The sequence below is a fragment of the Alicyclobacillus herbarius DSM 13609 genome, assembly GCF_000430585.1.
GTDB lineage: Bacteria > Bacillota > Bacilli > Alicyclobacillales > Alicyclobacillaceae > Alicyclobacillus_G > Alicyclobacillus_G herbarius.
The window spans coordinates 57,672-115,342 of record NZ_AUMH01000009.1; the positions used below are offsets into that span (position 1 = coordinate 57,672).

A 57,671-nucleotide genomic window follows, 5' to 3' on the forward strand; every position below is an offset into this window, starting at 1 on the left:
CCCCGTCCTGTAACGGTTGCCACGGGTCCTGGCGGTCTGTCAATCATCCCGCCGCTGTGTTCCTGCGAGCGAACACGAGTCTCCCCCGCAATCGTTTCAACTCGTGTCCCCGGTGCGGAGGGAGACATTCCGATGCAGGTCTTCACACAAACGCGGGCAAAGACGAAGGCTACCCCACCATCCGGCCTCCTGCCTGAGCTGCCGACTCCTCAGCGTCCTCTTTGCCGTGCCCAGGATCATTGTTAAAATAAAACACATCATGTAATTCTACCGTTTTCGAACAAAGACAACCCCGCATCGGAGTGGAACTTACTATGAACATTTTGGAACTTCATGGAGTCAGTTGGCGCCGACAAGGCAAGGCGATTCTCGAAGAGATTGACTGGAGCGTGCAGCCTGGAGAGCACTGGGCCGTCGTGGGACGCAACGGATCGGGCAAGACCAGCCTGCTCTCCATCTTGAACGCGTATACCTGGCCGTCCCAAGGCCAGGTTGAGGTATTGGGCCAGCGGCTGGGAAAAGTCCCGGTGCAAGACCTGCGGCGGCACATCGGGTGGGTCAGCCAGGCCATGGCCGAACAAATCGCGCGTTCCGACTCCGCTATAGATCCGGCCCTGAAAGTGGTCATCAGTGGTCGATACGCGTCGATTGGGCTGTGGCAAGGATGGAACGAGCAAGACGAGGCGGACGCATTGGCGCTCCTGCGCCAGTTCCGCTGCGAGTCGCTGGCCGAAAAGCCGTTTGGCGTGCTCAGCCAGGGCGAAAAGCAGCGGGTCCTATTGGCGCGGGCCTGGATGGCCAAGCCGAAGCTGTTGATTCTCGATGAACCCTGTACGGGCCTGGACCTTCCAACCCGCGAGCAGGTGTTGGCGGCCATCGCCTGGCTCGGCCAGCAGCCGGACGGCCCGACCCTGCTCTATGTAACGCACCACATCGAAGAGATCCTGCCGTGCTTCTCCCGCTGTCTCTTGATGGATGCGGGACACGTCTTGGCGCAGGGCCCAACCCAAGAGGTGTTGACAGCGGCCCTTTTAAGTCGGGCGTTCGGCGTCGATGTGACCGTCACCTGGGAGAACGGGCGTCCCTGGATTCACGTCACCAGCGGCCCCGCAGTCGCGCCTTTGCTCGAACAGCCCCTGCTGTAAGGTGCGCGTCCAGACAACGGTTCGTCCAAGACAACCTCAAAGCCATGCCGCGAAACTCATTCGTCCAGACGCCGACATGCCAGGCCGGGCGCCAGATTCGGGGAACCTACATTCCGATGTACTGGGCGTACAAGCGACGGGCCGTGGTCACGTCCTCGACGCCGTGAATGAGCGCCCGCCCGTCGGCAAACACGCTGAGCTGCACCTCCCCCAGGTCACAGCGCAGCAACTGGTCATTGTGGTGAACCCGTCCGTGCGCGGCCAACCGCTCGGCAAGCCGATGGAGATTCATACGGACGTTCTCGGCCCCCTCCGGGCGCACCTGAACCGTGCGGCGTCCACATAAGGAGACGGCTAGGGAGTCCGGACGCGGGGTAAGAAACCGGAATTCGCGCCGCCCGCAGCAAGGGCAGTCCGGATTGGGCCGGGGGAAAGCGATGCTGCGAAACTCATTCGTCCACACGTCAACATGCGTCAGGCCAGGTGCCAGAGCGGCGGTGTTCCCGGTCAGGTACTTGAGCGCCTCTGCCACCTGTAGCGACGCGATGATGTTCACCACGGGCGCGATTACGCCCACCGTGTCGCAGGTGTCGTGTCCACCCCCACTGACCGCTCCGAACACGCATTCCAGGCAAGGGGTCTCACCAGGACGGAACATCGCGGTGGTGCCGTAAGAGGACACCGCCCCTCCATACACCCAGGGAATCCGGTGCTTGACCGAGACGTCGTTGATGAGGTAGCGGACCTCGAAATTGTCCGTCCCGTCGAAGATGAGGTCGACATCGGCTAAGAGGCTCTCCGCGTTGCGCCAAGTGAGATCCGTGACAGCCGCCTCCAGAACCACGCTGCTGTTGGCCCTTTGTAGCTTCTCGCGCGCGGCCGCCGCCTTGGCCGCGCCCAGGCGGGCGTCTTCTTCGTCATATAACGACTGACGCTGCAGATTCGACGGTTCCACAACATCCCGGTCAATCAGGCGTACAAACCCGACCCCCGCCCGCACCAGCTGCGTCGCAAGCTGGGTGCCTAAGGCTCCCATTCCGACCACCGCCACCCGTGCCCGACCAAGCCGCTCTTGCCCCGCCGGCCCTATCGGCCGAAACAATATTTGCCTTGAGTAGCGAGAGTCCATAAGACGTCACTCCTACGTCATCCGTTGACGCTATTGTACACAAATTCACCGCCGTGTCGACGCGAACTCAGGATCGAATCGACGCAAAGCGGCGCTCTTGACGCTCTTCCTCAGCCCATGGTAGGCTGGAAGAGCCGATTAAGAAAGTAAGCTGGAGAATCAAAGGTTGCAAGTCATGCCCGGTCGCGTTTGTTGGGTTTAAAGTGGAAACCCGCCGCCCCGTTTTTTGGGTGCGGCTTTTTTCGTTTACACCCTGTTCCTTCGCGACCAAGTCCCGGGATTCCCGTTCCAGAACACCGGGGTCTTTGTCCCAGAACAACGATACATCACTGCAGCATCTGGAATCGCAGAATCCTATGAAAGGCGAGATGACATGAACGCGGTTTTGCACGTCGTCAGCGACCGCCAGCGCACCCGCCTGCCCTTGCACGAAAGCCTCCTGCAGAGTGTCGAAGGCGGCGCGGATGTTATCCAGTGGCGGGAAAAGAAAGCCCCGGCCGCACAGTCATACCAAGAATGCTCCGCCTTCCTCCAGGCCATGGCCGACGCCGGGCAACAAGCGGCACTTTTTGTCAATGACCGCCTCGACGTGGCCATGGCTGTAGGCGCCCTCGGTGTCCACCTGGCAGCCAAGTCGCTGCCCGTAGCAGTCGCGCGTCGCGTGGCGGATCGGGCACAATGGCCGGGGCTGATTGGCTGCTCGGTGCACAGCTTTGAGGCGGCCGTCGCCGCCGCCCAGGCCGGCGCAGATTACATCACGTTTGGCCACATCTTCGCCAGTGAATCCCATCCCGGCCTTCCCCCGCGCGGTGTCGGCGAACTGCGCCGCATTGTCGAGGCGGTTTCGATTCCGGTCATTGCCATCGGCGGCATCGATCACACCAATGTGGACGTGGTTCTCGCCACCGGCTGCAGTGGTGTGGCGGTGATTGGCGCGGTTATCGGCCACCCCAATCCGCGCCAGGCTGCAAGACAATTGAAACAGGCGATGGCCCGCTCTCCGGTCCAACCCAAGCATCCGTTTCCGCTGCTAAATCGAACGCCCGCGACCACCATTCCAGAGGGAGGAGACGAACATGGCCAACGTATATGACACCATCGTCATCGGCGGCGGAGCCATCGGCGCCAGCTGCGCCTGGCAAATCGCAAAGTCCCATCGCTCGGTCCTGCTTTTGGAGCGCGGACGCCTGGGCGGCGAGGCCTCAAGCGCGGCCGCCGGGATGCTCGGCGCTCAGTTAGAAGTGAGCCGTTCCGGTCCATTCTTCCAACTCTGTCTGGAGAGTCGCCGTTTGTATCCCGAGTTTGCCGAACAACTGCTGGTGGAGACGGGTATCGACATCCAACTGGTTCAGAACGGGATTCTTCAGGTCGCAGCCGATGAAGAGACGGCCAATCGCCTGCGCCAGAGGCTAGCCTGGCAGCTGGAGGCCGGCGGCAGCGGCGAGTGGTGGTCGGCTGCCGACGTGGTAAAACGAGAACCACTGGTGGCGCCGGGCGTGGGAGCCGTCTTTCTACCAGACGACGGCAACGTCAACGCGGCGCTGTTGGCGCGCGCCGTCGGCGAGGCAGCGCGTAAACACGCGGAGGTTCGAGAGGGCGCCTACGTCACGGCGATAAAACCAGAGCCTGCCGGAGTGGCGGTCAGTACGCCAGAGGAAACCTTCTTCGCCGAACAGGTCGTCCTCGCAGCCGGCGCCTGGGCGCATGGATTCTTGTCCGCCTTGGGCGTGTCCTTCCCGATTCACCCGGTGAAGGGCCAGCTGTTGGCGATCCGCCCGCGCCAGGCCACCCTGACGCACACCATCCATACCGAATCGGTCTACCTGGTGCCCAAGCGGGACGGCACGATTGTCGTCGGCGCGACCGAGGAGCACGGGGCCGGATTCGACCGGGAAATCACCGCGCGCGGTCTAACCAAGTTACTCCAAGGCCTGGCCCAGGCAGCCCCAGGTCTGGCGGATGCTGTGTTTGAACGGGCCTGGACCGGACTGCGGCCGGGATCGGCCCAGGGTAAACCGCTGATTGGCCGGCTGTCGGAACTCCCACAGGTGATTGTCGCCGTCGGCCATTTCCGCAACGGTGTGCTGTTGTCCCCCGTCACAGCGCGCATCGTGCGGTCCATCCTCGATGAACAACCGCAGCCTGAACTCTGGTCCGCGTTTGCGCCAGACGTCGTCTTGCGCCGTTCCAATCTCATACAACCCGAGGAGGCGAGTCTATGACTTTGACCATCAACGGCCAGATGCGCCAGGTTCCGGATGGATTCACGGTGACCCAGTTGCTGGAACACCTCGACCTCGTTCGGGAACGGGTCGCGATTGAGTGCAATGGCGAGATTGTCAGTGCGGATGCCTTCGCGCGGCATGTGTTGAACGACGGGGATACGCTGGAAATTGTCCGTTTTGTGGGCGGCGGTTGATGCGATGGATACCTCCGAGAGTCCAAGGAGGGTGAGGAGTGCCCCAGGCCATCCCCCCAACAGGCCCCGATTTTCAACGATAAACAAAGGAGTTGACGACATGGACCAGCCGTTGACCATTGCCGGGCGCAGTTTTCGTTCTCGCCTGATGGTAGGCACAGGAAAGTACAGCACGTTTGCCCAAATGAAAGAGGCGCTCGACGCTTCGGGCGCAGAAATCGTCACCGTCGCGGTTCGCCGCGTCAACCTCGACCGGCGCGAAGAGTCCCTGTTGGATTATATCGATCTCGACCGTTATTTCCTCCTCCCCAACACGGCCGGGTGCCACACCGCGGACGAAGCGGTGCGGACGGCTCGGCTGGCTCGGGCCGCTGGACTATCCAACTGGGTGAAACTAGAGGTCATTCCGGACGATGGCACCCTGCTGCCAGATCCGGTGGCGACCGTAGAAGCGGCCAAACAGCTGGTGAAGGAAGGGTTTGTCGTGCTGCCGTATACCACGGACGACCATACCGTGGCCCGGCGACTCGTCGAAGTCGGCTGCGCCACCGTGATGCCGTTCGGATCGGCCATTGGGACCGGGCAAGGGCTGGAAAGTCCAGAGCGCTTACAGCGTGTGATTGAGGCGGTCGACGGACGCGTGCCCGTGGTGGTGGATGCGGGCATCGGTGCACCGTCGGACGCGGCCCTGGCGATGGAATTGGGCGCAGATGCGGTGCTTATCAACACGGCGATTGCCAAAGCTGACGATCCGGTCGTAATGGCAAAAGCCATGGCATACGCCGTCGAGGCTGGCCGGTTGGGGCGTCTAGCCGGACGCATTCGTAAGTCGTCCGTGGCTTCACCCAGCAGCCCGACCCAAGGATTGGTCGGCGAGGCGACCAGCTGACTTGGTGAGATAGAGAACGGGGGCGCCTTGGGCGCGTCCCCGTCGCTTCAAAAGGGCTCGTTTGGTCGTAGGCTTCACCACGTACACTCCACTTCTCGCTGCCACGCATCGAGGCATTCCGGGCAGATAGCCGACTCCTGTTCACTGGCTTCCAACTCGCTGCCACAAATCCCGCACGCCGTGCGTTCACGCTCTTCCATTCGGATTTCTCCCCTCTCCTCTCTTTCGTCTCCAGATAACCCAGACAGAGCTAGTGTTTATCTGGATAAATCCGATTTTAATACATAATTCGGCGTGCGGGCAATCCTTATTTCAGACTATTTCAATGAAAATATGAAAAAAGGCAGGGTAGAAGGTCGCACCCTGCCCACGCATGCCCCCTGCCGCAACAAGGAGGTTGAGCCACGGTTCTGGACGGACTCACGCAAGGGCGGAGACCGCCTCGATAAACGCTTGCGCATCCGTCTTTAGGTGATGCATCGCCGCTTGCCAAAACTCGGGTTGGGTCAAATCCACCCCCAGGTGCTTGGCAGCCAGTTCCTCAGTCGTCATGCGCCCCGTATCCCGCAGGAGATTGACATAGCGCTGGGCAAACTTTGGGCCCTCCTGACGCGCGCGGGCATAAATGCCCGTACTGAATAGATAACCAAACGTATACGGAAAGTTGTAAAAGGGCACGTCCGTGATGTAAAAGTGGAGCTTGGATGCCCAGAAGCGAGGATGGTATTGGCTAAGCGCCCCACAAAACGCTTCTCGCTCTGCCTCTTCCATCAGCTGATTCAGTTCCTCGGCGCTCACCATGCCCTGCCGCCGGCGTGCATAAAACCGCATTTCAAACAAAAACCGGGCGTGGATGTTCATGAACATGGCTACACTTTGCATCACCTTGGTGTCCAACATGGCCAACCGCTCCAAAGGTGATTCTGCCGCTGCCAGCGCTGCGTCCGCGACAATCGCCTCCGCGAACGTCGACGCGGTCTCGGCGACGTTCATAGCGTATTGTCCAGCCAAGTACGGAATCCCCTGCATCACGTGCTGATGATACGCGTGTCCCAACTCATGCGCGAGTGTTGCCACGTTATCTGCCGTGCCGGAGAAGGTCATAAAAATGCGCGTCTGTTCACTCTCCGGGAAGCTGGTGCAGAATCCGCCCGGTCGCTTGCCTGGCCTATCCTCCGCCTCAATCCACCGCCGTTCGAAACAAGACCGGGCGAAATCCGCCATATCCGGACTGAAGCGAGCAAAGTGCTCCAGGATAAAATCGCGGGCCTCATCCGGAGAAAACGTCTTATCCTGCGATCCGACCGGTGCGTCGACGTCATGCCAGGCTAGTTTCTCCAATCCGAGCAGCCGCGCCTTGGCCGCAAGCGCCTGGACAAACGTCTCCTTGTGCTCGACAATTACCCCCCACATTGTCTCCAGCGTCTTACCGCTCATCCGATTGACCTCAAGGGGTTCCGCCAAGACGTCGTTCCACCCGCGCGCCTTGTAGACCGCCAAGCGATATCCGGCCAAGTGATTGAGTGTCTGCGCGTAGAGGTCCTGCTGCTTGGCAAACGCCTCCTCGAAGCGCTCAAACACACGCTCCCGAACGCTGCGCTGGCCGTCCCGCAGCTTGTTGTTCGCCTGTCCCACCGACAGCTGTACAGTCTGGCCGTTTTCTTCGTAGGGAATCAAGGTTTTGCCAATCAACGAATAGTAGAAGTTTCCCCAGGCGTGATACCCGTTCACTGCCAAATCGGAGATCAGCGCCTCCTGTGCGGCTGGCAGCCTGCGCGCCGCCCGCTGCCGCCATTCCGTTAGCGCGAAGGCAATCGGAGCCACCCTGGGTTCTTGGATGAGGGTCTGCCAAAGCGTGTCGGGAATCCGCCCGACTACCTCTTCGGCGACGACGGAGACGGATTCGTACGTCGCGGATAGCTGGTTCACCCGCCCTTCCAACAGCTTGGCCTGTTGGTCATACACATCCTGCGCCGACAGACAGCTGACGAACGCCCCGGCCTCGCTGAGGCGTTTCGATACGCTTTCGAACGGCTGCAAAAACGCCAACCAACCCTCCACATCCATGTCCGGCGCAAGCGTATCCGCCGCCACGCGCAGTGCTTGCAAATCTGCCTCCAGTCTGGAGAGAAACTGTTGAAACCGTTCCGACGTACTCCCGCCTGGGAATATGACATCCAGGTCCCAGGTGGGGTTCCATGAAGCTGCCACACAATCCGCTCCCTTTTCGAGATTGTCCAGACACGCACTTTTCATTGGGTATGCTCACGAATACCGTAACACGGTCCAGAAAAAAGCCGTGTCTCCTACCACTGTATCAATATTTGGCAAGTCTGTCATGCACATGTGTAGGTCTTCATACCTCGTTTCGCAGCACCCGCAGATACGCCTGGCGGGTATGTGTCCATATTTGTCTTGTGGTATACAATACTAGTGCAGCCTGAACGAGGTATGCGTCCGCTCAAGGACGATTCAGATAGAGGTCGTCTGGAAACGCATTTACACGCATTTATCAAGGAGGATTGCCCGTGGACACCAAAGACGTATCACTGTTCCTGGCGATTGCGCGCATCGGCTCCATCTCGCGCACGGCGGAACAGTTGTTCATGTCGCAATCCACCGTCACCACCCGCCTGCAACGGCTGGAACGGGCGCTCGGATACGAGTTGTTTGAGCGTCAGGCCAGCGGCGTGAAACTCACCCCGGCTGGCGAACGTTTCCTGCCATTGGCCGAACGCCTGCAAGCCCTGGAACAACAGATGTTAAACCCGGACAACAGCGAGACGCCTATCTTGCGCATCATGTCCGGACGCGCGTTTGTCTCCACCGATGTCCCAGAGTGCTTGACGCGGATGCTGCGTCAAGCGCGCGTACACCTGAAAGTCCGCATGGGGTTGTACGATGAGATGAAAGACGCTCTGTTGGCTAATCAGGTGGAATTTTGCTTTCTCGGTGAACCCATTTACCACCCGAACGTGGTCCTCAAAGAATTCACGCCAGACCCCATCGACTTGGTGGTTCCAGCCAATCACTATCTAGTGCACGCCTTCCAGGACGTAAAGATGCTGGCCGGAGAGCCCTTCATCGCGTTCGGGCGGTCTACATCCCCGTTTCGACAGCGCGTCATGAGTTTACTCGCCCGTAGGCAGGTGTATCCCAACGTGCGCATGGAACTGGACAGCTTTGACGGCGTAAAAGCCATGGTCGGGCACGGCCTGGGCCTTTCGCTGCTGCCGCGCCGTACCCTGTATGATGCCGCCAGTAAGCGGTGCGCGGTCATTCCGGTCGGTCATCCGGAATTCGTACGCCCCACCTACCTGGCCTACCCGCGCAACCTGGAGGGCAACCCGCTGGTCCGCCGCTTTGTCAGCGTGGTCGCCGCTTATTACAGCGAAGGGCAGACAAACAAGTAAGAAAGGACGCAATGCTATGCGGCAGCCCATGAGCCGAGAAGAGCGCCATCGGCATATCCTGGATACGGCCAAGCGCCTGTTTCAAGAACGCGGTTACGAAAACGTCACCATCGCCGACGTGATTGCGGCCAGCAACATCGCCCGCGGCACCTTTTACCTGCACTTTCATTCCCTTGAACACCTGTTGTCCGACCTGTTTGAGGAGACGGTCAACACCGCCTGGGAGCGCATCGCCCCCATTCTCGCCGACAACGCGCTGTCCTTTGAAGCGCGGACGATGGCGGTCATTGATGCTGTCCTGAGGCTGTTTGGGGACGATCCGTCCCTCGGTGCGGTCTTCTACTGCGGCGGGGGCCGTGCCTTTGTCGAAACCAAGCAGCGTGCCATGTATGACCGGTTCGGCTCCCGTCTCGTCGAGGCGCTGGAGCGACGCCACCCGGGTGTATCCATTCCGCACCTAGACTGGACCGTCAAGATGCTCATCGCCTTGGTCGGCGATATGGCCTTCTACGCGACGACCGAGGTCGCTCCCGAGGAGCGCAATGCATTTGAACAACGCCTATACGAATTCGTCCTCGCCGGCATCCGCAGCCACCTCGCCCCTCACATCCCACTCGACGGCATCTGACAAGAGAGCTGTTTGGGGCAACTGCGAGAAAAGGGCTGACGGGGCGGCGTGTCCGCCCCGTCAGCCCCTCACAAGCATCCCTTGCTCGGTCAGCCCACTGAAAGCAGCTCCTTCGCCAGGCTCACTACGTGATCCAGCGTAAATCCGTACTTTTCGACCACCACATTCCCAGGCGCCGAGGCCCCGAACCGGTCGATGCCAAAGACGACGCCCTCGCTGCCGACATACTTGTGCCACGGCATCGGGTGCGCCATCTCGACGGCCAGGCGCCGCTTGACGCCGCTGGGCAGAACCTGCTCGCGGTAAGCCGCGTCCTGGCGGTCAAACAACTCCATGGAAGTCATGTTCACGACGCGCACCGCCACACCCTCAGCCGCCAATTTCTTGCCGGCTTCCAGCACCAAGTGCACTTCGGAACCGCTGGCCAACAGAATCAACTGCGGGTTGCTGCCATGCTCGTACAGGACATAGCCGCCGCGGGCAAAATCGCCTTTATGTTCCTTGACCTCAGGCAAGACCGGCAGCTTCTGCCGCGTCAGCGCCAAGGCGACCGGACCGTCACGGTGTTCCAGCGCATACCGGAAGGCCAAGGCGGTTTCCGTCGCGTCCGCCGGACGGAACACGGTATAGCCCGGAATCGCCCGTAACGAAGCCAACTGTTCAATCGGTTCGTGCGTCGGGCCATCTTCACCCACGGCGATGCTGTCGTGCGTAAACACGTGCAGGACCGGCTGCTTCATCAGCGCCGCCAAACGAATGGATGGACGCAGATAGTCGCAGAAGACCAAGAACGTGCCCGCGTATGGAATGACGCCTCCGTGCAGCGCGATGCCGTTGAGCGCCGCACCCATGGCGTGTTCGCGTACGCCATAGAAGACGTTCTTGCCGGCATAGTCTTCGCGACCAAAGTGCCCTTCGCCTTCAATCAGGGTCTTGTTGGACCCGGACAAATCGGCCGATCCGCCCAAGATTGTCGGCACATGCGGCGCCACTGCGTTGACCACCTTGCCGAACGCGTCGCGGGTGGCAACACTGCCCTCAAAGTTCGGAAGCACGTTCTCCCAATCCACGTTCACACGGCCATGCAGGGCGTCGACGAACTGCTGCGCCAAATCCGGAAACTCACGCCCGTACGCCTCAAACGCTTCGTTCCACTCAGCCTCCAGTTTAGCGCCTTGCTCAGCCAACTGAGCGAAGTGGGCCCGCACTTCATCCGGCACGAAGAAGTCTTCATACTCCCAACCATAGGTCTCTTTCGCCGCGCGCGCTTCCTCTTTTCCGAGCGGCGAGCCGTGGACCTTGGACGTTCCCTGTTTATTCGGCGCACCGTAGCCAATCACCGTCTTCACTTCAATCAGTGTCGGCTTGTCCGACGACGCCTTCGCCTTTTCAATCGCCCGGGAAATCTCGTCGAGGTCGTTCCCGTCCTCGACCCGCAGGACGTTCCAGCCGCAGGCGACAAACCGCGCCTTCACGTCTTCGGTAAACGACCAACTGGTGGGGCCGTCGAGCGAGATGTCATTCGAGTCGTAGAGGACAATCAACTTGTTCAGGCCGAGGTGACCAGCCAACGAAACGGCCTCGGCCGCCACGCCCTCCATCAAATCGCCGTCGCCGCAGAGGACATATGTATAGTGATCCACCAACTCTCGGCCGGGACGGTTAAACCGCGCTGCCAAAAAGCGTTCCGCCATCGCCATTCCCACGGCCATCGCTATTCCTTGCCCGAGCGGGCCTGTGGTTGCCTCGACCCCAGGGGTGTGCCCGTATTCCGGGTGGCCCGGCGTCTTGGAACCCCACTGCCGAAACTGCTTCAGGTCATCCAAACTGACATCATAGCCGGACAAATGCAACAGGCTGTACAACAGCATGGAGCCATGACCGGCGGACAAAACGAAGCGATCCCGGTTGAACCAGGCCGGGTTTTTCGGGTTATGACGCAAATAGCGACTCCACAATACGTAAGCCATTGGCGCGGCGCCCATCGGCAGCCCCGGATGCCCGGAGTTGGCGGCTTCAATCGCGTCAATGGACAGAGTGCGAATGGTCTTGACCGAAAGCTGGTCTATCTCTGTAAATGCCATTTCCACATCCACTCCTTTGTTGGCATGACTGCGCCCTTCCTATGATACCACGAGGCGGCCGTGGACACATCATTCACAATTCAGCCGCACGCTGGACACGAAAGCGTCACCACTTTGACGCAATGGGTTCTGGCTCTACCGGATTCGTACCGGTAGGCTTATACATGGAAGGGGCAGCAGGACGATGACCACATCGATTACCATCATCCTTCTCATATGGACATGTGTGTTCGTATACGGAATGTTTGCCTGCGTCGACTTGGGTGCCAGCATCTGGTACGCCTGGGCGTACTTTCGGAAACGGCGGGACGCACTGTACCTGATTCATGGACAATTGTCTTCCTTTACCTGGACCATCATCCATGTTTTTCTCATCGTGATCGTCGTGGCCATGGTATGCTTCTTTCCGCCCACCGCCATGTTCGTGGCGACCAATCTGTTGGGGCCGGCGGCGGCCGCCCTGTTCCTGATGGTGCTGCGCGGAGGCTTTCTCGCGTTGCAGGCGGGCCGTTTCCGGCCGTCTACTGTGGCTGCAATTCTCCATGGCGGCAGTGGAATTCTCCTCCCCCTGCTGCTCGTAACGATTCTGCCCCTATCGGAAGGGGGCAGCGTTCACCCCGTAAACGGGTTACTCTATGTTCAACCATGGTCCTTTCTCAAGAGTCCTTTGCTCTGGGCATTTGCCGCCCTGTCCGTCGGCAGCGTCCTTTATCTCTCCGCCATCCAATTGGCGGCCAGGGCGCAAAAAGCCGGCGCCCTGGCCGTCGAGCGGGAATTTACGCGGGCTGCGGCCCGGATCTTCAGCCTCACCTGGGTCGCAGCCCTGGCCACCTTCGCTTGCCTGCACGCCTTTGCTCCGCTGCACTTCTCTCGTTTGCTGCAGACTTGGCCTGCGCTGGTGAGCGCGACGCTGTTGTTCCCCATTGTCATCTGGCTCCTTGTCCGTCAGCACAGCCGGCTGGCCCAGCTCTGCGCCGTCACCCAGTATATCCTGGCCGCATCCGCCTACTCGCTGACCCACCTGCCCTACTTGGTGTATCCCTATCTGACGGTCGACAACGCCTACACCGCTACCCTCGACCTGACCGACTCGGTGTTCGATGTGATTCAAACCGCCATCATTTTCCTTATTCCTGCGGTATGGATCGGTTATCAAACCCACAAACACCTGCGGCGAAAACTCGAACAGCCGCTGGAAGCCGCGCCTGACTCCAATCCAAAATCGAAGATTGGATGAGCCAAGCCAGCTGGCAGCGGCTGGCGGCCGTCTTTGTCCGGGCAACACCCCGGTTTTCCGTACAGTATCCGGATAGTGCCCCATTCCCCATCTAGCAGTCTAGCATCCTGTGTTATCCTTGAAGAACCCAGATCAGAGCCAAGATGGCGGCGTTCAGGCCCATCCCGTAGGCAACGTCCCACCAGCGTAAGGACACTTGACGGTAGTACGTCCGCCCCTGGGCCGTGCGTGCAGCCTCGCCGTGAAACCCGCGGGCTTCCATCGCCAGCGCCGACCGCTCGGCCATTCGTACCGCCTGGCTCAACAGCGGCAGTGCATACACCGCCGGTCGGACCACCGCCAGCTTTGCCTCTCGCCCGCGCAGCTGACGAGCTTGGCGAAGGCGCGTCCATTCCGCCTGAAACAGCGGTAAATAGCGCATGCCCGCCAGCATGCCGTAGGAAAACTTGGGCGGTACGCGGAGATTTTGGCAGAACGCCGAGAAGGTCTCCGTGATGTCGACGCTCGACAACACATACACGCCGAGCCCCACCGCCGACAGCATGCGCAAGGCTAATACCACGCCATCCAAAAACCCCGGCCAGCTCAAGTGGTACCAGAGAATATCAAGCGTCGGCGTGCCAGGTGGCGCCTGCGCGTACGCGGCTTGGGTCCATACATAAAGGATGTAAAAGACCAGAAAAGGCGACATGCGCTTGACGACTTGCGTGGGCCGCAGTCTCGCGAGGCCCATCATCAGGGCCACGACCAAGGCAAACACCCCAATGCCCTGCGGGATCGAACGGATGGCCATAACCAGGCAGACCGCGACCACTGAGCTCAACAGCTGCACCGCCGGGTTGATGCGGGCGGCCAAAGCGGTTCGACGTCGGGCATGCGAGCGTACCGGCGCATCAAGTTCGTTCTCCAAAGGTGGAGACGCCACCGCTGTCAAGAACTCGCCTGCGAGAACCTCGGCCATTGGCTTGGGTCGGACGGAATATTCCGTCGTCGACTGGACTCTGACTGCATCGGTTCTCGTTTCTTCAACCGCGGCGTTGCCCTGCCCCAATTCCTCCGCCTGCAAAGGCAGCAGGTCGTCGACAAGGTGTGCCTTTTTCATCAGGTCGGGCCGAGCAAACAACTCCTCGGGCCGGCCCGAATAGAGCACGCCGCCTTCGGCTAAAACAATCACCTGCGTGGCCCATTGCCGAACCAAATCCAAATCGTGCGTGGTCAGAACAATCGTCGCCCCAGACTGGTGCAATTCCGCAAGCCTCGTCATCAGGGCAGCCTGCGTCAACGCATCCTGGCCAAACGTCGGTTCATCCAACAGGTATAACCGGTGCGGCTGCCGCAACATGGTGGCCACACTCAGCCGCCGTTTCTGCCCCTGGCTGAGTGAGAACGGGCTCTTCCGCTCCGTCCCGGCTAACCCAAACGCTCTCAGCAAGCCGCGCACTTCGTCTGGAATCTCCTCACCCACGACCCGGTTGGCCAGCTCATCGGCTACCCGCTCGAAGATAAACTGGTACTCCGGGTTTTGGAAGCAGAACGCTGCTTCCTCGAGCAGTTTGCGCCGCGGCCAGTCTTGGAGACGGCGCCCAAAAACGGCGACCTCTCCCTGCGTCAGCTTGACCATTCCCAACATGGCCTGCAGGAGTGAAGACTTGCCCGATCCGTTCGGCCCCACAATCGCTGTGAAGCTTCCCTCGGGGATGGACACGTTCAGTCCGTCCCACACCGTGCGTCCGTCATAAGCGAGACGGCCACTGGAAATCGTCACCGCCATATTCCCGTGTGCTTCGTCCGTCCGCTCGTGCATACGTGTTGGTTCCGGCGCGCCCGCCCGCTCCTCCGTCCCAGTCCACTCCTGCGCCCGAGTCCGCCCCTGCGTGTGGGGGCGAATGCCGCTGACAGGGACATCCTTCCATGGCGGCGACTTCCACACAGGGACTATACCAACCTCCTGCATCCACCCCCACTCCGCCGACACCACTTCCAGTGTCGGGCCGCTGCGATGGATGCGTCCTGACGCATCCATCAGGACCACCTTGTCCATAAAGGGCAGGAGCGGATTGAACCGGTGTTCGATGATCAGGAGGGTTTGCCCCTGTTCATGCAGGCGCGCCAGCTCCAGAAACACCTGTCGACTGGCGAGCGGATCGAGATTCGCCGTCGGCTCGTCACAGATGAGCAGCTGGGGCTCCATCACCCAAGCGCAGGCCATCGCTAGCTTCTGCTTCATCCCGCCGGAAAAGTTCAGGTGGGGCGCTGCCAGCGGAACGTCCAGTCCGCGCTCGCGAAGCGCTTTCCGCACCCGCCCCGGCATCTCTGCGGGCGGGATAGACAAGTTCTCCAAGCCAAACGCCACTTCGTCGCCGACCTCAAGCATGCACAGCTGGGTCTCCGGGTCTTGAAACACCATGCCGACGCGGCCGGGCTCCGCCAACTGCGGATGGCGCCAGACATTGCCGCGCACCTCCGCCTCCACAGCGCCGGGCACCAGCCCGGCCACTAGCAGGGCCAGCGTGCTCTTCCCAGACCCGCTCGGGCCGAGAAACAGAACCGATTCCCCCCGATTCAGATGGAAATCGACGTCCGACAGGACAGGTGCGTCTGCTCCCGGATAGGTTAGGCTGACACCCTGGAGCGATACCAGGCAGTCGTCCCCCGCATGACGCGCGGGACGCTCCAAATCAGCCTTGTCTTCGCAAACGGTCGGCCCCTCGCGACTCGATGCTGCGGCAGGCGCCAGCTGCACCGCCACCCGCTCTGTCCCTTCGCCTTTCATGAGGACCGACGCACCTGCCGGGCAATTTCATAGTTTTGCAGCGATCCCGTCCGGTACAGCGCATCGCCTATCCATTTGGGCAGTGCGCCTCCCAGCACCGCGCCGCTGAGCATGGTGACAAGAACAAACCCGGCCAAGACCCCGTGGCTGTAGTGATTGGCTCCATATTGAAAATACGCCTGGACCGAGTAACCCAAGCCTGCGAGCGCTCCGGAAAGCATCATGATGCCCATGTTGTAGCGGCGCCAGCGGCCGAGCGCAAAGCCGATTTCGGCGCCCAACCCCTGGAGCACACCGGACAGTATTGCTCCCAGGCTATACGGGCTGCCAAAGACAAACTCAAAGGCGGCGCTGGCCACTTCTGATAACAGCGCGGCTCCGGGCCTACGGATGATATAAGGGACAAGTCCAGCCGCCAACCACCAGAGCCCGTTAAACGCCGCCTGCAGGACCGGATTCAGTCCTGTGGCCACAACCCCGAACAGCCAGTCCCATCCCATGTAGATGGCCCCGCAGACCGCGGATAGGACCACCGCAACAATGATGTCTCTGAGCTTCCACACGTTCTTATTCCACTCCTTCCTGAATCAACGCAAATGAGAATGACTGGCACCGAACTCGCGGGCTGCGTGAACCGCGCCGAGGAACGAAAAACCACCTCAAGCACACGCACAGCGTGACCTCGAGGTGGTCGTCATCATCGTTTACCGAACGGCACTTCCTCACGCTGGCATTATCCAGATCGAGTCCCCAGGGTTAACGGTCTCCCGTTTCTCAGCCATACTGGCACCCCTAGCGCCATCTATTCAGTTCCCCTTCAATCTAGCACGGGTTGCGTGCGTTGTAAATCTCCGCTTCCGACAAACGCCCGTCGAAGACTTATTCTTACCTCGCCCGCTTGGCTAAGACCTGCAGGACATCGTCCGGATGGATTCCGGCTGCCTTCCAGAGCGCGAACAGGTGGTATAACGCATCAGCACTCTCCGCCGCCAGCTCCGCCTGCCCCGCGGATAGGGGGGTATCGTCAACACTCACATCCACACCATTTGTCCCCGCAGCCGGAGACGTGCCGCGACCTCCGGTATTCCCGACGGCATTCTTGGCCGCCAGAACCACCTCCACCCCTTCCTCGCCGAACTTCTTGGCCACCTTGTCGATGCCTTGATTGAACAAATACGAGGTGTACGATCCGTTCGGACGCTCGCGCCACCGCTCCTCCATCGTTTGCCAAAGCCGCGTCAACACAGACCAGTCCGGCGGCGCGGTACGCGGCTCCGTCACGACGCCGCCTGCGCCCGCCTGCGCCTCGACCTGGGAGGTCGGGCTGGACGCGACTTGCGGTCCGGAAGTGGACGTCGAACCGGACGTGGATGGCGGGTCGAACGTGGATATCAGGTCGGATGCGGAGGTCGCGCCGGGTACCACTGTCCATCCGGAGGCGAGTGTACAACCGGACGCGGCGAGTGGTGCGTCCGACGGTTCCCTGCTATCTTTCGGTAAATGGCGCAGTATGCGCCGGTAGAAACAACTCGGGGCGCCGGTGTGACACGCGGGGCCGGCAGCCTCGACCCGGTAGAGCACCGTGTCGGCGTCGCAGTCCAGCCACACCTCCTGCACCCGCTGCACGTTTCCTGAGGTGGCCCCTTTTTGCCAAAACTCTTGCCGCGAGCGACTCCAAAACCAGGCGTATCCCGTGTCCAAGGTCCGCTTCAACGCTTCCCGGTTTGCATAAGCCACCATCAGCACTTGATCGTCATGGGCGTCCTGCACGACCACCGGAACCAAGCCGGTCTGGCTGTCGTAACGCACGGCCTCGAGCGCCACCGTCTCCCTCACGAGGCGTTCGCCTGCGTCCATCGCACCGGCACCCCTTTCTGCCGCAGGTAAGCCTTCACCTGACCGATGGACGTCTCGGCAAAGTGGAACACGCTGGCGGCCAACGCCGCGTCCGCCTTGCCCTCGGTCAAAACGGTGTAAAAGTGCTCCAGCTTCCCCGCGCCACCGCTGGCGATGACCGGGACAGGCACCGACTCCGAAATCATCCGCGTGAGCTCCAGGTCGTATCCCTCTCGGGTGCCGTCCTGCCGAAAGCTGGTCAAGAGGATTTCGCCAGCCCCCAGACTGGCGGCCCGGCGGGCCCAGTCGACCGCGTCGATGCCGGTGCCTTTGCGGCCACTGGCGACCATGACCTCATATCCGGCCGTGGTTGGATGCAGGTTGGCGTCAATGGCCACGACGATGCACTGCTCCCCAAAACGCCGCGACGCTTCCCGAATCAGGTTCGGATTGCGCACGGCGCCGGTGTTTATCGAGACCTTGTCCGCACCGGCGAGGAGCAGCGAGCGCACGTCGTCCACCGTCGACACTCCACCCCCGACCGTCAGCGGGATATTAACCCGGCGGGCCACCTCGGCCACCACCTGGCGCATCGCCAGCCGCCCCTCCTGCGAGGCGGAGATGTCGAGCAAGACCAGTTCGTCCGCACCCTCGTGGCAATACAGTTCCGCGAGTTCGACCGGATCGCCCGCATCGCGCCGATTCTGCAAAAATCCTACGTGTTTGACCACCCGGCCGTCGAGAACGTCGAAACAGGGAATGATTCGTTTTGTCAGCATCTGCCGTTCCCCCTCTGCGTGCAGGTCCGCAGTTCGGCCAACGCGGTTTGGAGATTGAGCGTTCCATCGTACAGGGACCGTCCCGCAATCGCTCCAGCCAGCCCGGCGTTCTGGGCGGCCAAGACATCGCTCACATCCCGAATCCCCCCGGAAGCAATGCAGGCCAGTCCACTCTCCGCCTGAATCCCCGCCGCCAGCTCGAGATTGGCGCCCTGGAGCGTCCCGTCGCGACGGACGTCCGTCACCAGCGCGTGGCGCACACCCACCGCGGCCAGCCGCCGCGCCACTTCCACCAACGGCACGTCCGTCTGCTCCACCCAGCCCTTGACCGCCAACTGCCCGTCGCGACCGTCCAGACCGACAACCAGCGATTCCCCGCCATAGATGCGGACCATTCGTTCCACCCACGCCGTATCGAGAGCAGCCGTGCCGATGATGCAGCGAGTCGCGCCCGCTTCGAGCCACGCGGCCAAGGCGCGTTCGTCGCGAATCCCACCCCCGACCTGGACCCGCGCCCCGACTTCGCCGGCCGCCTGCAGGACGCCGAGAATCGCTTGACGGTTGACTGCGGCTCCCGACTTCGCCGCATCCAGGTCGACCACATGCAAAAAGTTGGCACCTGCCTGCAGCCAACGTTCCGCCATTTCGCGCGGACTCTTCCCATAGACGGTGGAAGATTCATAGTCTCCCTGCAGCAAGCGGACGCACTGTCCATCGTGGACGTCAATCGCCGGATAGAGGATAAACGCCTGTACCCCATCACCGGGCACCGCGTCCACCCCCTACCGTGGCCAGCTCGCACAAGTGGACAAAATTCATGAGAATCCGCTCCCCAACCGGGCCGCTCTTCTCGGGGTGAAATTGGGCACCAAAGACGTTGCCGCGGGCGATGACCGCCGGCACCAGAGCCTCTCCATACTGACTGACGGCAATGGCGTCCTCCGCGTTTGTCAAGCGGGCGTAATAGGAATGGACGAAGTAGACAAAGTCGCCCACGGACACCCCGGCGAGCAGGGGGTGCTCAGCCACTCGCGTCAGGTCGTTCCAGCCCATGTGCGGAACCTTCAGTCCCGGACCGAAACGCACGACTTCCCCTGGAATCAGGCCAAGCCCCACATGCCGACCGTGCTCCTCGCTGATGGAGAGGAGCATCTGCATCCCCAGACAAATCCCGAACAGCGGGGTCTCGTTACGGACAACTTCCCGGACGACGGTCAGGAGCCCGCGCGCGCGCAGCTGAAACATCGCATCCGAAAACGCGCCCACGCCCGGCAAAATAACGCCGCGAATCGGAAACTTTCGATTGGCCTCGTACCACGCGTCAGCATTGCCCACCAGCACCGTCTCCGCGCCCGCGCGTGCGAATCCACTCTGCACACTCGACAGATTGCCAATCCCTAAATCAAATACGGCAATCATTCGAGCACCCCCTTGCTGCTCGGTATACGCTCGCCGTCTTCCTCCACCGCGAGGCGCAGTGCCGCCGCCGTCGCCTTAAACAAGGCCTCGACCATGTGATGGCTGTTTTCCCCATACAAAACCGCCAGGTGCAACGCCATGCGTGCCTCATTGGCAAACGACTTGAAAAACTCGGCCACCAATTCCGTGGGAAAAGAACCAATCCGCTCAGTCGGAATGTCCGCCTGGAGCACAAACGCAGGGCGCCCTGAGAGGTCAATCACCGCCCTGGCCAACGTCTCGTCCATCGGGGTGTGCCGCTCTCCGTAGCGACGGATGCCCCGCTTGTCGCCGAGCGCCGCATGCACGGCTTTCCCTAAGCAGAGCCCGATATCCTCGACCAGGTGGTGGTCATCGACGTCTACGTCCCCGTCTGCCTGGATACGCAGGTCGAAACGTCCGTGAACCGCGAACAAATGAAGCATGTGCCGCAAAAACGGGACTGGAAAGTCAAGATCGGCTTGTCCGCTCCCGCGCAGGTTGAGGTGAAGGTCAATCTGTGTCTCTCCCGTTTTCCGCTCCACTCGCGCCGTAAACGTCGGCTTCCCCAGGTCTGCCAACTTTTTCGCCTCCAACTTCGGACTTTACCTCTAAATTTCGCGCCAGGACTGCCCGGGCATGTGCCTCCAGTCCCTCGCACCGCGCCAACTGAACAATGTGAGACCGATGCTTGGCCAACGTTTGCTCGCTGTATTCCACGCTCGTCATGCGGCGCAAAAAGTCGTGTACGCCCAATCCGGATTGGAATCGGGCGCTGCCATGGGTCGGCAGCACATGGTTGCTGCCCGCATAATAGTCCCCAACCGGCTCGGGTGACCAAGGCCCAACAAACACCGCGCCCGCTGTACGCACTCGCGGCAACCAGTCCGATGCATTGGCCACCAGCAGTTCCAGGTGCTCGGGAGCCGCCTGGTTGACGATATCCAGTGCTTCCGTAACATCACGTGCCAAGACGATGCTTCCCCATTCAGCGAGCGCCCGTTCCGCCTCCGCGCGCCTTGGCAGCGTCTCGAGCTGCCGGATTAAGGCCCCTTCCACCGCGTCAGCCAGCGAGTCGGCGCCCGCGAGAATACAGACCGCGCCCGCGTCCGGATCGTGCTCGGCCTGAGCCAGCAAATCGGCGGCGATGAATTCGGGGTTGGCCGTCTCGTCCGCAACCACGAACACTTCGCTCGGCCCTGCCACACTATCGATGCCGACATCCCCAACGACGGCCCGCTTCGCCAAAGCCACGTACCGGTTCCCCGGGCCGACAATCTTATCGACCCGTGGGACGCTCTTCGTGCCATAGGCGAACGCGGCGATGGCCTGGGCACCACCCACGCGATAGACCTCATCCACGCCAAGGAGAGCGGCCGCCGCCAGGACCAGCGGATGCGGCCAACCCGTGTCACCAAACGGAGGCGAGGCCAAGGCAATCTCTTCGACACCAGCGACCTGAGCCGGAATGACATCCATCAACACGGTCGACGGATAGGCAGCACGGCCCCCGGGCGCGTATACCCCGACGCGCCGCAAGGGTCGCCAATGCATGCCCAGCCGGTCGCCGTCGCCGCTGGTCCACCATACCTCTGTCGGCCGTTGCGCCGCGTGGAAAGCGCGGATGCGGTCCGCCGCCGCGCTCAGCGCTTCGCGCATGGACGCATCTAGGGTCGCCAACGCGCCACTCAAAACGGTCTGGGGTACGCGAAGCGGCCAGGCATCCGAGACCGCTTCCGAACGGCCATCAAATTGGGCGGTGAAGTGCCGCAACGCGTCATCCCCGTCCCTTTGCACGGCCGCGAGGATTTGCTTCACACCCTGTTCACCGTCAAGCGCCGAAATTTCCCGCCGCCATGACCACTCGCTTGCGCGGCAGCGCCGGATTTTCACGCCTCTCGCCTCCTTCGCACCGCTTCCGCCAACTCCCCGGCCACCTTGCGGATGGCTTCATTCTGCAGGTGATAACTAGATCGGTTCGCAATCAGCCGGGCGGAAACCTCGGATACCGAATCGAATACTTTCAATCCGTTAGCCGCCAGTGTGGCACCGGTCTGCACCAGGTCGAAGATGCGGTCGGTAAGGCCAATCACCGCCGCCAGTTCAATGGAACCGCTTAACGGTACAATCTCCACGGCCGATCCGTGTGCACGAAAGTACTGGTCTGCCAGCCGCGGATACTTCGTTGCCACGCGGCGGGCCGGGCGCTGTTCATCCTCCGGACGCCCCGCTACGCAAAGTCGGCAGCGAGCACACTCCAGGTCCACCAACTCGCTGACGTGGCAGGGTTCTTCCATGAGGATGTCTTTTCCGACAACCCCTAAATCCGCCACCCCGTACTGGACGTACGTCGGCACATCGACCGGCTTGGCCAGCAAGTAACGCAGCCGCGGGACGAAAAAACGGGACGCGTCCACCGGGACGTCAAACACAAGGGCTCGGCTCTCATCCAAATCGGTCGGGAGCGGCAACCCAGCCTCCTTCAAAAGCGGCCACACATCATCCGTCGTCCGGCCCTTTGCCAAAGCAATCGTCAGCACGAAACCAATCCCCTCTCCGAGACAACCGTGTCTCCGTCAAACAGGGTCATCAGTCGTTCCACTTCAAAGGTGAAGCCGACCGCCGGCGCATCCGCGCCGAACTCTTTCAGCAGCCCATCGTAGCGACCCCCTTGAGCTATCGGCGCCCCGGCGCCCGGCGCAAACACCTCAAAGACCATGCCCGTATAATAGGCCGGATCGCGATGGAGGGAGAGGTCAAACACCATCGCAGAGGTTAGATCAGTCGAATGAAGGGCCGAAGCCAGTTGACACAGCTCCTGCCACGCGGCCAAAAGCTCGCGGGACGCGGATGGCAACGGCGGAACGAGCGCCGCCTCGAGACTGTCCGCCTGGAATGGATTGAGGTTCGCGAGTAGGTCGAGGAGGTCAACGCCTCCCACAAACCGATTGCTCTCGCGCCGGAACGCTACATAATCCCCCGCCGTCAACAGCGCCAACAGCTCCGCCGCGCGTTCTTTAGGAACCCCGTGCAAATCGAGCAAGGCAGGGACCAACAAGGCGTGGCTGATGACCACCCGCACTCCTCGCCGCCCCAGACCAGACAAAGCCTCCAGGCATAAACCAAGCAGCTGGCTGTCTATCTCGACGCCGCATTCGCCAATCCACTCCACCCCGACTTGAGTGGACTCGGCCGCCCTGCCGCTCATCCAGGAAAGTGTCGCCGGCGCATCGGAACGGTGATAGACGCGTTCCGCGTAGCACCAACGAATCGGAAGTTGGTCGGCCGCCACGAGTGGAGCCGCCATGCGGGCGACACTAGGCGTCATATCTGGACGCAGCGCCATCGGACGTCCGGATCGGTCAAAGACCTGGATCCAATCCTCGCCCGCTCCGGGCGCGCGCCCGCGCTGCAGAGTCTCCGCGTATTCAAAAGCGCCACTGGAAATCAGGGCAAATCCGTGGTTTTCAAAGAAATTGATGAGCCAATCTTCCAGCTTTCTGCGCAGCCTTGCCTGAGCCGGGAATAAATCCCGCATCCCTTGCGGCCGCTCGGCCCAGCGTGTGGTGTCAAGCGCCACGCATACCCATCCTTTCCCAAGCCGCAAGTCACCCCGATGGGGTCGTATGCGGTCGTTCAATTCGCGCTACTTTAGTTCGCTACCAAAGTAAAGTATGTGTCGTATTGTATACTCTCTCTCTCTTTTCGTCAACGATTCGCAGCGACACATCCCCCGAGCGTTCATATCGACTGCATAGATCTCTGCGAGACCGGCGGCACAGGCCGGCAAAGTCAATTTCCCGAAACACGCTGCGACCCCGTAACATATGTTGCTACAAGCGTGTCAGGGGCTGAGAAGGGGGTGCAATGTGTCTGGAACCGTGGCAGGGAAAAATGGTTTGGATTTGGGAGCTCAACCAGTCCAGTGGAGGCAACGTCGAAGCCATTGTGGCCAAGGCCCGCAGCGCAGGTCTGTCTGGGTTGATCATCAAGGCGCACGATGGGTCGAGTTTCTGGCGCCAGTTTTCGAGGAGTCTTGTCCGCCAATTACATGCGGCCGGACTGTCGGTCGGTGCCTGGGGCTATTGCTATGGGGCACACCCTGAGAACGAAGCCAAGAATGCGCTCAACGCCCTTTGGCTCGGCGCTGACTTTTACGTGGCCGATGTGGAAGCGGAATTTGAACGGCACGGGATGGCGCAAACCGCGAAACGATTCATGCAGACCATCCACAGGCAGGCGAACGGGAAGCCCATTGGCTATTCCACGTTCGGATTGCCGAAGTATCACCCGAACTTTCCTTATTCCGCGTTCAGTCAATTCGCCGACTTCACGATGCCGCAGGTCTACTGGGGCGATTTCGGTCTGCCTCCCAAGACCGCTGTGTCCGAAAGCCTGGCCTATTACCAACGCTTCGGCGTCCCTATTGCACCGGTGGGTCAGGCGTACGGAAAGGTCACGAAAGGCCAGATTGCTGCGTTCATCACCGCCTGTCGCGGCCTACCGGGCTACTCGTTTTGGGATTACCAGTCGGCTACTCCGACGATGTGGTCGGCGATTAAAAGCGGTGCAACGCAGACCAAAGGAGGGAGTCCGATGCTGGAGAGAGGCACGCAAGACCCAGCCGTAAAACTCCTGCAGGAAGAATTGAACTTGGTGCTCGGAACAAAGCTTGCCGTCGACGGCGTGTACGGACCGAAGACCGAAGCGGCGGTCAAGAGTTTTCAACATCAGTACCACCTGACCGTGGACGGCATCGCTGGACCGATGACTCTCACCACGCTCGGTCAGGCGTTGTATCAGCTGCCGGGACCCAACGTTCGACCCAAGCTGAACGAGGTGATGAACCTCTTGCAAAAGGCTGAAAAGACCTTAATAGGGGTGAGCTGAATGAGCGGGGAGCTGGAGCTGAAAATCCTCGAGTCTCTACTGAGTCTGTTCACGGTTTTGATAGGCGCCGGCATCAGCGCGCTGGCGCCGCGTTTGAAGCGGATTGTCTCCGCGCACGCCAGCGGCAAAGAAGCCCAGCTGGCCTCACAGGTGATAGATGGGTTATCCGCCATCGCCGAGGCGGTGGTGCAGGAATTCAACCAGAAGGTTGTCAGCGACGCAAAAAAGGCAGGAGTCTTCACGCCATCCTTAGCGCAAAGCGTCAAGCAGGACGCCGTTTCGGCCGTGCTCAGTCAAGCTGGGCCACTCTTATCGCTGGGTGAGCAGGTGATCGGCGATATCCCTGGATTGGTATCAAGCCTTATCGAACAAGCCGTAGCTAAACACCACCGGGATACCGCCAAGGGGTCTGACGGCAGCACCGCGGTCGACAAGAGCAGCGTGACAACGGACAACGGAACAAGGGAGGACGGAACAAGGGAGGGCGGGCAGACCGGTTCGAATCACGGGCAGACGTGTTCGACGAGTGTAAGGCCAAATCTACCCACAGGAACCAGTACCGTACCAGACCGTGTACGGACAGACACCTCCACACCGGCGTCCGAATCCGCCTCTGAACAAAACCTTATTCCACCGTCTGGGAATTAATCGACCGCCACGCAAGGCACGGAGCAAGGGGCTGCCCCGCATCCCATCGGAACATGAGGGAGGGAACGGCCCCTTTCTCTGGAGCGATTTTCTTCTTGGCAAACCGTTTCAGACTTCAACCTCTTCTTCGTGCAGTTTGCCAGTCTCCTGATAACGTTTCGCCATGATATCGATTTCCCGCTTCAATTCCGCGACCAAGTCGGCCTCAGGCACCTTCCGCACCACTTTGCCCTTGCGGAACAAGAGCCCTTCTCCGCGCCCGCCGGCAATGCCGATGTCGGCCTCACGCGCCTCACCCGGGCCATTCACGGCGCACCCTAATACAGAAACCTTAATCGGCGCCTGAATATGCTGCAGGTACTCCTCCACTTCGTTGGCGACGGAAATCAAATCAATGTCAATGCGTCCACAGGTCGGGCAAGAAACGAGGGTCGGCGCGTTGGAGATGAGGTGGAACGTCTTCAAGAGCTCCCGCGCCACCTTCACCTCCTCGACCGGATCGGCGCTTAACGAGACGCGAATCGTGTTCCCGATTCCCATCGACAACAGCGTGCCCAGCCCAGCCGAGCTCTTTATCGTGCCGCTGTACAACGTTCCCGACTCGGTAATCCCGAGATGCAGCGGATAATCAAACGTCTCTGCAGCCAGCCGGTATGCCTCGATGGCCAATGGGACATCGGAAGCCTTCATGGAGACGATAATGTCGTAAAAATCCAGCTCTTCGAGAATTCGGATGTGGTGCAAGGCGCTCTCGAGCATGCCTTGCGCGGTCGGATAGCCGTATTTCTCCAGGATGTGGTGTTCCAACGATCCAGCGTTGACGCCAATCCGAATCGGAATGCCACGCTCCTTGCACGCCTTGACCACCGCCTCGACGCGCTCCCGGCTGCCGATGTTACCGGGGTTGATGCGTACCTTGTCCACCCCGCCACGGATGGCCTCGAGGGCCAGACGGTAGTCAAAGTGAATATCCGCAACCAACGGGATGTGAATGCGTTTCTTGATCTCCGGAATGGCAGCGGCCGCGTCGCGCGTGTTGACGGTCACCCGCACGACCTGACACCCTGCCTCTTCCAGGCGCAGGATCTCCCGCACCGTCGCTTCCACGTCCGCCGTTTTTGTCGTTGTCATACTCTGGATGACCACTTGATCACCGCCGCCGATGGTCACGTCTCCCACCCGGACCGGCCGTGTTTGCTGACGCAGATACATAGGGTCGCCTCCAGCTCATAGACTCGCTCTCATTATACATCATCGGCTCCCGAGCCGGGCCCGGTGTCCCGCACGATTTGACACCGACGCCAGGAATACGAATTTGCCGGCTATGTAAGCGGACAGCAAACATTCATGCGACTTCCCAACGGACAACTCGTTTTGATACAGTATGTTATGAACGTGGACAGGCTTGCCCTGGCCAAGACCCTGGGACCCGGCTGTTCATCAGCGGGTAGGAATGGAGCGTGTTTCCGTACAATGATGGATCAAATTGTGTCCTACCTGGGCAACGAAGCGGAAGACCTGCTGTCGCACACCTGCCGCACCATCCCGAAAGAAAGCCTCACGCTGCCCGGACCGGACAGCGTCGACGAAGTCTTTGCCGCTTCCAACCGCAACAACCAGGTTCTCCGCAGCTTGCAGCAGCTAATGGGCACTGGCCGCTTGGCCGGCACCGGGTATGTCTCCATCTTGCCGGTGGACCAAGGCATCGAGCATTCGGCCGGCGCCTCTTTCGCCAAGAATCCCGCTTATTTCGATCCGGAGAACATCGTGAAACTGGCGATTGAAGGCGGCTGCAACGGCGTCGCCTCGACACTCGGCGTGCTCGCTCTGACCTCGCGTAAGTACGCTCATAAAATCCCGTACATCGTCAAGATTAACCACAACGAACTGCTGACCTATCCGAACAAATTCGACCAGGTTCTGTTTGCGAACGTGCGCCAAGCCTGGGAACTGGGCGCAGCTGGCATTGGCGCCACCATCTACTTCGGATCGGAGGAATCGACCCGCCAGTTGCAGGAAATCAGCGCCGCGTTCCACGAGGCCCACGAGTTGGGGATGTTTACCATTCTGTGGTGCTACCTGCGCAATCCGCAGTTTAAAAAGGACGGAGTCGACTACCATCTCGCGGCTGACCTGACCGGCCAAGCAAACCACCTTGGCGTAACTATCGAAGCGGACATCATTAAACAGAAGCTCCCAGAAACCAACGGCGGATTTAAGGCGCTGAACATGGAAGGTAGCAGTTACGGGAAGACGGATGAACGGATTTATACAGAGTTGACAACGGATCATCCCATCGACTTGGCCCGCTATCAGGTGGCAAACTGTTACATGGGCAAAATTGGTCTCATCAACTCGGGCGGTGCCTCCGGCGCCAACGACTTCGCGGAAGCTGTGCGGACGGCCGTCATCAACAAGCGAGCGGGCGGCATGGGACTGATTTCCGGCCGCAAGGCATTCCAGCGCCCAATGGATGAAGGCGTGAAGCTGCTCAATCTGATTCAAGACGTGTACTTGTGTGATGACGTGACCATCGCTTGACCGTGTTACAAAGCTTGCCCGGACACACTTATAAATGCAGCCACTCCGGACATACTACAGCCGTCCCGCGCGGGACGGCTGTATTGGCTTTATTTCGGAAAGCCGAAAGCAGGGAGTGGCTGAGTTGGGACAACACAAGCAGTTTGAGCCAGGCTGGGAGGTCCCCAACGACGGCTTTTACATCGAGGTTGGGGAACACCCGGACAGTGCCTCCATCCGTGACCCCCAGAAGGTTTACCTGAAACGGGGCGATACGTTTCCAGAGACGAGCAACGGCAATCGCAAGTGGGTACGCATGAAAAATCACAACGCGAAAGACTGAGCGGGATAAAGTCCCGCTTTTTCTTGCCTGGGCACCCAAGGCACCGGATGACGGCCTTGGTTCACGCGTCCTCGCCGGCCGCAGAACCTTCCGAAGCTACGCGTACGGCATGAGCGCCCGGTGCCGGCGGCACCCGCCGAGTTTTCTTCACATTGGATAGATACGCGGTGTAACGCAACACCAACAGAAAGACCGCGACAAACGCAAACAGTCCTAGGGCAAACGCAATGAGCTGCATGCCATCTTCCCCCTATGCGTGCAAGCCACACCAGGCGGCAAACTGTCCAACGGTCAGCACGCGTTCCATCAACAACACGACGATGCCAAACATGACGGTGTAAACCCACACATTCATGGCAACCGGGAAAAACTCGTTGATTTTGCGCTTGTTCGCAAAGCTCGCGTACCAGCCAGCGATGGCAATTAGAATGACCGAGACGGCGGTCAAACCAAAGACAATCATCGAAGTCGGCCCATCTATCGTTTTAATCTGTTTGCTGTACCCGGCAAACCATAACATCAGGCGAAACTGAATCAGCGCCGTGGCCACCCAGGACAATACGGCCAGGGCCAGCACCGAGTTAAAAACCCGCCACCGGTCTTTGGCAAAGAAAACGCCAGCCACAACGACCAACACCCCTGACACAATCAGGAGCAGGGTATCCCAGTACGGCAGGTCGGTCAGCAATTGGTTCTTCAAAACAAACTTCGCTGGGTTCCATCCCCTGAGATACACATTCGACGCGACGAACACCGCGGACATGAACGTGAGCGCAACCAACCCCAGCCATACCGCCAGGTTGGCGTTGGCTTGCGGATCGATGTGTTCCTCATGGCCCGCATGCCCGCGTTCTACGGGTACCGCCATGTTTCACATCCCCTCCTTGGCAGGTTATAACGGATGCAACGATACATAATCGTGCCAAACCGTCGCGTCTATGGATGCAAGAGGTAAAATAGGTGTCATTCGCAGCATGTTGTGTGCCCATCCAATCACGCTGGCGCCGGATTGGGTTCTGTATCCGGCTTCGGTGGGCCATAGGGCTGATACGGATTGTCGGTGACGGTTGGCATGTCATCAAAATTGTGCTCGGGCGGTGGAGAGGAAATCTGCCACTCCAGCGTGCGGGCCCCCCAGGGATTTGGCCCCACCTTCACGCCATATTTCGCCGACCAGAATAAGTTGGCCACAATCAGCAACGTCCCGAGCCCCAAAATGTACGCTCCAATCGTTGCCACATCGTTCCAGAACATATACTGAGGTGGGTAAGTGGCATACCGTCGCGGCATACCGGCCAAGCCCAGGAAATGCATCGGGAAAAACGTGAGCTGGGTGCCTACGAAATAAAACCAAAAGGAAACGTAGCCCAGGGTATTGTTGAACATGCGGCCGGTCACCTTCGGGAACCAGAAGTGCAACCCGGCCATGATGGTCATGACACTCCCACCGAACAGTACGTAGTGGATGTGCGCGACCACAAAGTACGTATCGTGCAGGTGCATATCCAGCGGTACAGCGGCCACCAACACGCCGCTAAAACCGCCGATGATGAAAGAACCGATGAATCCCAGGGATGCGTACATCATCGGCACCGAGTACTCCACCGAACCTCTCCACATGGTCGCAAGCCAGTTGAAGATTTTTACGGATGTCGGCACGGCGATGATGAGCGACGAAATCATAAACGGAATTCCTTCCGACATCTGCATTCCGGCGACAAACATGTGGTGAGCCCAGACAAAAAAGCCGAGGAAACCGATGGCCACGCTCGAATAGGCAATGGCACGATAACCAAAAATCGGCTTACGCGAGAAGACCGGCAACACCTCAGAGATAATCCCAAACGCAGGGAGAATCATGATGTATACCGCCGGGTGCGAGTAGAACCAGAACAGGTGCTGGTACAACATCGGGTCGCCGCCGGCGTTCGGGTCGTAAAAAACCGTTCCCCAATGGCGGTCTGACAACAATGTCGTGATGGCGCCTGCCAAGGCGGGCGTACCGAACAACTGCATCCAAGCTGTCACCCAAATGCTCCATGTGAATAAACTTATGCGATTAAACGTCATCCCCGGCGCCCGCATCTTGAAGATGGTCACGATAAAGTTGATGGAGCCAAGAATGGAGGATAACCCCGCAATATGGAGCGAGAAAATCCAGAAGTCGATGCCGGCCCCTTTCGCGGATACGCTGTAGGGCGGATAGGACGTCCAACCCGCGTCGGGCATCCCGCCGACCATGCTGAGCAGCATGATGATGCCCGAGACCAGATAGAGCCAGTAGCTCAGTGCGTTCATCCGCGGGAACGCCATATCCCGAGCTCCGATGTGCAACGGCACTAGGTAGTTGCCAAAGGCCCCAGTCAGTAAGGGAATAATGACCAGAAAGATCATGATGGTGGCATGCATCGTGAAATACTCGTTATACGACTGGGGATCGAAAACGCCTTGCGGGACGAGCAGGTCGGTGCGAACTAACAGCGCGAACAAACCACCAAGGAGAAAGAAGAAAATGGCCGTGACCCCATACATAATGCCGATTTTCTTGTGGTCAACGGTCAGTATCCACTCCCGCAAGAAAGATTGTCGACGCGGGCGCGGGCGGCTGAGTACAGCCTCCATGAATCCTCACCTCGCTGGTTGAAGTGGATAAGAGGTCGTTCAGACAATAAGCGCCATGGCCTTTCGCCTGTCATCCGTCACGATTTACGTCGCACTCATTTCTTGAGAGACGCGACCCACTGCTGAAACTCATCCAGAGTTACGACCTTGCCGGTGGCGTACATCTGCGAATGGCCTGCTCCACAGAACTGGTCGCAGAGAACATCGAAGACGTGTCCGACCATGTTGGGTTTGATGGTAATCCAGAATTGGGTGATTCGGCCTGGCGAAGCGTCCTGCTGCAACCGCACATCGGGTATGTAGAAGCCATGGATGACGTCGGCCGAGGTGATGTCAAAAAGGACCGGCGTCCCGGCTGGCACCTCCAGTTTCCTTGAATGGGCGCCGTTCGGATATTCGAAATCCCAATACCACTCGTGGCCAGTGACGCGAATGGTGATATCCTGTGCTGGCGGTTTTTGAAGCGCATACACGTACGGTACGCAAAAGGCGCCCAGAAAGACCAAGATGACGGTAGGTACCAGCGTCCAGATGATTTCCATCTTGGTGTTTCCGTGCACAGCGGCCCCGACCTGATTTCTCCGAGTTCGGCGATAGCGAATCAAGAATGTGACAAGAAGCGCCTCCACCAAAACGAAAAAGAAGGTCACGACGCCCAGCATGACGTAAAAAAACGAGTCCGTATTGTGCGCCATCTGGGTCAGCTCCACCGGCACCCACGATGAGAACACGCTGCCCCCTCCTTTGCAGGTTTGCCGTCAAAGCCCCGTACCGACCATGCCCTACGCATACTCTCAAACTCAAAACAAGATTCCGATAGGAAATGCACAAAAAAGTGGAACAAAATCGAAGAATACGTATACAGTTTACCATAGAAACGCCGCCGCGAGTCAAGCAACCGCGGCGGCGGATGTAAGAAGTGAGACGGATGTGAGGAAGAATATCGGTGGGTTAGGCAGTTTCCGTAGCCGCGCCCGTCCGCTCAGGCTCGGACCGGCGAAAGGCCAGAACCAAACCAAGACCGATGACACATACCACCGCAGCCACCACAAAGGGCAGCCCTTTATCCCACTGATACAAGAGGGTGGCCAGTAAGGGACCGATGATGCGGGCGAGTGAATCCATCGACGACAAGAGCCCAGATGCCAGCCCCTGACCGACCGTCGTACGCTTACTGACCAAAGACGTCACGGTGGGTTTCAAGACGGTGTTGCCTGCGCCAAAAATCGTCATAAACAAGGCTGCGGTCCAGAAGCTGTGCGAAAATAGAACCAGAATCAGACCGAGTGCCGACACGGCCAACCCCAGGTAAAGCGTCGGCACTTCACGGCCGTGCTTCACGTAGCGTTGCACAATACCGCCTTGTATCAGCGCCCCCACAATCCCGGAAATGAAGAACATGTAGCCAATCTGCATCGGCGTTGCGCCAATCTTCCACATCTCGTAGTACTGAAAACAGCCTTCCAGGGCCGCTATCGTGAACTGAGCGATAAAATCCACCAGGTACATGTATTTCAACGGACCTGCAAAGGCTGCCCAGCGCGATTGACCAGTCACGGACACCGCAACCCGCGTTTCCCGCGGCGGCTCCTTGAGGGATAAGAGCGCCCAGATGGCATTGACTAGGGCCAACGCGGCCGCGATAAAAAACGGCACAGCGACGCCGAACTTGGACAGGAATCCGCCCACCCCGGGACCAATGATAAAACCGAGCCCGATGCTCATGCCCGCAAAGGCCATCCCGCGTGTCCGATCCTCTACCCCCGTGACATCGGCAATGTACGCCATCGCCGTGGCGGTCACGGCGCCCGAAAAGCCGCCGCCGATAATCCGCGCCAAATACATCAGCCAGAGCATATCCTTGGCCAGGCCAAATAGGAAGAAGCTCAGTGCAAAACCGATGAGGCCGACAACCAAGACCGGCTTTCTGCCGACACGGTCGGATAACCGCCCCCACCACGGCGAAATGAAAAAGGCGACGGCCGAATAAACGGCCAGCATCAAGCCGAGGTGATACGGCTTAGCCCCGACGTCGGCCACCATCATCGGCAACACCGGGATCACAAGTCCAAAGCCGATAAAGACGGTCACTATCATGGACAAGATGACTGCCAGTCGCTTTATCACTGGTTGCATGCCCCCTCTGATCGCCATTTTCAAGATAGCACCAACCGGTAGTCAGATACACCTTTCCATAACTAAAGAATGTGTCAGGGCGTTGACATTCCAGAAGGTCATACGGTGAAGTGCATATACGCTGTATAATTAATAATTGTAGCAATCCTTCGTTTACATCGTTTTTTTAGGGGGGAACGTGGATGCATTCCCAGCAAATCGACCGTGTCCAGAGCGGCCGACAGCAATGGCGCACCCGAGCTTGGATTGTCTTGATGGCGGTCATCATCACGGCCCTAGTGCTGACCCTAATCCCGGTCATGCATCGCATTGCCACCGCCCGACAAGCCACCCACAAGCACACGTTTATGGAGTACGTCACCACCCATCACCTAGGCACCTTGACGGTGATTGATTCGGGTACCGGACTGGACCCAGTGTCGTATATGCTCACGGTCCCCCGTCCCATCTCGGCAAGCGAGCGCCAGGCGTTCATCACGCGCCTCATGCAAAAATACTACCTGTATGATAAGGGGGAACTCCTTTCCATCGTCTATCGGTCTAAAAACGGGGATACCCATCCGCTCGCGTCCGCCCACTACGACGATACCACCGATACCCTGCAACTGACCATCAACCTGCCATCGGGCAATACTCAAGTCGTGCGTCAGCATGTCCGTTGGTAAGACGCTTCATACGCTTGCACCACAACCGCCGCGATCCGTCCGTTCATTGCAAGAAAAAGTCTCTCCTCCACTTGCAAACGGTCACAAAAAGGGAGTAGAGTGTCAAAGGTACGAACTTTGTGTGTCAACTCTGTGTCTGAGGCGGATCCTCAAGGCGGATTCTTCTATTGGGATTTGAAATTGCCTCATCGGCTTTTCGTATCTGCCTTCGACAACGGAACGCCACATCTGCGAAAATGGATGTCGACAAGACGCTGACAGAGTGGGGGGAACGTAATGGCGAACCAATTGCAAGACCCGTTCGGCATCAAGAAGAAGCTGACGGTCGACAACAACCAGTTCACCTATTACCACCTTGGGGAACTGGAACGGAAAGGGATTGCAAACGTTGCAAAACTCCCGTTCTCCATCAAGATTTTGCTGGAGGCGGTGGTGCGCCAATATGACGGTCGGGTAATTGACGAGGAGCACGTCAAGACGCTCGCCAATTGGAATGCGGCTTCACCGCAGCGGGCCGACGTGCCGTTCAAGCCGGCGCGCATTTTGCTGCAGGACTTCACCGGCGTGCCGGCCGTGGTTGACCTGGCCGCCATGCGGGCCGCCATGCAGCGGATTGGCGGCGACCCGAAGCGCATTAACCCGCTCATTCCGGTCGATTTGGTCGTGGACCACTCCGTGCAGGTCGACGCGTTCGGATCGAAAGAGGCGCTCGAATTCAACATTCAACGCGAGTTCGAACGCAACGAAGAACGCTACAAGTTCCTGCACTGGGCGCAGAAGACGTTCGATAACTTCCGCGTTGTTCCACCCGGCACGGGTATCGTTCACCAGGTAAACCTGGAATACCTGGCGTCCGTCGTCGGACGGCGCGAGGTGGACGGCGAGACGGTCGTGTTCCCGGACTCCCTGGTCGGGACCGACTCGCACACGACAATGATCAACGGCATTGGCGTTCTCGGCTGGGGCGTCGGCGGCATCGAAGCCGAGGCGTGCATGCTAGGCCAGCCGCTGTATCAACTGATGCCGCAGGTTGTCGGCTTTAAGCTGACCGGTCAACTGCCCGAAGGCGCGACGGCCACCGACCTGGCGCTCACGGTCACGCAGATGCTACGGAAAAAAGGCGTTGTCGGCAAGTTTGTCGAGTTCTACGGACCGGGCCTGAGCAACATCAGCGTGGCGGATCGCGCGACGGTTGCCAACATGGCGCCTGAATACGGAGCGACAATGGGCTTCTTCCCGGTCGACCAGGAAACCTTGAACTACCTGCGCAGCACCGGCCGCGACGAGAGCCAGATTCGCCTAGTAGAGGCATACTGCAAGGAACAAGGCTTGTTCCGCACGGATGCTACGCCCGATCCGGTCTTTACCGATACCTTGGAATTGAACCTGGGCGATGTCCAGGCGACGTTGGCTGGACCGCGGCGACCGCAGGATAAGATTGAGCTTACGAAAATGAAGTCCACGTTCGAAGAGACGCTGCAAAAACCGCTCGACCAGGGTGGATTTGGGCTCAGCGACGCGGACGTGAAAAAGGAAGTCAAGGTCACCTATCCACAAGGTGTCGAATCGACCATGAAGCCGGGCGCGGTGGTCATTGCCGCCATCACCAGCTGCACGAATACCTCCAACCCGACGGTCATGGTGGGCGCCGGTCTGTTGGCGAAAAAGGCGGTCGAAAAAGGTCTGAAGACGCCTGGCTACGTGAAGACGAGCCTGGCTCCCGGGTCACGCGTGGTTACGGACTACCTGGAAAAGTCCGGGCTTTTGCCCTACCTGGAGCAGTTAGGCTTTGACGTGGTCGGGTACGGCTGCACCACCTGCATCGGGAACAGCGGCCCGCTGCCGGATGCTATCTCCGACGCGGTGAAAGAGAATGACCTGCTCGTCTCTGCGGTGCTGTCCGGTAACCGCAACTTTGAAGGCCGCATCCACTCGTTGGTGCGTGCCAACTACCTGGCCTCACCGCCGCTCGTAGTTGCCTACGCATTGGCCGGAACGGTCGACATCGACCTGACGAGCGACCCCATCGGTCAGGACAAAGACGGCAATCCGGTGTATCTGAAGGACATCTGGCCGTCTTCGAACGAAGTGGCAGAGGTCATTCGTTCGGTCATCACACCGGACTTGTTCCAGAAGAAGTACGCCAACGTGTTCAACAGCAACGAGCGTTGGAACGCCCTGTCCAGTCCGGAAGGCGAACTGTACCAGTGGGACGAAGCTTCCACCTATATCCAGGAGCCGCCGTTCTTTGTTGGGCTGACTGCGGACGTGCCAAAGGCGCAGAGCATCGAAGGCGCGGCTGTGCTGGCGCTCCTGGGCGACTCGGTAACGACCGACCATATCTCGCCTGCGGGTAACATCGCCTACGACAGCCCGGCCGGCAAGTACCTGCGTGAACATGGCGTGAAGCCAGCCGACTTTAACTCGTACGGATCGCGCCGCGGGAACCATGAGGTCATGATGCGCGGAACGTTTGCGAACATCCGCATCCGCAACCAGATGGCTCCGGGAACCGAGGGTGGCTACACCACCTATCTGCCGACGGGCGAGGTCATGCCAATTTATGACGCGGCCATGAAGTACAAGGAAGCCGGTCAGCCGCTGGTTGTCATCGCCGGCAAGGAATACGGTACGGGCAGCTCGCGCGACTGGGCTGCGAAAGGCACCATCCTGCTCGGGGTGCGCGCGGTCATCGCGGAAAGCTTTGAACGCATCCACCGCAGCAATCTGGTGGGTCTGGGCGTACTGCCGCTGCAGTTCAAACAGGGAGACAGCTGGAAGTCGCTCGGCATCACCGGCCGCGAGCGGTTCGACATCCTCGGCTTGGACGGCGACTTGCAGCCCGGCCAGGACATCACCGTCAAGGCCACGCGTGAGGACGGATCGAGCTTTACATTCACCACCACCGCGCGTCTGGATAACCAGGTGGACATCGAATACTTCCGCAACGGCGGCATCCTGCAGACCGTCCTGCGCAACTTCGTGCGCGGCACGGCGCAATAATGAACACGAACTTCAAACTTGTGGCTGGAATCGAGTAGGAGGGGGATTCATGCCCCCTCCTTTTTCAATACAAACGAACGCCACGAATCGGCGATATGCCGAACTCATGGCGTTCGAAGCGATTAGGTTATTGTAATCAACAGGGGACCACCCTGGGTCTCTTAGAGGCTGTTTTGAAGGATGGTCAAGACGTCTTGCTCATGCAACTGCTTAAAGTGACCGATGGGCCCAAAGCGTACGGCCTGTTTGGCCATCCGTGGCAGCTGCTCCGCGCCAATCTCGTAATCGGCTAGGCGCATCGGCGCGCCAATCTGACGATAGAACGCGCGAACCTCCTCCACCGCCAGCCGCGCCAGCTCCTCGACACTCTTGCCGGTGGCGTCGACGCCGAACACGCGAACCGCCAGCTGGGCAAACCGCTGCGGCCCGGCGGACAACACGTGTTCCATCCACTGTGGGAAGACAATCGCCAATCCACCACCGTGCGGGATGTCATAAATCGCGCTGATTTCGTGCTCGATGGCGTGGCACGCCCAGTCTCCCTCAATGCCCATGCTGATCATGCCGTTCAGCGCCATCGTGCTGCAGTACATGATGGTCTCGCGAGCCTGAAAATCGGTCGGATTCTCCAACACCTTCGGAGCTGTCTCGATGATGGTGGACATAACCGACTCAATCAGCCGCTGCTGCAGCGGCGTGTTCGGGGTCGGATGAAAATAATGCTCGAAACAGTGCGCCAGCATGTCGCAGATGCCGTATACCGTCTGCTCACGGGGCACCGTGAACGTGTTTTCCGCATCACAGAACGAAAAGCGCGGGAACGTGTAGGGTGAACCCCCGCCGAGCTTTTCCTTCGTATCCCAATTGGTGATCACGCCACCCGAATTCATTTCCGATCCGGTCGCGGCATGGGTCAAAATAGTTCCCAGCGGCAGCGCATCGGTGGCCTGCGCTTTGCGTTGATAGATGTCCCACACGTCTCCTTCAAACTTCACCCCCATCGCGATGGCCTTGGCGCAGTCTAAAACCGATCCGCCCCCCACCGCCAAAATCAGGTCTATCGATTCATTGCGACACAGGTCAATCCCACGATAAACCGTGCTCAAGCGAGGATTGGGCTCAACTCCAGAAAGCTCAAACACAGTCACGCCCGCGTCACGCAATATCGTCATGACTTTGTCATAAAGACCGTTTCGCTTGATGCTGCCGCTACCGTATACCAGGAGGACCCTTTTCCCGTACTGTAGCACTTCCTCGGCCAAGTGATGCTCAATCTGGCCCTTTCCGTAATACAACGTTGTCGGATTGTGAAAGCGAAATGGATTCATGCTGCACCCACCTTCTTGTGGTCTGACACCGTCCCCCATTGTAGATCAGTCCAACGCGAAAACGAAACGACTGGGAGATTTGCCTGTATACCTCGGGTTCCGTTAAACTGATGAAGCGATTTTAGCGGTTGTACGGACACGCACTTTTAGGAGGCGGTCGGATGGTAGAGCCACGCAGGGGATGGGATGTAGTGGTCATCGGGGCCGGCCCCGCCGGACTCATGGCCGCCATCGCGGCGCGTGAGGCGGGAGCCCGTACACTCATCCTGGAGAAAGGACATAAGCCCGGACGAAAGCTGGGCATCTCCGGCGGAGGCCGCTGCAACGTGACCAACGCCAAACCTCTGCCCGAGCTGCTGGAAAACATCCCTGGCAACGGCCGTTTCTTGTATTCAGCCCTGACGCGCTTTGGCAACCGGGACGTCATGGCGTTTTTCGAAAGGCTGGGAATCCGACTCAAAGAAGAAGACCGAGGACGTGTCTTTCCAATCAGCGACAAGGCGCAGACGGTCGTGCAGGCGCTGGTTTCCCATGTCTTGGACATTGGCGTCGCGATGTGGCTCGATTGCCCCGTCCAGGCTCTATGTACACGCTCGGACATCGACGGGCCGGTGCTGACCGGAGTATCGCTCAAAGATGGCCGCATCATTGAGACTCTATCTGTCGTTGTGGCAACCGGCGGGTGTAGCGTTCCAAAGACCGGCAGTACGGGAGACGCCTACCCTTGGGCGCGTGCCGTTGGTCATACGATTGTTCAACCCTATCCGACCGAGGTGCCGCTAACCAGTCCGGATCCATTGATTCGGAGTCGATCCTTGCAGGGGCTGTCAATACGCGGAACAAGTGTGACCATCCGGCGCCAAGATGGGCGTCGGCTGACTACTGAGACGGGCGACCTCTTGTTCACCCATTTTGGCCTCAGCGGCCCGGCCGCCCTCCGCTGCAGCCACTACGTATCCACAGCGATGTTGAAGGATGCGAACGTTCGTTTGAGCGCAGAAATTGACGGGATTCCAGACGTGAGTTCGGGTGAATTAGACAACCACCTGCGCAAGGCCCGTAAAGTAACGCCACGCAAACATGTCAAGACCTGCTTAGCCGAACATATGCCCGAGCGCCTCGCAAACGCCATCCTCGTGCGAACCCAAATCGATGGCGGTCTCACGATGGCCAACTTGCCAAACGACGGACTCGCGCAGCTGGTACAGGTCAGCAAGCGCTTTTCACTTCCGATTGACGGAACGTTGCCCCTCGCCCAGGCGACGGTTACGGGCGGGGGTGTGTCCATCAAGGAAATCGATCCGCGCACCATGGCGTCCAAGAAATGCAAAGGTCTGTACTTCGCGGGCGAGGTGATGGACGTACATGCCCATACGGGCGGCTATAACATCACCGTCGCCTTTTCCACCGGTCACCTCGCAGGTGCGAGCGCCGCTCAGCACGCGGCCACGCTGGCGCCGGCGTTAGGGTAGTTGATAATCAAACACCGTACGGTAAGGAGCCAACGTTTGGGTATTCGGCCGTAAGCCCGCCTGCCAATCGCCATTTGGCGCCCAGATTGCCCGCGCCTGCCAAGAGGAACTGGACCCGATATAAAATTCGACGGCCACGGCGGAAGCGTTTGGATGCGCGGCACGGACGCTTTGAATGATGTCGGCCGCATACGATTCCAAATGTTTCTGCTCGCGGGTCACCGTGTTGACGTGAACCACGTAGGCGTGTGAATGCGCAGCGGCGGTCTTCACAGACGCAAGCGAATAATGGGGACGCCCCAGGTAAAGCGCTACCAGAGACACACACGCCAGGACCAAAAAACCAATAAAATGCCAACGACTTACATATCGGCGGACCAATCGCGTCAATCCCCACAACAGTAGGATGACTGCAATGACACCGGCCACAAAACCCACAACCAGCATGACAACTCCCCTTTGTATCCCAATGTCTGCGACTCGCACAGACCGGGACGGTATCCATCCGACAATCTTCTCTGTCTAGTATACAGGAGTCGGATTTTGTCTGGCTATGGTAGAAACCGCCGGACCTAAAAAGCGGTTTATGGACAGTCGCGAAAGGAAAGACCCGGCACATCGCCGGGTCTCCTGTCGGACTTGGGATTTGTGTGCAACCCCGACCGGCAATAGGTAGCCGTCGGTTAAGCGCGCATTACCTCTGCCCGCTTCTGCTGACGCCGCATCAGCTCTTCCTCCGGTTCTCCTCGTGCCATGCTCTGGCTGGCCAGGGCGCTGGCAACCGCTCCAGAGGCCTCATCGCCACGTCCAATCGACTTGCGTCTCGATGTCATCACACAGCCCCCCTGGTCGTGTCCGACAGTCCTTACACTGCCCACGCAAGCAGTGAAATATGAAATCAGTGATCATCCCTGTTTTGGTTCAAATCGGGAAGCAGCCAATAGATGATTAAGCCCGCCAGTGTCGCAAATGCCACCCCGTTGTTCGGATAGCCCACCCCGACAATAAAAATAATCCCTGCCACAATCAGGTTTTTCATGTTCGTCAAGTCCACCCGTTCCTCAATGACATGCCGGATGCCCATCGCAGCAATCATGCCGAACAGCAGAATGCTGATTCCCCCCATGACGGGTACCGGAATGGTGTGAATGAGTGCTCCGACTTTGCCAAACAAACCGAGAATGATGGCGACGACGGCTGCTCCCTGTATAATACGGCTGGAATACTGACGCGTAATCGCCAACACGCCAAGGTTTTCCGCATAGGTTGTCTGCGCCGGTCCTCCCAACAAGGACGAAAGAACTGTGGCAGCGCCATTCCCCCAAAGCACCGCAGCAAACCCGGGATCTTTTGTCACGTCCCGGCCAATAATTTCATTGAGGACGAACATGTGTCCGAGGTCTTCGACCATCGTGACCAGAGCAATGGGCGCCATGGCCAAGATGACGTTCCAGGTAAAATGCGGCATCGTAAAGTGGGGCAACGATAGGACGGGCGCCCCTGCCACTGGCTGGAGATTGACCATCCCCCGCAGATATGCGTAAATGTAGCCGACGATGATCCCAATCAGCAGCGGGACAATACGTATTTGCCGTGGGCCGACCAAAGAGGCTACGATAGCGGCGGCCAGGCTGATGATGGCGGCATCCCAGTGCACGGCGGCCATATTCGTGACCGCCGTGGTCGCCAGCGATAAACCAATGACGGAGACGACGGGGCCCACGACTACCGGGGGAATCACGCGGCGGACGCGATCAAACCCCAACTGGGTCACCAGCAACGCCACAACGGCGTAGACCACCGCTACGCTGACCAGCCCCGCAGCGGCTTGTCCGGGGGAGTGGTACTTCCCCACATACAGCGTCAGGGGTGCGATAAAGGCAAACGAAGAACCCAGGTAGGTCGGCACCTTGCCGCGAGTGATGAGATGGAACAGCAGCGTTCCTACGCCGCTGGCGATGAGGGCACTTCCCGGGTCGAGACCGGTCATGTAGGGAACCAAGACGGTCGATCCGAACATCGCAAAGACGTGTTGGATGGAGAGCGGAAGTGATTTCCAGAATGATTTCAACGCATTTACACCTCGCATGGAGATCCTATATAAGGCTTGACTGCCGGCGGCCCGTATAACAATAGCATAAAAGTCCCCCAACCAAGGCACGCTATGCTCGGTTTTTCGCCCATTTTGTCGGAGAGGAGTGTCGATATATGGCAAAGCCGGATGACCGCAGTGACAATGTGGAGAAACTCCAGCGCGCGATTCAGAATACCATGGCCAACCTCCGGGAAGCGAATGACTTTCTGAAGGCGCATGAGGAGGAAATGAAAGCTTCGGACAGGGCTGCGATTGAGGCCAAAAATGAACGGCGAGAACGGGCCATTGAGGGATTCCGCGAAGAGATTAAAGACGAGATTGAGGATGCGCATCAACTATAAGAGGAAACGACTTCTCTCAACGTCGAAACGGGGGGCTGTACAAGTTTTTCGTCAGCCTCCCGTTTTGATCTGTTGATAAGCTGATGATGTATGAGGCGCCCAGACGCCCAGATCGCAACCTTCCAGGAAAGGAGTCAAACCGTGATGCATGCCCAGACCAACGCCCGACCGCGGCTTATCCTGGCCTCCTCGTCGCCGCGTAGACGCGACCTGTTGGCCATGTTCAAGCAACCGTTTGAGGTGATTCCGAACCACGCAAACGAAACGGTTCCCGGCAACCCTTCTCCGGATCAACTCGTGCAAATTTTGGCCGAACGCAAAGCAGAGGCAACGTTGAAACAACAAGTTGATACTGGACTGCCTGATCGTCCGCTATATATCATCGGAGCCGACACGGTTGTCTCCATCAATGGGGAAATCCTCGGCAAGCCGCGTAAACAGGCGGATGCCTTTGACATGCTGACACGTCTGCAAGGCCGCTCTCATGACGTCTTTAGTGGGCTCTGTGTTCTACGCAGGACGGTGGACGGCGCCGTTGAAAAGCGATTGGGCTACAGTCAGACTCGAGTGGATATGGCGGCCCTGACGCCGAGTCAGATTCAAGCCTACATCGCTACAGGTGAGCCCCTCGACAAAGCCGGGAGCTATGGCATTCAAGGTTTTGGCTCTTTGTTCATCCCGAAGCTAGAAGGCGACTATTTCACCGTAGTCGGTCTGCCCGTTTTCCTGTTGGGACAATTTTTACTAGACCTGGGCTATCCCTTGCTTCCAGACCTGGATGGACTTCCTCTTGATAACCCCCTAGACAGAGAGTGACATTAACTCGCAACTATACTAAAATGACTTCCGTAGATCCTTATGTAGATCCTTATAGAGATTGTCCAGACACACATTTGTAGATAGAGGCGATGAACGATGCCATATGGCAAGGAATTCTTGCGGGATCACCGAGTCTTGTTTCTCTCCTTGGTTTTTATAGTCGACGTGGTCGTCGCGGTGATTCAGCCTTACCGACCAAAGCTTTGGCTGGCCTTTGCGGGCGGCATCGTCCTTTTCTATTTCATTGAATACATCACTCACCGCTTCGTCCTACACGGTATTCTGAAGCTCATCCTGCCCAAGGCGTACGAGGGGCATGTGGTCCATCACCAGCAGCCGACGGAGCTCAAGTACATGTTGACGCCCAATGTCTATAATCTCCCTGGCTACATCGTTTACTGGGGGATTGCCTATCTCATCACCCGCAGCGTGCTGGTGACGGCCGGACTGATAACAGGGACCTCGTTGGCTCAACTGTACTACGAGTGGACGCATTTCGTATCCCATCGCCCGATTGTGCCCAAAACGGCCTGGGGACGCTGGATGAAGAAGTTTCACCTGCTCCACCATTATAAGAACGAAAATTATTGGTTTGGGGTCACCAACCCGTCCCTGGACATCGTGATGGGTACCAACCCCAAGCAGGAACAGGTAGAGACGGTAAGCTCGGCTATCAAGGGGGAGACCTGGCAGCGCTAATCGACTTGCCTGCCAGTCGTCCCTCCTACGAGCGCCGATAGATCTCGCATCCTTGCACCCAAGTTGCCAGAACCGACATAGACTCATCCATGAGCACGAAATCCGCGTCCATCCCGGCCGCAATATCCCCTTTACAATCGACCAATCCGAGCTGGCGAGCGGGCGTCGTACTGGCCATGCGGACCACGTCCGGCAGGCTGACCCCCACCTTGGCGGCCATATTGCGGACCGCTTGGTCCATCGTCAGGGTGCTCCCGGCCAGCTGCTCGGTTCCGGCCAAACAGGCGCGTCCGGCCTTCACTTCCACTGGGAGTCCACCGAGATCGTACACCCCATCCGGCTGGCCCGCGGCCGCCATAGCGTCCGTGATGAGGGTGATTCCATCCGGCCCCTTGACTTTTACGACGAGCTTCAACACGTCCCAGGCGACGTGCTGACCGTCAGCAATCACTTCACAGACCACGCGTTCGTCCAACAGCGCCGCCGTAACCGGACCGCCCTCCCGGTGGTGAAGTCCGCGCATGCCGTTGAACAGATGCGTGGCCCGTCGGACGCCAGCCTCAATCGCCGCCTCGGCCAAGTCGGAAGAGGCATCGGTGTGGCCCATCGAAATGAGCACCTGACGCTGTCCGAGCCAACGGACGAGATCGAGGCCACCTGGCCGTTCCGGCGCCAACGTCATGCAGCGAACCAGACCGGACGCACGGTGCATGAGAGACTCCGTCACGGCCACCGAGGGAGCTTGAATAAATTCCGGGTTTTGCGCACCCCGACGGTTAGGAGCGATGAACGGGCCCTCCAGATGCACCCCCAGAATCGTTGGGATGAGTCGCGCCTCGTCACTCGCCTGTCGAACCGCATCCAGGGCCTTCATCAGCCGGTCCTCAGCGGCCGTCAGGGTGGTCGGAAGCCAAGCCGTTGTCCCGTGCGCGGCGTGAAAACGCCCGATGCGCTCCACGCTTTTCACCGAGCCGTCCATGACATCCGCGCCATTGCCGCCATGCACATGCATATCAATAAACCCCGGTAGCAACCAGGATCCTTGCCCGTCGATGACGGGACATGCCCAATCATAAGGGGACGCCCCGGTCCCCACTTCCCGGATGATCCCGCCCGTCACGCGAATGAACGCATCCTCTTGGATGCCGCGCGCGCTGACCACTCGAACGTGCTGTATGACCCAATCCTCCGCAGTCATGCACATCACCTCGCTGATATGCCAATCTCCTCCGCCACGGTCGCCTGCACCAACCTCGCTTGCGCTTGCACCTTTGCCGCTTGACTGTCGATCCGGGCCAAGCGCTCTTTGACAAACGGGATGGACCCGGCACTCATCGACAGTTCCGTCAGTCCCAACCCGACCAGCACCTCGGTAGCCTCCACATCGCCCGCCAGTTCCCCACACATACCGACTGGAATTCCCGCTTGACGCGCCGCCTCGCAGGTCATCTCGACCAGGCGCAAGACCCCCGGGTGCAGGGGTTGGTAGAGTTCCGCAACCCGCTCGTTACCGCGGTCTACGGCCAAGGTATACTGCGTCAAATCGTTCGTCCCGATGCTCATAAAGTCGACTTCACGCGCAAACACATCCGCGAATATGGCGGCCGCAGGGATTTCGACCATCATCCCAACCTTGATGTACGCCGCCACTTCGACGCCTTCGGCCGCGAGTTCCTGGCGACAATCGGCTAGAATGTCTTTGGCCTGGCGCAGTTCGGATAAAGACTGAATCATCGGGAACATAACCCAGAGCTGCCCGTACCGACTGGCGCGCAGCAAAGCCCGCAGCTGCACGCGGAATACCTCCGGGTGCGCCAAACAAAACCGGATGGCTCGATGCCCGAGGAACGGGTTCTCCTCACGCGGCAAGTCGGCATACGGCAGAGGCTTGTCCCCGCCGATGTCCAGCGTCCGGATGATGACCGGTCTGGGCGCAAAGGCCTCCAGCACTGTGCGGTAAGCGATGAACTGCTCGTCCTCCGTCGGCCAATGACCGCTGTCCTGATATAAAAACTCGGTCCGGAATAAGCCCACCCCTTCTGCGCCGCTGGCCAGCGCCAGGTCGATGTCCTTGAGGCTGCCGATGTTGGCAAACACCTCAATGCGCTGCCCATCCTGCGTACGGGCTGGTGTCTGAGCCGCTTGGCGAGCCGCCTCGCGGCGCGACTGTTCGCGTGCAGCTTGTTCCCGCGCAGCCTTCTCGAACATCTCGTCCGGCCGCACGGTGACCGTTCCAGACCCGCCATCGACCACCAGTGTGTCGCCATCCTGGAGGTCAGCCAACGCCACATCGCCGAGGCCCACCACACTGGGAATGCCCATTGTCCGCGCCAAAATCGCCGTATGCGCCGTCTTGCTGCCGTGGGCAAGGACAAACCCGGCCACATGAGCGGGCAGCTGTGCCGTATCGGACGGGGTGAGTTCCTCAGCCACGATGATGGCCCCTTCAGGCACGTCTTTGCTACCGCTTTCGCGGCCCGTCAAAATTCGCAGTAGACGGCTTCCTACGTCCCGGATGTCACCTGCTCGCGCGCGCAGGTAATCGTCTGGGATGGCCGCCAACATTTCCGCCGTCGCCTCGGTCACCTGTTGACAGATGAACTCGGCGCCCATGAACTTGTCGCCAATCTGTTTCTGAATCTCGCCGGTGTAGGCCGGATCGTCCAGAAACGCCAGGTGGGCATCGAAGACCTTCGCTTCCGTTTCCCCCACTTGTCTTGCCGTCTGCTGCCGGATTTGTGCGATTTCCTGTTTGGCCTGCGCCACAGCGGCGGCAAAGCGTTGCTGTTCTTTGGGAGCCTGTTCCGGTGTTAACTGCCACTCCACAATCACGACATCGTCCTTTTTCCAGATAAAAGCCGGACCCACAGCCATGCCTGGCGAAGCCGCGATGCCCTGGAAAACCTGTTGCGCCGATTGCATACATTCCATCCTTTCCACCGTGACACACATCGGCTCCTCGGTCCCTGTTTCGGGAACCGAGGAGCCCATCAAGACATGTTATCCGGTTATTCTCCTAGACCGCTTTCAATCAAAGCAACGACCGCCTTGAGCGCTTCTTCCTCGCCTTCACCCTGCGCCCGAATGGTCACCGTCTGACCCGACTGGACCGCTAGCGACATCACGCCAAGGATACTCTTCGCGTCTACTTCTTTGTCCTCCTTACGAATCCAAATCTGACAGCTATGCCTCCCACACTCCTGAACCAAGAGGGCAGCGGGCCGGGCATGAAGTCCACTCGGGTTCTTAATCGTGACCGTCTGTTCCGTCATGAAAGAACTCTCCTTCCCTTCTCAAATCGCAGAGGTATCATCGCTTGCCCTTCTATTCTACCGGTTTTGACAGCAAAACGATGAAACCGATTGACCCCTAAGCAACAAAAAAGGCAGGCGTGAGCGAATCTCAGCTCATGCCTGCCCGTTGCATCGGCAGTAACACGCTTCGACTTGATTATAGTACATTCCCGATTGCTCGACAATCCTGGGGCTGACCGGGTGACGCGTCCTCCGCCAGCCACCTTACCGCTCACCGACAAACCGCGCCAAAACCATGGCCAAAGAGGCGATTTCGTCGCTCGGAAACGGCTTTCCAATCTTACGTTCTAACAATTGCGCCAATTCCTGCGCCTTGGCGTAACTCTTCGGCAATCGCTCCATGATGGCGTCCAGGAGTGGGTTTGCAACCAACTCCCCGCGCAGGACCCGCTGTACGGCAAAGCGCAGATGGGAAACCAGACGCGCGTATTCCAATCCGGTGCGGTCAAACGGCCCTACCCAGGCTTCCAACTGTTCTACCGCACTGCGCACCACTATAGCCGTTCGCGCCACATCAGACGATCCGCCCGGCTGCGCGGCGGCTTGCAGGTGTAAAGCGAGAAACCCGATTTCTGCCTGCGGCACCTGAACGCCCAATCGACAGGTCATCATCGCAGCTGCGCTCTCCGCCACCCGCCAGGCGTCTGGATAGAGCGTCTGGATTTCCTCCACGAACGGATTCTCAACCTCCAGGCCGGCCCGAAGCCGCTCAATAGCCAAACCAATATGATCCGCCAGGGCAATGTGAATCCGTTCATTCAACGGCCCCGGCAGGCGGTCTTCGGCCAATGTGATGATGGCTTCGGCGACCTCGGCCACCTCCGGCTTAAGACGGGACATGACCCGTTCGAACTGCAAGCGGTTGTCCGGCCCCAACAGAACAAACCGTTTTTCCACCCGCGCATCGTCCGCATCCATACGTGTGCCGCGCTTGACCCCAAAGCCGATGCCACGCCCAATGAGAATCTGTTCACCGGCCGTCCCTTCAACAATCACGACGTTATTGTTCAGCACCCGCTGCACGATACACTCGGACACCGAATCGCCCTCCGTTCCCAATCCCTGCGTATCATTGTACATCATCCTCAGGCAGATGGAGGCGACTTCAATCATCTATGCAAGACTTGGTATAATAAAGTTTCATTCCCCAGTGAATTCGTCGCTTGTACCAATCACTGCGTCTTGCAGGAAACCATACACACCTTGCGTTCGAGAAAGGGGCTTTTACACAATGGCCACGTCTACACAGCAGCCCCCGGTTGCACGCCTTCCCTTCGGCCCGGCCAGGTCAGGGAAAACCAAATGGTTGTTTGTATTGCTTGGCGTCGGCGTGATCGCGGTTTCGTTTTCGGCCATTTTCATCAAATGGACCCCCGCCCCGGCGTCCGTGATTGGGATGTACCGACTGCTCTTTACCCTGCCGCTCGTACTGCCGATGGTCGTTCGCCGTCGCCGCGAAATCCGGCAAGTTCGGCGACAAGACGCGGCGCTCCTAGCGCTCTCCGGGGTATTCCTGGGCCTGCATTTTTTATGCTGGATAGGTTCTTTCGCATACACCAGCGTGGCGAGCTCCATGATTCTCTTGTCCCTGCAACCCGTGTTCGTCATGATTGGCGCCTATTTCCTCTTTGGCGAAAGGACGCGCCTTGGCGGCATCCTGGCCATGCTGCTGGCGCTTATCGGCAGCGCGGTCATCGCGCTGGCGGACGCCCAGGGACCGCATCGGGCGCTCTATGGGGACATGTTATCTCTCCTTGGTACCTTGGCGGTCTCCGGGTACATGTTGACCGGCCAACGCCTGCGCACGCGCATGGACTCGGGGATCTACAGTTTTTTCGTGTTTCTTGGCGCGGCCGCCCTGCTGGCGGTTTACAATCTATGGCTGGGAATCCCGTTTGCTCCCTATCCGAAACAGGCATGGTGGATGTTTGTCCTCATGGCCGTCATCCCAACCCTGTTTGGTCATTCCTTGTTCAACTGGCTGCTCCAGCACATCCGTGCCACCCACATTTCTATGGCGATTCTCGGCGAACCTGTGGGAGCGATTCTATTAGCCTGTCTGCTACTCGGCGCACCCCTGAGGCCGCTGCAGGCCATCGGTGGGCTGTTAACCCTTGGCGGGGTATGCTTGTTCCTGAAACTTGGCACCCCCGAATCCGAAAACGAATTTCAAAAGGATGCAGGGTACGACGTGGATTAGCTGGCTACAATGAGTCTTATAAAAGAGTTATAATCAGCCTGTTATTGCCTGTATTTAGGGGGCTATGTGCGTGCGCTTCAGTATCATCGTGCCGACTTACAATGAACGGGATAACGTCCGCATCCTCGCCCGCCGTATCGCGGAGGTCCTGGCGGAGAAGACCGATGCGTATGAGTTATGGTTCGTCGATGACAGCGACGATGATACCCCCGAGATTCTCGACGGGTTGATGCGAGAAGACCCGCACGTGCATGTCCACCACCGGAACCACAGCCGCGGTTTGGCCTCAGCGGTGGTGGAAGGGTTTCAAGTGGCGGCCGGTGATTACCTCATCGTCATGGACGCCGACCTCCAGCATCCGCCTGAAGTCCTGCCGAAGGTGATGGAGCGACTCCTCGAGGGGATTGACGTAGTGATACCGAGCCGCTTTGTCCCGGGCGGATCGGACGGAGGATTGATTGGATTTCGCAAGCTCATCTCCTGGACAGCGCGGAAAATGGGGCAGCTCGCCCTGCACCGCCTGCGCCACGTCTCCGATTGCACCGGCGGCTTCTTCGGCATCCGTCGCTCCGTGATTGACGGTGTCGAATTGAATCCGGTCGGCTGGAAGATTCTCATTGAAATTTTAGCCAAAGGAAACTATCGCACGGTGCACGAAATCCCCTACCAGTTTATCGCCCGTCGTGCCGGCGAATCGAAAATGAGCCTGCGTGAGCAGTGGAACTACGTTCGTCATCTGGTTCGCCTCATCGCCTCACTGCCCGAAGAACGCCGGTTCTATCTGTTTTGTCTGGTCGGATTGCTCGGGGTGGTGGTCAATCTCTGCATCATGAGCCTCCTTCTGAAGCTTACACGAATCCCCGTGCTCGGCGCCTCCGTCGTGGCCTCGGTTGCCGCCATGCTGCACAACTACGTTTGGAATGATCGCGTCACTTGGCGGGAGCGATCCGCCCGCAAACGCTGGCACAAGTGGTTGCAGCTGCCGATGTTCATGGCCATCTCCGCCGTCGGCATCGCGATTACGGCGGCCGTGGCGCAAGCCTTCTCGTGGCTGCACCTGCCGGAGCTGATAGGGCAGATGGCAGGGATTGTGCTGGCCACGTTGTGGAATTTCACGGCGAACAACCGTTGGACATGGGCCGCCAAAGAAGGCCCCAACGGCGGCGAGGACGTCCCCACGGTGGTATCGGTGACCCGGGAAAAAACGCTGTAATCCTTATCTCGCCAAGCCAAATGCATAGGCCTGTGCCGCCTGACGCAATCGTACCGTCGGCATACCTCGTTGGTTCTTTGCTCCGACACGCGGGGGTGTACCCTTGCGTAAAAGGGGCTAGCGAAACCAGGACGCAACCCCGAGCATGACCGCAGCCAGCGCAGTCGCCATGAGCGGCCCCACCGGCATGCCACCAAACCAGACGATGCCGATGACAGAACCAATCACGACACAGAACAACAGGGCCGGTGAGGCCTGCAGTAGCTCCATCCCACGGGCGTTGAGCACGGTCGCCATCACACCACCGAGGATAGTCGCCAGTCCCGTCAGGCTGAGAGTGGATTCGAGCATCTGCTTGGGGTGTACGCGGCCGCTGGCTATGGGCGCGAGGATGGAAATCATGAGAAATAACAACCCCAATTCCAGACTCCGTCGCTCAATTAGAGGTAAATAGCGATTTAAGTGCAAGAGCCGCAGCAGCAACAAGAGGCTCGCCGCGGCGGAGATGGTGGGCACCCGGCCGACCACACCAATGACCACAAACAGGATCAGCAGAAACTCTGGGGTGGGCAATGGCCCCGCCTCCTCAGTACACGTCCACTCTTACCTTATTCGGACGACTGGGGAGACATGCTGTTTCGTGGGGCTGACCGTCCCCTTTCCAGACACGTACTGTAAACGGCGTCAAACCTTGCTCATCCTGTGAACGCGAGCGCTTCGTTTCCGGTCCATCCCCCGTTTTTCGCCGAGGGCGCCACTTTGTGGCGGCGAGCGGTGCCCAACACGGATGAAAAAGCCGTCCAGTATCGCCAAAGCGACTGCTAACCCGCTTACCACCAGAAACATCGTGCGCGCTGAATACGAGAGCAGCCAGGTATAGACCGGCGGCCCGAAAGCCACTCCAAGAAATCGCACACAGTTATAAAAACTAGTCACGATGCCCCGTTGCTCTTGGCCGACGACAGACGTAATCAGGGTGTTCAAGCTGGGCAGGATGCTTCCCGTCCCGATGGCCCCTGCGGTTAAAAGCGCGAGCAGCCACCATGGCCTATCCACCAGCCAACTGGCGCAGCCGAGCGCCGCCGCCAAGAGTACAAACCCCATTACCAAAAGCCACTTCATGAGCTGCTTGCGGCTGTTCATCAACCAGCCAGCAGCCAGAGCCGCAAGCGTCTGCGCGACGAGCGGGATCGCCAGATACAGGCCCTGGCGAATGCCCGCCACTTTGTACACCGTCTCGAGCAAGTCCGAGAGGTAGAACAGCACGCCAAACAGATTGAAAAGGGCAGCCGCACCCGACAGATACGCGACCCACAACCAGTGCCCTTCGCGACGAAACAGTTGCCCCAGCGAACGCAGGTAGTCGCGCAGGTTTTGACGATTCTCGGGACGCTTGGAATCAGAAACGGTGCGCCACACCACCCAGGCTAAGGGCAGACATAACAGTGGGAAGACAAAGAATACGGCGAACCAGGCAATCAGTCCGACAGCTGACCCGAGAATCGGGCTTGTGACCTTGCCAAAGGCGTTGCCCGCCTCGCTAGCGCCCAAGGCCTTGCTGCGTTCTGCGCCTTGAAACTGGTCGGCCATCCAGGCCATGGCAATCGGGGCGGTGCCTGCAGCCCCTATTCCCTGCAGTATGCGCCCAATGAGCACCCACACGTATGGATGCGGCAAAACGGCTGCGCATACGCCGGCGAGGACACCGCCTGCCCCAAACAAGAACAACGACGGGATGACGACCCACTTGCGCGAGAGGGCGTCCGAAAACGCGCCGGCGAGCGGAATGACGACCCCCGCCGGCACCGAAAACAGGGTGATGAGCAGGCTGATGGCCATTTTGCTGACGTGCATCTGACGGGCCATTTCCGGCAGTACCGGAATCAGGACCGAGTTCCCTAAGACCATCACAAACGGCACGGCGGCCAGTGCACCAATCACGAGTGCTTTCGACGTAGACGCGGCCATCGGAATCCTCCTCGACATGGTCTGTCTAGGAGTTTGTGTAAAATCCCGCGGCCCTAACCCTTTCCGGGCGACCTCTTCCCCGTCAGTCGTCGAATCGGTACGTGTAATACGCCTCTCTGCTTCGCTCCGCCTTGGCCTGGCGCAAAATCTCCGGGCGATGTTGGGCTTCCTCCTCCAGCCGTTTTAACATCGCCTCCGACTGCGACCGGTGGGCCCGAATCGCCGCCATCTTGATGTCGATGACAGAACTCACGTCATTGATGACATCGGGATCGCCCAGTTTTTCCCGCGTGTCTCTGGAAAACGCACTGCAGTGCACGACAGGTCGCCGCTCCTTCGGCAACATTTCGACCGCTCGAATCGTGGCTGCCCCGAGCGCGTTATGATCTGGATGCACGGCAAACCCTGGGTAATGCGTGATGATTAAGGAAGGATTGAGTTCCTCAATGATATCCTTAATCCGACCGGCCAGTACCTCGCGGTCCTCAAATTCCACGGTTTTATCCCGCAGACCGAGCAGCCTGAGGTCGCGAATGCCTAAGACTCGACAGGCCTCGCGCAGTTCCTTTTCCCGGACGTCCGGCAGCGACTCGCGCGTTGCAAAGAACGGTTTGCCCATGTTTCGGCCCATTTCGCCCAATGTGCCGCATACGTATGTGACCGGGGTGCCCGCAGTCGTATGTAACGCGATGGTCCCACCGCTGCTAAACGTCTCATCGTCTGGATGCGGAAAGACAACGAGTACATGTCGTTCCAAAGTCGTTCATCTCCCTTTTCGCCGGGTCCGACCCGTAGTCGCCAAGGTTTGGAAGTACCGTCCGGAGGTTCAAATACGAAACGGTGTCCGGCTCAGCTCCAGGGCTATCGCCAAACGCCCATCCGCGTCGTGGCCTGCCATCAGTAGGCGTCCTTCACCATCCACCTCATAGTCAGTAAGCCCCTCTGCGTACACCCAGCCTTCATTCATTTTCAGGCCGACCCGAAACGGCCCATCCCCGCTGACAACCCCGCGGTGAAAGCGGATGCGACCATTCCGAATGTAGGCGCAGACGGTCAGCGCAGACTCTTGCCGATGGGCAGCATATGCCCCGTTGGTGGTCTCTAAGTGCACATAGACGTCCTGGTTTTCAAAGGCGTTCAAGGCGTTCTGCACTGCCTGTTTATCGATAGGTCCCATCATACACCCTCCGTCTCAAACCTGGTGCTCAACGCCAGAGCACACTATCTATAGGTTAGCAGAGTGTCGTCCAAACTGCGAATCCCAAATACCGAATTTACCGACCGTCATACCTGCCCCGTAGACAAGAACGATGGGCAATCCAAACTGGATCGCCCATCGGTTTTCGCCATCCCTGGGTTAACCGGACAGTTCCTTTTCCATGCGGACGTGCCAGATGCCGGCATCCAGGAACTTCTCCGGGCTGACCACGCGATACCCGAGCCTTTCATAGAACCCTTGCGCCTGACACTGAGCGTCGAGCACCACCCGGGCGCAGCCGAGCTGTCGTGCCACAGCTTCCGCCGCCTCCATGACGATCCGGCCGTAGCCGCCACCACGCGCTGCCTTGCGTACGGCCACCCGCTGAACCTTCCCGGTCTCGTCGTCAAGCCGCTTCACGCGCGCAGTGGCCTGCGCACATCCTCGGGCATCGCGGACGAGTAGGTGGGTACAGGCGGTCACCCTATCCAGCTCGTCCATTTCCAACTCCTCGGGGACCCCTTGCTCCTCAATGAACACCTCGCGACGAATTTGTAGACACTCCTGGAGCTGCTCCTCTGTCCTGACAACCAGTGCGTGCATCGGCGCCCCCCTTTGCGCGCACGTCGAAGTCTTAACGCCCAGTCCGCGTCTCGTACTCTTTTTTTAGCTGCGCGGCGATAATGTTCTTTTGAATTTCCGACGTGCCTTCATAGATTCGTGTGATGCGGGCATCACGGTAAAACCGTTCAATGGGATAATCCGCAATATAGCCGATTCCCCCATGAATTTGCACCGCTTTGTCCGCCACTCGGTTATACACCTCGGAACCATACAATTTCAACATCGCCGCTTCCTTAATGATTTTCTGTCCTTGGTCCGCCTGCCAGGCCACTTTATACATGTAGGCGCGCAGGGTATCGATTTCCAGCGCCATTTCGGCCAAGTAATGCTGGATGACCTGCTGTTCAAAAATCGGCTTGCCAAACTGCTCTCGGGTCATTGCGTACTCAAGCGATTTCTCCAACAAGTATACGCATGAGCCCAGACAACGCGCGGCTAGTCCAGCCCGGCCGTTGGCCAGAATGCTCAGAGCGTTCACATAGCCGCGGCCGACCTCCCCGAGCACATTCTCCTCCGGGACCTCCAGGTCTTCGAAGTACAATTGCGCTGTCTGTGAACCATGCAGCCCCATCTTCTTTTCGATTTGTCCGACATGAAAGCCCGGAAAATCCCGTTCGACGATGAATGAGGTGATGCCTTTCGCCCCCGCGCTCGCGTCGGTCACCGCCATAACCGTGAATACGTGCGCAATGGGAGCGTTAGTAATGTAGATCTTCTGCCCGTTCAGGATATACCGGTCTCCCTTCTTGACGGCGGTCGTACGCAGGTTGGCTGCGTTCGATCCCGCCTGTGGTTCGGTCAACGCGAAAGCGCCAATCCACTCTCCGGTCGCCATCTTGGGCAGATAGCGGCGCTTTTGTTCCTCACTTCCCAGGGCCACGATGCCTACGCTGCCAATGCCGTTGTGGGCGCCGATGATGGTCGTGTATCCGTTGATAGTGCGGCCCAGTTCCTCGAACACCGCACACTTGCCGAGCATCGACAGCCCGAGTCCGCCGTATTCTTCTGGGATGCTGAGCCCAAACAAACCGAGTTCTTTCGACTTCTCGAGCAACGCGTCCGGAACCCGGTCCTGCTCCTCAATCTGCATCGCCAACGGCTCCACTTCGTGATCGACAAAATCACGGACGGTTTGTTTCATCTCCATCACGTCTGGTGGCAACCGAAACTCCAAGGTTTTCTCCCCCTCTTCATAAACATGGTCTGTTAGGCGTATTCATCGGCTACAGCCATACCACCGTGTTGACGCGAAAGCCGTCGCGTGTGCTCCAGCAGAACGCGGACGGTCTTGGCGACAGTCTCCTCATCCAGCTGCGAAGTCATCGCCAGCGACGACATGACCAACTCGACACGCCCTGACTTCCCGAAAATCGGGGCGGCAATCGACGTGATACCTTGCATCAACGTGCCGTGAGATACGGTGTAGCCTCGACGGCGCGCCTCGCGCAAGGAGGCCAGGAATTCTTCCGGCTCGACCTCCGTATGCGAGGTGTACCGAATCATCCCTCGCTCGACAAACCGCTGCCACTCGGATTCGTCGTCGAAGGCGAGAAAACAGCGACCAAACGCAGCCCCCCCGAGCGGGAACTGCTGACCAATCGAAACCGAGATGGTGGGATGGTCATGGGCCGGCTGTTCGGAAGCAATGTAGATGAGCCTATCGTCCTGCAGGCGTTCGACCAGGACTGTGGTGAACCCGGTCGCTTCCGCCACCACGGCCAGTTCCGCCATGGCTGCCGAGACAAAGTCGTTCAACGCACTCGCCCGCTTGCCGAGCGGGATGAGATAGGGACCGAGACTGTATTTTTTCGTCTCCGAGTCATACTTGAGAAAATCTTCCCTTTCCAGCGTCCGTAGTACGCGCAGGCAGGTGGTCTTGTTGGTGTTCAGCCGTTCCGCAATTTCCTTCAGAGAGCAGTGCTTGTGCTTATAGCGGCTGAGGAGTTTCAGGATGCGAGCCGCCAAGGCGACAGACGGAACCTCATATTCCATACACTCACCCCCTCCAGCCGACCAAATAAGCGCTTACATTACATATTTGAAACTCTATTTCGACAATGGACCGCAGTCTCATGGTACGCCTTCACCGAGGCGGCGTCAATACGAATCAATGCCGAAAGGGGCTGTCCCTTTGCAAAAACCTCATCGGTTTGTGCAAAGGGACGCCCCATCAAGCTGCGGTGAATCATTCGGGCCGATGACTATCGATAAAATTGAATATGGCGTAAAGCCGGGCCAGCCGCAGTTTCGGCTTGCCTCCGCGGGATAAGCCGTGGCTGGCATTGGGAATCCGCAACAACTCAACTTCCGCACCGCGCCGTTTGAGCGTCGTGTACAGCTGTTCTGCCTGTTCCATCGGACAGCGCAGGTCGTTCTCCGAATGGATGATTAAGAGCGGGGTCGTGATGCGGTCTGCATACGCCAGCGGCGACATCTGCCACAATCGATCCCGTTCGGCAATCACATCGCTCACGCCCAGTTGACTCTCGACGAACAAAGGGCCGATATCGCTGCAGCCGTAAAACGAAATCCAGTTTGAAATCGAGCGTTGCGTGACCGCGGCAAAAAACCTATCCGTATGCCCAACCAGCCAATTGGTCATAAACCCGCCGTAGCTGCCCCCGGTGACCGCAACCCGCTGCCCGTCCAAAAAGTCGAACTGACCCAGGGCAGCGTCCAACCCGTTCAGAACATCCGCCGCGTCCGCTTCGCCATAGTGATGCCGGACCGCATTGACAAACTCCTGGCCATAGCTCGTACCGCCGCGGGGATTGGTGTAAACCACCGCATATCCCTGCGCTGCAAACCATTGCATCTCTTGAAACATAGCATAGCCGTAGTGCGTCTGCGGACCGCCGTGGATCTCGAGCAGGACCGGATACTTCCGACCAGGTTCACAGTTCACCGGCTTCATCACCCAACCTTGAACTTGCCACCCGTCGACGGACGAATACGAAAACGGTTCGGGATCTACAAGGGAGACTTCCTCCAGCCACTCGTTCGAGCGGTCCAAGCGCGTCTCCTGCGTCGGGAAAAACGGCACCTTCCCGTCCAACGCGTCCATCACCGTACGTGGAGTCCGCGGTCGTACCCCCTCCCCGATGCGTACCGCTGCCACCCTGCCTGGGTGCGTGGGGGTAGCGTAGGTGATGACAAATTGAGCCTCCCCATCACTGGTGAAGCCGTACACGTCTCGATCGCCGCCGATAACGACTTCGCCCAGTGGCGTGCTCCCGTCCGTCGCAAACCGGACGACTTCACAGCGGCCTTGACGCGCCGACAACACGTAGACATAACGGCCATCCTTCGACCAGACGGGCGCTTGCGTTTTCACCTGACCATGCATGTCCGAGCCGGTCGCATCCCCGAGTTCGTCGGGAAACGCCTGTGTGAGCTTGGTCAGCGTCCCATCCTGGCGCGACAGCACAAACAGGTGTGTATGGGCGGCGGACCAATACTCATACAGTTCCTCTCCATGCCCGAGAATCGCCAGGGAGCGACCGTCGGGTGCGTACGCCAATTCATGCGCGACCACGTTTTCCGTGAGCAGTTCGGCCTCGCCGCCGCTTGCCGACAAGCGGTAGACGTCTTCATACCACCAATGGATGTCCGGGTTCTCACGTCGGTTCGTCGTAAAGACCAGTTCCGTTCCGTCTGGAGCGACCGCAAACGAAGAAACGCCCTCGGGTTCCCGCGTAAGCTGCCGGCAATCGCCCGTATCGACGTCAATTTGCACCAATTGCCGTATACGTTCCCGGGACAACCCGACGCCATCCGCTTTGTAATACAAGCGACCATACCGTT

57 protein-coding genes and 1 riboswitch (2 of these 58 cut by a window edge) are annotated in these 57,671 nt (G+C 59.0%); of the genes, 21 read left to right on the plus strand and 36 right to left on the minus strand.

Features of this window, described 5'->3' with window-relative positions:
* Positions 1-13 carry the final stretch of a tRNA 2-thiouridine(34) synthase MnmA gene (gene mnmA, locus H522_RS18205; protein WP_051344026.1) on the plus strand. Its footprint begins 1,127 nt before the window's first position, so 13 of the gene's 1,140 nt are visible here — the last part of the coding sequence; its start codon lies off the left edge, out of view; its stop codon occupies positions 11-13.
* Positions 14-314: 301 nt separating this feature from the next.
* The gene (locus tag H522_RS18210) at positions 315-1,145 is read left to right on the plus strand and encodes an ABC transporter ATP-binding protein (protein ID WP_035453026.1); all 831 of its coding nucleotides are present in this window, start codon (positions 315-317) and stop codon (positions 1,143-1,145) included.
* 106 nt (positions 1,146-1,251) lie between these two features.
* Here the strand turns inward: H522_RS18210 and H522_RS0107550 are convergent, their stop codons facing one another.
* A complete protein-coding gene (locus tag H522_RS0107550) occupies positions 1,252-2,274 on the minus strand; it encodes a ThiF family adenylyltransferase (protein WP_026961859.1) in 1,023 nt (340 codons plus the stop codon).
* Between the two features lie 373 nt (positions 2,275-2,647).
* Between H522_RS0107550 and H522_RS18215 the strand changes: the two genes are divergently transcribed.
* The 4 genes from H522_RS18215 (at position 2,648) to H522_RS0107570 (ending at position 5,582) form a co-directional block, all read left to right on the plus strand.
* Positions 2,648-3,367, plus strand: a complete 720-nt coding sequence (locus H522_RS18215; protein WP_051344048.1) for a thiamine phosphate synthase — start codon at positions 2,648-2,650, stop codon at positions 3,365-3,367.
* Positions 3,351-4,496: a glycine oxidase ThiO gene (thiO, locus tag H522_RS18220; RefSeq protein ID WP_051344027.1), complete on the plus strand. Its 1,146-nt coding sequence runs from the start codon at positions 3,351-3,353 to the stop codon at positions 4,494-4,496. The genes H522_RS18215 and thiO overlap by 17 nt, the downstream gene beginning before the upstream one ends.
* Entirely contained in the window at positions 4,493-4,693 is a 201-nt protein-coding gene (gene thiS / locus H522_RS0107565; protein WP_026961860.1) for a sulfur carrier protein ThiS, read from the plus strand. Before thiO ends, thiS begins: the two co-directional genes overlap by 4 nt.
* Positions 4,694-4,793: 100 nt before the next feature.
* Positions 4,794-5,582: a thiazole synthase gene (locus tag H522_RS0107570; RefSeq protein WP_026961861.1), complete on the plus strand. Its 789-nt coding sequence runs from the start codon at positions 4,794-4,796 to the stop codon at positions 5,580-5,582.
* Between the two features lie 74 nt (positions 5,583-5,656).
* On the opposite strand, the gene H522_RS22325 is transcribed toward H522_RS0107570, so the two are convergent.
* Positions 5,657-5,782, minus strand: a complete 126-nt coding sequence (locus H522_RS22325; protein ID WP_281173083.1) for a hypothetical protein — start codon at positions 5,780-5,782, stop codon at positions 5,657-5,659.
* Between the two features lie 220 nt (positions 5,783-6,002).
* On the minus strand, positions 6,003-7,793 hold the full coding sequence (locus H522_RS0107580) for a M3 family oligoendopeptidase (protein WP_026961862.1): 1,791 nt from the start codon (positions 7,791-7,793) through the stop codon (positions 6,003-6,005).
* A 317-nt stretch (positions 7,794-8,110) separates the two neighbouring features.
* On the opposite strand from H522_RS0107580, the gene H522_RS0107585 reads away from it, so the two are divergent.
* Both H522_RS0107585 and H522_RS20450 read left to right on the plus strand, forming a co-directional pair.
* Positions 8,111-8,995, plus strand: coding sequence for a LysR family transcriptional regulator (locus tag H522_RS0107585; protein ID WP_026961863.1), 885 nt, complete (start codon positions 8,111-8,113; stop codon positions 8,993-8,995).
* A 16-nt stretch (positions 8,996-9,011) separates the two neighbouring features.
* Positions 9,012-9,623 (plus strand): TetR/AcrR family transcriptional regulator, encoded by a 612-nt coding sequence (locus H522_RS20450; RefSeq protein ID WP_051344029.1) that lies wholly within the window; start codon positions 9,012-9,014, stop codon positions 9,621-9,623.
* An 89-nt stretch (positions 9,624-9,712) separates the two neighbouring features.
* Here the strand turns inward: H522_RS20450 and tkt are convergent, their stop codons facing one another.
* Positions 9,713-11,707 (minus strand): transketolase, encoded by a 1,995-nt coding sequence (gene tkt, locus H522_RS0107595; protein ID WP_026961864.1) that lies wholly within the window; start codon positions 11,705-11,707, stop codon positions 9,713-9,715.
* A gap of 184 nt (positions 11,708-11,891) precedes the next feature.
* On the opposite strand from tkt, the gene H522_RS0107600 reads away from it, so the two are divergent.
* On the plus strand, positions 11,892-12,944 hold the full coding sequence (locus H522_RS0107600; protein ID WP_026961865.1) for a cytochrome d ubiquinol oxidase subunit II: 1,053 nt from the start codon (positions 11,892-11,894) through the stop codon (positions 12,942-12,944).
* Positions 12,945-13,056: 112 nt separating this feature from the next.
* On the opposite strand, the gene H522_RS18230 is transcribed toward H522_RS0107600, so the two are convergent.
* From H522_RS18230 to H522_RS18240, 10 genes are all read right to left on the minus strand, one after another.
* Positions 13,057-15,717: an ATP-binding cassette domain-containing protein gene (locus tag H522_RS18230; protein ID WP_051344030.1), complete on the minus strand. Its 2,661-nt coding sequence runs from the start codon at positions 15,715-15,717 to the stop codon at positions 13,057-13,059.
* A complete protein-coding gene (locus H522_RS0107610; protein WP_026961866.1) occupies positions 15,714-16,280 on the minus strand; it encodes an ECF transporter S component in 567 nt (188 codons plus the stop codon). Before H522_RS0107610 ends, H522_RS18230 begins: the two co-directional genes overlap by 4 nt.
* A 139-nt stretch (positions 16,281-16,419) precedes the next feature.
* Positions 16,420-16,521: riboswitch (TPP riboswitch) on the minus strand.
* 81 nt (positions 16,522-16,602) lie between these two features.
* Complete coding sequence (hisI, locus tag H522_RS0107615) at positions 16,603-17,574, minus strand: phosphoribosyl-AMP cyclohydrolase (protein WP_035453028.1); 972 nt, start codon at positions 17,572-17,574, stop codon at positions 16,603-16,605.
* Positions 17,550-18,332, minus strand: coding sequence for an imidazole glycerol phosphate synthase subunit HisF (hisF, locus tag H522_RS0107620; protein ID WP_026961868.1), 783 nt, complete (start codon positions 18,330-18,332; stop codon positions 17,550-17,552). The genes hisI and hisF overlap by 25 nt, the downstream gene beginning before the upstream one ends.
* Entirely contained in the window at positions 18,326-19,102 is a 777-nt protein-coding gene (gene hisA / locus H522_RS0107625) for a 1-(5-phosphoribosyl)-5-[(5-phosphoribosylamino)methylideneamino]imidazole-4-carboxamide isomerase (protein ID WP_026961869.1), read from the minus strand. Before hisA ends, hisF begins: the two co-directional genes overlap by 7 nt.
* Complete coding sequence (gene hisH / locus H522_RS0107630; protein ID WP_026961870.1) at positions 19,092-19,751, minus strand: imidazole glycerol phosphate synthase subunit HisH; 660 nt, start codon at positions 19,749-19,751, stop codon at positions 19,092-19,094. The genes hisA and hisH overlap by 11 nt, the downstream gene beginning before the upstream one ends.
* Entirely contained in the window at positions 19,748-20,350 is a 603-nt protein-coding gene (hisB, locus tag H522_RS0107635) for an imidazoleglycerol-phosphate dehydratase HisB (protein ID WP_051344031.1), read from the minus strand. Before hisB ends, hisH begins: the two co-directional genes overlap by 4 nt.
* Positions 20,283-21,656, minus strand: a complete 1,374-nt coding sequence (gene hisD, locus H522_RS18235) for a histidinol dehydrogenase (RefSeq protein ID WP_051344049.1) — start codon at positions 21,654-21,656, stop codon at positions 20,283-20,285. The genes hisB and hisD overlap by 68 nt, the downstream gene beginning before the upstream one ends.
* A 2-nt stretch (positions 21,657-21,658) precedes the next feature.
* Positions 21,659-22,309: an ATP phosphoribosyltransferase gene (hisG, locus tag H522_RS0107645; RefSeq protein WP_026961872.1), complete on the minus strand. Its 651-nt coding sequence runs from the start codon at positions 22,307-22,309 to the stop codon at positions 21,659-21,661.
* Positions 22,303-23,349: an ATP phosphoribosyltransferase regulatory subunit gene (locus H522_RS18240; RefSeq protein ID WP_245578051.1), complete on the minus strand. Its 1,047-nt coding sequence runs from the start codon at positions 23,347-23,349 to the stop codon at positions 22,303-22,305. Before H522_RS18240 ends, hisG begins: the two co-directional genes overlap by 7 nt.
* Positions 23,350-23,636: 287 nt before the next feature.
* Between H522_RS18240 and H522_RS22330 the strand changes: the two genes are divergently transcribed.
* Both H522_RS22330 and H522_RS0107660 read left to right on the plus strand, forming a co-directional pair.
* Entirely contained in the window at positions 23,637-24,659 is a 1,023-nt protein-coding gene (locus H522_RS22330; protein WP_026961873.1) for a peptidoglycan-binding protein, read from the plus strand.
* Complete coding sequence (locus H522_RS0107660) at positions 24,660-25,307, plus strand: hypothetical protein (protein ID WP_026961874.1); 648 nt, start codon at positions 24,660-24,662, stop codon at positions 25,305-25,307.
* 108 nt (positions 25,308-25,415) lie between these two features.
* On the opposite strand, the gene ispG is transcribed toward H522_RS0107660, so the two are convergent.
* Positions 25,416-26,519, minus strand: a complete 1,104-nt coding sequence (gene ispG / locus H522_RS0107665; RefSeq protein WP_026961875.1) for a flavodoxin-dependent (E)-4-hydroxy-3-methylbut-2-enyl-diphosphate synthase — start codon at positions 26,517-26,519, stop codon at positions 25,416-25,418.
* A 261-nt stretch (positions 26,520-26,780) separates the two neighbouring features.
* Here ispG and H522_RS0107670 point away from each other — a divergent pair, with 261 nt between their 5' ends.
* A complete protein-coding gene (locus tag H522_RS0107670) occupies positions 26,781-27,848 on the plus strand; it encodes a class I fructose-bisphosphate aldolase (protein WP_026961876.1) in 1,068 nt (355 codons plus the stop codon).
* A gap of 115 nt (positions 27,849-27,963) precedes the next feature.
* Positions 27,964-28,170: a YjzC family protein gene (locus H522_RS0107675; protein ID WP_420535288.1), complete on the plus strand. Its 207-nt coding sequence runs from the start codon at positions 27,964-27,966 to the stop codon at positions 28,168-28,170.
* Positions 28,171-28,231: 61 nt separating this feature from the next.
* On the opposite strand, the gene H522_RS21470 is transcribed toward H522_RS0107675, so the two are convergent.
* The 5 genes from H522_RS21470 to H522_RS0107700 form a co-directional block, all read right to left on the minus strand.
* The gene (locus tag H522_RS21470) at positions 28,232-28,408 is read right to left on the minus strand and encodes a hypothetical protein (protein ID WP_155836267.1); all 177 of its coding nucleotides are present in this window, start codon (positions 28,406-28,408) and stop codon (positions 28,232-28,234) included.
* A gap of 12 nt (positions 28,409-28,420) precedes the next feature.
* Positions 28,421-29,038: a hypothetical protein gene (locus H522_RS0107685; RefSeq protein WP_026961878.1), complete on the minus strand. Its 618-nt coding sequence runs from the start codon at positions 29,036-29,038 to the stop codon at positions 28,421-28,423.
* Between the two features lie 125 nt (positions 29,039-29,163).
* Positions 29,164-30,792 carry a cytochrome c oxidase subunit I gene (gene ctaD, locus H522_RS18245; protein ID WP_051344033.1) on the minus strand — a complete coding sequence of 543 codons (1,629 nt, stop codon included), beginning with the start codon at positions 30,790-30,792 and terminating at the stop codon, positions 29,164-29,166.
* A gap of 95 nt (positions 30,793-30,887) precedes the next feature.
* Positions 30,888-31,523, minus strand: coding sequence for a cytochrome c oxidase subunit II (gene coxB, locus H522_RS18250; RefSeq protein WP_051344034.1), 636 nt, complete (start codon positions 31,521-31,523; stop codon positions 30,888-30,890).
* A gap of 220 nt (positions 31,524-31,743) precedes the next feature.
* The gene (locus H522_RS0107700) at positions 31,744-32,919 is read right to left on the minus strand and encodes a tetracycline resistance MFS efflux pump (protein ID WP_026961879.1); all 1,176 of its coding nucleotides are present in this window, start codon (positions 32,917-32,919) and stop codon (positions 31,744-31,746) included.
* 191 nt (positions 32,920-33,110) lie between these two features.
* On the opposite strand from H522_RS0107700, the gene H522_RS0107705 reads away from it, so the two are divergent.
* Positions 33,111-33,593: a hypothetical protein gene (locus H522_RS0107705; RefSeq protein ID WP_026961880.1), complete on the plus strand. Its 483-nt coding sequence runs from the start codon at positions 33,111-33,113 to the stop codon at positions 33,591-33,593.
* A 276-nt stretch (positions 33,594-33,869) separates the two neighbouring features.
* Entirely contained in the window at positions 33,870-36,596 is a 2,727-nt protein-coding gene (acnA, locus tag H522_RS0107710) for an aconitate hydratase AcnA (RefSeq protein ID WP_026961881.1), read from the plus strand.
* A 161-nt stretch (positions 36,597-36,757) separates the two neighbouring features.
* Here the strand turns inward: acnA and H522_RS0107715 are convergent, their stop codons facing one another.
* Positions 36,758-37,924, minus strand: coding sequence for an iron-containing alcohol dehydrogenase (locus H522_RS0107715; protein ID WP_026961882.1), 1,167 nt, complete (start codon positions 37,922-37,924; stop codon positions 36,758-36,760).
* Positions 37,925-38,085: 161 nt separating this feature from the next.
* Here H522_RS0107715 and H522_RS0107720 point away from each other — a divergent pair, with 161 nt between their 5' ends.
* Positions 38,086-39,396, plus strand: a complete 1,311-nt coding sequence (locus H522_RS0107720; RefSeq protein WP_026961883.1) for a BaiN/RdsA family NAD(P)/FAD-dependent oxidoreductase — start codon at positions 38,086-38,088, stop codon at positions 39,394-39,396.
* Here the strand turns inward: H522_RS0107720 and H522_RS0107725 are convergent.
* From H522_RS0107725 to H522_RS18255, 3 genes are all read right to left on the minus strand, one after another.
* On the minus strand, positions 39,388-39,843 hold the full coding sequence (locus H522_RS0107725) for a hypothetical protein (RefSeq protein ID WP_026961884.1): 456 nt from the start codon (positions 39,841-39,843) through the stop codon (positions 39,388-39,390). The genes H522_RS0107720 and H522_RS0107725 overlap by 9 nt on opposite strands.
* A gap of 236 nt (positions 39,844-40,079) precedes the next feature.
* Positions 40,080-40,229: a hypothetical protein gene (locus H522_RS21850; RefSeq protein WP_169726626.1), complete on the minus strand. Its 150-nt coding sequence runs from the start codon at positions 40,227-40,229 to the stop codon at positions 40,080-40,082.
* Positions 40,230-40,294: 65 nt separating this feature from the next.
* Positions 40,295-41,416, minus strand: coding sequence for a solute carrier family 23 protein (locus H522_RS18255; RefSeq protein WP_245578054.1), 1,122 nt, complete (start codon positions 41,414-41,416; stop codon positions 40,295-40,297).
* A 188-nt stretch (positions 41,417-41,604) separates the two neighbouring features.
* Here H522_RS18255 and tlp point away from each other — a divergent pair, with 188 nt between their 5' ends.
* The 3 genes from tlp (at position 41,605) to H522_RS0107750 (ending at position 43,350) form a co-directional block, all read left to right on the plus strand.
* Complete coding sequence (tlp, locus tag H522_RS0107740) at positions 41,605-41,832, plus strand: small acid-soluble spore protein Tlp (RefSeq protein ID WP_026961885.1); 228 nt, start codon at positions 41,605-41,607, stop codon at positions 41,830-41,832.
* Between the two features lie 144 nt (positions 41,833-41,976).
* Positions 41,977-42,648: a Maf family protein gene (locus tag H522_RS18260; RefSeq protein ID WP_051344036.1), complete on the plus strand. Its 672-nt coding sequence runs from the start codon at positions 41,977-41,979 to the stop codon at positions 42,646-42,648.
* 99 nt (positions 42,649-42,747) lie between these two features.
* Entirely contained in the window at positions 42,748-43,350 is a 603-nt protein-coding gene (locus tag H522_RS0107750) for a sterol desaturase family protein (protein ID WP_051344037.1), read from the plus strand.
* Positions 43,351-43,375: 25 nt separating this feature from the next.
* Here the strand turns inward: H522_RS0107750 and nagA are convergent, their stop codons facing one another.
* From nagA to H522_RS0107770, 4 genes are all read right to left on the minus strand, one after another.
* On the minus strand, positions 43,376-44,548 hold the full coding sequence (gene nagA, locus H522_RS0107755; RefSeq protein WP_026961887.1) for an N-acetylglucosamine-6-phosphate deacetylase: 1,173 nt from the start codon (positions 44,546-44,548) through the stop codon (positions 43,376-43,378).
* Between the two features lie 5 nt (positions 44,549-44,553).
* The gene (gene ptsP, locus H522_RS0107760; protein ID WP_026961888.1) at positions 44,554-46,272 is read right to left on the minus strand and encodes a phosphoenolpyruvate--protein phosphotransferase; all 1,719 of its coding nucleotides are present in this window, start codon (positions 46,270-46,272) and stop codon (positions 44,554-44,556) included.
* A gap of 86 nt (positions 46,273-46,358) precedes the next feature.
* The gene (locus H522_RS0107765; RefSeq protein WP_026961889.1) at positions 46,359-46,622 is read right to left on the minus strand and encodes an HPr family phosphocarrier protein; all 264 of its coding nucleotides are present in this window, start codon (positions 46,620-46,622) and stop codon (positions 46,359-46,361) included.
* Positions 46,623-46,868: 246 nt separating this feature from the next.
* Positions 46,869-47,702 (minus strand): PRD domain-containing protein, encoded by an 834-nt coding sequence (locus H522_RS0107770; protein WP_026961890.1) that lies wholly within the window; start codon positions 47,700-47,702, stop codon positions 46,869-46,871.
* A 193-nt stretch (positions 47,703-47,895) separates the two neighbouring features.
* On the opposite strand from H522_RS0107770, the gene H522_RS18265 reads away from it, so the two are divergent.
* Together H522_RS18265 and H522_RS0107780 are read left to right on the plus strand one after the other, a co-directional pair.
* Positions 47,896-48,864, plus strand: a complete 969-nt coding sequence (locus H522_RS18265) for a DMT family transporter (RefSeq protein WP_081411971.1) — start codon at positions 47,896-47,898, stop codon at positions 48,862-48,864.
* A gap of 70 nt (positions 48,865-48,934) precedes the next feature.
* Complete coding sequence (locus H522_RS0107780) at positions 48,935-50,077, plus strand: glycosyltransferase (protein WP_026961891.1); 1,143 nt, start codon at positions 48,935-48,937, stop codon at positions 50,075-50,077.
* Between the two features lie 117 nt (positions 50,078-50,194).
* Here H522_RS0107780 and H522_RS0107785 read toward each other — a convergent pair whose 3' ends face one another.
* From H522_RS0107785 to H522_RS0107820, 8 genes are all read right to left on the minus strand, one after another.
* Entirely contained in the window at positions 50,195-50,650 is a 456-nt protein-coding gene (locus tag H522_RS0107785; protein WP_026961892.1) for a DUF441 domain-containing protein, read from the minus strand.
* Positions 50,651-50,761: 111 nt separating this feature from the next.
* Positions 50,762-52,045 (minus strand): MFS transporter, encoded by a 1,284-nt coding sequence (locus H522_RS18270; protein ID WP_051344039.1) that lies wholly within the window; start codon positions 52,043-52,045, stop codon positions 50,762-50,764.
* 82 nt (positions 52,046-52,127) lie between these two features.
* Positions 52,128-52,802, minus strand: a complete 675-nt coding sequence (bshB2, locus tag H522_RS0107795; RefSeq protein ID WP_026961893.1) for a bacillithiol biosynthesis deacetylase BshB2 — start codon at positions 52,800-52,802, stop codon at positions 52,128-52,130.
* Positions 52,803-52,871: 69 nt separating this feature from the next.
* Positions 52,872-53,222, minus strand: a complete 351-nt coding sequence (locus H522_RS0107800; protein ID WP_026961894.1) for a YojF family protein — start codon at positions 53,220-53,222, stop codon at positions 52,872-52,874.
* 180 nt (positions 53,223-53,402) lie between these two features.
* Entirely contained in the window at positions 53,403-53,846 is a 444-nt protein-coding gene (locus H522_RS0107805; protein WP_026961895.1) for a GNAT family N-acetyltransferase, read from the minus strand.
* A gap of 31 nt (positions 53,847-53,877) precedes the next feature.
* On the minus strand, positions 53,878-55,014 hold the full coding sequence (locus H522_RS0107810) for an acyl-CoA dehydrogenase family protein (RefSeq protein ID WP_425387011.1): 1,137 nt from the start codon (positions 55,012-55,014) through the stop codon (positions 53,878-53,880).
* 59 nt (positions 55,015-55,073) lie between these two features.
* The gene (locus H522_RS0107815; protein ID WP_026961897.1) at positions 55,074-55,859 is read right to left on the minus strand and encodes an IclR family transcriptional regulator; all 786 of its coding nucleotides are present in this window, start codon (positions 55,857-55,859) and stop codon (positions 55,074-55,076) included.
* Positions 55,860-56,052: 193 nt separating this feature from the next.
* Positions 56,053-57,671: the 3' portion of a S9 family peptidase gene (locus H522_RS0107820; protein ID WP_026961898.1), read on the minus strand. Its footprint extends 496 nt past the window's final position; 1,619 of the gene's 2,115 nt are visible here — the last part of the coding sequence; its start codon lies off the right edge, out of view; its stop codon occupies positions 56,053-56,055.

What these genes read in the sequence shown, in the direction of transcription:
- H522_RS18210 (WP_035453026.1), top strand. Translation starts at nt 315, where the DNA reads ATGAACATTTTGGAACTTCATGGAGTCAGTTGGCGCCGACAAGGCAAG.
- H522_RS0107550 (WP_026961859.1), bottom strand. Translation starts at nt 2,274, where the DNA reads ATGGACTCTCGCTACTCAAGGCAAATATTGTTTCGGCCGATAGGGCCG.
- H522_RS18215 (WP_051344048.1), top strand. Translation starts at nt 2,648, where the DNA reads ATGAACGCGGTTTTGCACGTCGTCAGCGACCGCCAGCGCACCCGCCTG.
- thiO (WP_051344027.1), top strand. Translation starts at nt 3,351, where the DNA reads ATGGCCAACGTATATGACACCATCGTCATCGGCGGCGGAGCCATCGGC.
- thiS (WP_026961860.1), top strand. Translation starts at nt 4,493, where the DNA reads ATGACTTTGACCATCAACGGCCAGATGCGCCAGGTTCCGGATGGATTC.
- H522_RS0107570 (WP_026961861.1), top strand. Translation starts at nt 4,794, where the DNA reads ATGGACCAGCCGTTGACCATTGCCGGGCGCAGTTTTCGTTCTCGCCTG.
- H522_RS22325 (WP_281173083.1), bottom strand. Translation starts at nt 5,782, where the DNA reads ATGGAAGAGCGTGAACGCACGGCGTGCGGGATTTGTGGCAGCGAGTTG.
- H522_RS20450 (WP_051344029.1), top strand. Translation starts at nt 9,012, where the DNA reads ATGCGGCAGCCCATGAGCCGAGAAGAGCGCCATCGGCATATCCTGGAT.
- tkt (WP_026961864.1), bottom strand. Translation starts at nt 11,707, where the DNA reads ATGGCATTTACAGAGATAGACCAGCTTTCGGTCAAGACCATTCGCACT.
- H522_RS0107600 (WP_026961865.1), top strand. Translation starts at nt 11,892, where the DNA reads ATGACCACATCGATTACCATCATCCTTCTCATATGGACATGTGTGTTC.
- H522_RS18230 (WP_051344030.1), bottom strand. Translation starts at nt 15,717, where the DNA reads ATGAAAGGCGAAGGGACAGAGCGGGTGGCGGTGCAGCTGGCGCCTGCC.
- hisI (WP_035453028.1), bottom strand. Translation starts at nt 17,574, where the DNA reads ATGGACGCAGGCGAACGCCTCGTGAGGGAGACGGTGGCGCTCGAGGCC.
- hisF (WP_026961868.1), bottom strand. Translation starts at nt 18,332, where the DNA reads ATGCTGACAAAACGAATCATTCCCTGTTTCGACGTTCTCGACGGCCGG.
- hisH (WP_026961870.1), bottom strand. Translation starts at nt 19,751, where the DNA reads ATGATTGCCGTATTTGATTTAGGGATTGGCAATCTGTCGAGTGTGCAG.
- H522_RS22330 (WP_026961873.1), top strand. Translation starts at nt 23,637, where the DNA reads ATGTGTCTGGAACCGTGGCAGGGAAAAATGGTTTGGATTTGGGAGCTC.
- H522_RS0107660 (WP_026961874.1), top strand. Translation starts at nt 24,660, where the DNA reads ATGAGCGGGGAGCTGGAGCTGAAAATCCTCGAGTCTCTACTGAGTCTG.
- ispG (WP_026961875.1), bottom strand. Translation starts at nt 26,519, where the DNA reads ATGTATCTGCGTCAGCAAACACGGCCGGTCCGGGTGGGAGACGTGACC.
- H522_RS0107670 (WP_026961876.1), top strand. Translation starts at nt 26,781, where the DNA reads ATGATGGATCAAATTGTGTCCTACCTGGGCAACGAAGCGGAAGACCTG.
- H522_RS21470 (WP_155836267.1), bottom strand. Translation starts at nt 28,408, where the DNA reads ATGCAGCTCATTGCGTTTGCCCTAGGACTGTTTGCGTTTGTCGCGGTC.
- H522_RS0107685 (WP_026961878.1), bottom strand. Translation starts at nt 29,038, where the DNA reads ATGGCGGTACCCGTAGAACGCGGGCATGCGGGCCATGAGGAACACATC.
- ctaD (WP_051344033.1), bottom strand. Translation starts at nt 30,792, where the DNA reads ATGGAGGCTGTACTCAGCCGCCCGCGCCCGCGTCGACAATCTTTCTTG.
- H522_RS0107705 (WP_026961880.1), top strand. Translation starts at nt 33,111, where the DNA reads ATGCATTCCCAGCAAATCGACCGTGTCCAGAGCGGCCGACAGCAATGG.
- acnA (WP_026961881.1), top strand. Translation starts at nt 33,870, where the DNA reads ATGGCGAACCAATTGCAAGACCCGTTCGGCATCAAGAAGAAGCTGACG.
- H522_RS0107715 (WP_026961882.1), bottom strand. Translation starts at nt 37,924, where the DNA reads ATGAATCCATTTCGCTTTCACAATCCGACAACGTTGTATTACGGAAAG.
- H522_RS0107720 (WP_026961883.1), top strand. Translation starts at nt 38,086, where the DNA reads ATGGTAGAGCCACGCAGGGGATGGGATGTAGTGGTCATCGGGGCCGGC.
- H522_RS0107725 (WP_026961884.1), bottom strand. Translation starts at nt 39,843, where the DNA reads ATGCTGGTTGTGGGTTTTGTGGCCGGTGTCATTGCAGTCATCCTACTG.
- H522_RS21850 (WP_169726626.1), bottom strand. Translation starts at nt 40,229, where the DNA reads ATGACATCGAGACGCAAGTCGATTGGACGTGGCGATGAGGCCTCTGGA.
- H522_RS18255 (WP_245578054.1), bottom strand. Translation starts at nt 41,416, where the DNA reads ATGTTCGGATCGACCGTCTTGGTTCCCTACATGACCGGTCTCGACCCG.
- tlp (WP_026961885.1), top strand. Translation starts at nt 41,605, where the DNA reads ATGGCAAAGCCGGATGACCGCAGTGACAATGTGGAGAAACTCCAGCGC.
- H522_RS18260 (WP_051344036.1), top strand. Translation starts at nt 41,977, where the DNA reads ATGCATGCCCAGACCAACGCCCGACCGCGGCTTATCCTGGCCTCCTCG.
- H522_RS0107750 (WP_051344037.1), top strand. Translation starts at nt 42,748, where the DNA reads ATGCCATATGGCAAGGAATTCTTGCGGGATCACCGAGTCTTGTTTCTC.
- nagA (WP_026961887.1), bottom strand. Translation starts at nt 44,548, where the DNA reads ATGACTGCGGAGGATTGGGTCATACAGCACGTTCGAGTGGTCAGCGCG.
- ptsP (WP_026961888.1), bottom strand. Translation starts at nt 46,272, where the DNA reads ATGCAATCGGCGCAACAGGTTTTCCAGGGCATCGCGGCTTCGCCAGGC.
- H522_RS0107765 (WP_026961889.1), bottom strand. Translation starts at nt 46,622, where the DNA reads ATGACGGAACAGACGGTCACGATTAAGAACCCGAGTGGACTTCATGCC.
- H522_RS18265 (WP_081411971.1), top strand. Translation starts at nt 47,896, where the DNA reads ATGGCCACGTCTACACAGCAGCCCCCGGTTGCACGCCTTCCCTTCGGC.
- H522_RS18270 (WP_051344039.1), bottom strand. Translation starts at nt 52,045, where the DNA reads ATGGCCGCGTCTACGTCGAAAGCACTCGTGATTGGTGCACTGGCCGCC.
- H522_RS0107800 (WP_026961894.1), bottom strand. Translation starts at nt 53,222, where the DNA reads ATGGGACCTATCGATAAACAGGCAGTGCAGAACGCCTTGAACGCCTTT.
- H522_RS0107805 (WP_026961895.1), bottom strand. Translation starts at nt 53,846, where the DNA reads ATGCACGCACTGGTTGTCAGGACAGAGGAGCAGCTCCAGGAGTGTCTA.
- H522_RS0107810 (WP_425387011.1), bottom strand. Translation starts at nt 55,014, where the DNA reads ATGGAGATGAAACAAACCGTCCGTGATTTTGTCGATCACGAAGTGGAG.
- H522_RS0107815 (WP_026961897.1), bottom strand. Translation starts at nt 55,859, where the DNA reads ATGGAATATGAGGTTCCGTCTGTCGCCTTGGCGGCTCGCATCCTGAAA.